48 protein-coding genes (1 of these 48 only partly in view) are annotated in these 57,671 nt (G+C 60.4%); 35 read left to right on the top strand and 13 right to left on the bottom strand.

From position 1 onward, the window contains the following. Positions 1-58 precede the first annotated feature (58 nt). On the bottom strand, positions 59-796 hold the full coding sequence (locus KTAU_RS08180) for a histidine phosphatase family protein (RefSeq protein WP_151727919.1): 738 nt from the start codon (positions 794-796) through the stop codon (positions 59-61). A 604-nt stretch (positions 797-1,400) separates the two neighbouring features. Between KTAU_RS08180 and KTAU_RS08175 the strand changes: the two genes are divergently transcribed. From KTAU_RS08175 to KTAU_RS08160, 4 genes are all read left to right on the top strand, one after another. Beyond that, the gene (locus tag KTAU_RS08175) at positions 1,401-2,105 is read left to right on the top strand and encodes a metal-dependent transcriptional regulator (protein ID WP_170293151.1); all 705 of its coding nucleotides are present in this window, start codon (positions 1,401-1,403) and stop codon (positions 2,103-2,105) included. A gap of 297 nt (positions 2,106-2,402) precedes the next feature. Further along, complete coding sequence (locus tag KTAU_RS08170; protein ID WP_151727917.1) at positions 2,403-3,275, top strand: FTR1 family iron permease; 873 nt, start codon at positions 2,403-2,405, stop codon at positions 3,273-3,275. A gap of 563 nt (positions 3,276-3,838) precedes the next feature. After that, positions 3,839-5,506, top strand: coding sequence for an O-antigen ligase family protein (locus tag KTAU_RS08165; protein WP_151727916.1), 1,668 nt, complete (start codon positions 3,839-3,841; stop codon positions 5,504-5,506). 114 nt (positions 5,507-5,620) lie between these two features. Beyond that, the gene (locus KTAU_RS08160; RefSeq protein ID WP_151727915.1) at positions 5,621-5,935 is read left to right on the top strand and encodes a DUF3307 domain-containing protein; all 315 of its coding nucleotides are present in this window, start codon (positions 5,621-5,623) and stop codon (positions 5,933-5,935) included. Here KTAU_RS08160 and KTAU_RS08155 read toward each other — a convergent pair. The 3 genes from KTAU_RS08155 to KTAU_RS08145 all read right to left on the bottom strand — a co-directional run bounded on the left by KTAU_RS08155 (position 5,901) and on the right by KTAU_RS08145 (position 9,508). After that, positions 5,901-6,947, bottom strand: a complete 1,047-nt coding sequence (locus tag KTAU_RS08155) for a YihY/virulence factor BrkB family protein (protein ID WP_151727914.1) — start codon at positions 6,945-6,947, stop codon at positions 5,901-5,903. The two genes, KTAU_RS08160 and KTAU_RS08155, sit on opposite strands and share 35 nt — an antisense overlap. 75 nt (positions 6,948-7,022) lie before the next feature. Then, the gene (locus KTAU_RS08150) at positions 7,023-7,778 is read right to left on the bottom strand and encodes a zinc ribbon domain-containing protein (RefSeq protein ID WP_151727913.1); all 756 of its coding nucleotides are present in this window, start codon (positions 7,776-7,778) and stop codon (positions 7,023-7,025) included. 359 nt (positions 7,779-8,137) lie between these two features. After that, positions 8,138-9,508 carry a helix-turn-helix domain-containing protein gene (locus tag KTAU_RS08145; RefSeq protein WP_151727912.1) on the bottom strand — a complete coding sequence of 457 codons (1,371 nt, stop codon included), beginning with the start codon at positions 9,506-9,508 and terminating at the stop codon, positions 8,138-8,140. A gap of 476 nt (positions 9,509-9,984) precedes the next feature. Between KTAU_RS08145 and KTAU_RS08140 the strand changes: the two genes are divergently transcribed. From KTAU_RS08140 to thiE, 12 genes are all read left to right on the top strand, one after another. Beyond that, a complete protein-coding gene (locus tag KTAU_RS08140) occupies positions 9,985-12,042 on the top strand; it encodes a DNA gyrase/topoisomerase IV subunit B (RefSeq protein WP_228026360.1) in 2,058 nt (685 codons plus the stop codon). A gap of 57 nt (positions 12,043-12,099) precedes the next feature. Continuing rightward, on the top strand, positions 12,100-14,637 hold the full coding sequence (locus KTAU_RS08135; RefSeq protein WP_151727910.1) for a DNA gyrase/topoisomerase IV subunit A: 2,538 nt from the start codon (positions 12,100-12,102) through the stop codon (positions 14,635-14,637). A gap of 253 nt (positions 14,638-14,890) precedes the next feature. Then, positions 14,891-15,493: a TetR/AcrR family transcriptional regulator gene (locus KTAU_RS08130; RefSeq protein ID WP_151727909.1), complete on the top strand. Its 603-nt coding sequence runs from the start codon at positions 14,891-14,893 to the stop codon at positions 15,491-15,493. Between the two features lie 60 nt (positions 15,494-15,553). After that, positions 15,554-16,048 carry a hypothetical protein gene (locus KTAU_RS08125; protein ID WP_151727908.1) on the top strand — a complete coding sequence of 165 codons (495 nt, stop codon included), beginning with the start codon at positions 15,554-15,556 and terminating at the stop codon, positions 16,046-16,048. 19 nt (positions 16,049-16,067) lie between these two features. Continuing rightward, a complete protein-coding gene (locus KTAU_RS08120; RefSeq protein WP_151727907.1) occupies positions 16,068-16,856 on the top strand; it encodes an SDR family NAD(P)-dependent oxidoreductase in 789 nt (262 codons plus the stop codon). Between the two features lie 362 nt (positions 16,857-17,218). After that, the gene (locus KTAU_RS08115; protein ID WP_151727906.1) at positions 17,219-17,527 is read left to right on the top strand and encodes a twin-arginine translocation signal domain-containing protein; all 309 of its coding nucleotides are present in this window, start codon (positions 17,219-17,221) and stop codon (positions 17,525-17,527) included. A 40-nt stretch (positions 17,528-17,567) separates the two neighbouring features. Next, the gene (locus tag KTAU_RS08110; RefSeq protein WP_151727905.1) at positions 17,568-18,929 is read left to right on the top strand and encodes a DUF4331 domain-containing protein; all 1,362 of its coding nucleotides are present in this window, start codon (positions 17,568-17,570) and stop codon (positions 18,927-18,929) included. A 216-nt stretch (positions 18,930-19,145) separates the two neighbouring features. Beyond that, positions 19,146-19,490: a phospholipase gene (locus tag KTAU_RS08105; RefSeq protein ID WP_151727904.1), complete on the top strand. Its 345-nt coding sequence runs from the start codon at positions 19,146-19,148 to the stop codon at positions 19,488-19,490. A gap of 508 nt (positions 19,491-19,998) precedes the next feature. Then, the gene (gene tenA, locus KTAU_RS08100) at positions 19,999-20,703 is read left to right on the top strand and encodes a thiaminase II (protein WP_228026359.1); all 705 of its coding nucleotides are present in this window, start codon (positions 19,999-20,001) and stop codon (positions 20,701-20,703) included. Between the two features lie 69 nt (positions 20,704-20,772). Beyond that, the gene (thiD, locus tag KTAU_RS08095; protein ID WP_151727903.1) at positions 20,773-21,594 is read left to right on the top strand and encodes a bifunctional hydroxymethylpyrimidine kinase/phosphomethylpyrimidine kinase; all 822 of its coding nucleotides are present in this window, start codon (positions 20,773-20,775) and stop codon (positions 21,592-21,594) included. Then, positions 21,591-22,430 carry a hydroxyethylthiazole kinase gene (thiM, locus tag KTAU_RS08090; RefSeq protein ID WP_151727902.1) on the top strand — a complete coding sequence of 280 codons (840 nt, stop codon included), beginning with the start codon at positions 21,591-21,593 and terminating at the stop codon, positions 22,428-22,430. Before thiD ends, thiM begins: the two co-directional genes overlap by 4 nt. Positions 22,431-22,471: 41 nt before the next feature. Continuing rightward, complete coding sequence (gene thiE / locus KTAU_RS08085) at positions 22,472-23,128, top strand: thiamine phosphate synthase (RefSeq protein ID WP_151728213.1); 657 nt, start codon at positions 22,472-22,474, stop codon at positions 23,126-23,128. On the opposite strand, the gene thiL is transcribed toward thiE, so the two are convergent. Continuing rightward, on the bottom strand, positions 23,125-24,168 hold the full coding sequence (thiL, locus tag KTAU_RS08080; RefSeq protein WP_151727901.1) for a thiamine-phosphate kinase: 1,044 nt from the start codon (positions 24,166-24,168) through the stop codon (positions 23,125-23,127). The genes thiE and thiL overlap by 4 nt on opposite strands. A 214-nt stretch (positions 24,169-24,382) precedes the next feature. Here thiL and KTAU_RS08075 point away from each other — a divergent pair, with 214 nt between their 5' ends. After that, a complete protein-coding gene (locus KTAU_RS08075) occupies positions 24,383-25,294 on the top strand; it encodes a cytochrome c oxidase assembly protein (RefSeq protein ID WP_151727900.1) in 912 nt (303 codons plus the stop codon). Between the two features lie 200 nt (positions 25,295-25,494). Here the strand turns inward: KTAU_RS08075 and KTAU_RS08070 are convergent, their stop codons facing one another. Next, entirely contained in the window at positions 25,495-27,255 is a 1,761-nt protein-coding gene (locus KTAU_RS08070; protein WP_151727899.1) for a bifunctional lysylphosphatidylglycerol flippase/synthetase MprF, read from the bottom strand. 381 nt (positions 27,256-27,636) lie between these two features. Between KTAU_RS08070 and KTAU_RS08065 the strand changes: the two genes are divergently transcribed. Together KTAU_RS08065 and KTAU_RS08060 are read left to right on the top strand one after the other, a co-directional pair. Beyond that, positions 27,637-27,978, top strand: coding sequence for a hypothetical protein (locus KTAU_RS08065; RefSeq protein ID WP_151727898.1), 342 nt, complete (start codon positions 27,637-27,639; stop codon positions 27,976-27,978). A gap of 208 nt (positions 27,979-28,186) precedes the next feature. After that, on the top strand, positions 28,187-28,819 hold the full coding sequence (locus tag KTAU_RS08060; protein WP_151727897.1) for an RNA polymerase sigma factor: 633 nt from the start codon (positions 28,187-28,189) through the stop codon (positions 28,817-28,819). A gap of 60 nt (positions 28,820-28,879) precedes the next feature. On the opposite strand, the gene KTAU_RS08055 is transcribed toward KTAU_RS08060, so the two are convergent. Next, on the bottom strand, positions 28,880-29,893 hold the full coding sequence (locus KTAU_RS08055; protein WP_151727896.1) for a helix-turn-helix transcriptional regulator: 1,014 nt from the start codon (positions 29,891-29,893) through the stop codon (positions 28,880-28,882). A gap of 325 nt (positions 29,894-30,218) precedes the next feature. Here KTAU_RS08055 and KTAU_RS08050 point away from each other — a divergent pair, with 325 nt between their 5' ends. The 4 genes from KTAU_RS08050 to nagA all read left to right on the top strand — a co-directional run bounded on the left by KTAU_RS08050 (position 30,219) and on the right by nagA (position 37,454). Further along, positions 30,219-32,147, top strand: a complete 1,929-nt coding sequence (locus KTAU_RS08050; protein ID WP_151727895.1) for an ABC transporter ATP-binding protein — start codon at positions 30,219-30,221, stop codon at positions 32,145-32,147. Beyond that, positions 32,144-34,066, top strand: a complete 1,923-nt coding sequence (locus KTAU_RS08045) for an ABC transporter ATP-binding protein (protein WP_151727894.1) — start codon at positions 32,144-32,146, stop codon at positions 34,064-34,066. Before KTAU_RS08050 ends, KTAU_RS08045 begins: the two co-directional genes overlap by 4 nt. A gap of 386 nt (positions 34,067-34,452) precedes the next feature. Beyond that, positions 34,453-35,697 (top strand): NAD(P)/FAD-dependent oxidoreductase, encoded by a 1,245-nt coding sequence (locus tag KTAU_RS08040; RefSeq protein WP_170293150.1) that lies wholly within the window; start codon positions 34,453-34,455, stop codon positions 35,695-35,697. Positions 35,698-36,257: 560 nt separating this feature from the next. Beyond that, positions 36,258-37,454: an N-acetylglucosamine-6-phosphate deacetylase gene (nagA, locus tag KTAU_RS08035; RefSeq protein ID WP_151727892.1), complete on the top strand. Its 1,197-nt coding sequence runs from the start codon at positions 36,258-36,260 to the stop codon at positions 37,452-37,454. A gap of 104 nt (positions 37,455-37,558) precedes the next feature. On the opposite strand, the gene KTAU_RS08030 is transcribed toward nagA, so the two are convergent. The 3 genes from KTAU_RS08030 to mocA all read right to left on the bottom strand — a co-directional run bounded on the left by KTAU_RS08030 (position 37,559) and on the right by mocA (position 40,050). Next, positions 37,559-38,599 (bottom strand): SIS domain-containing protein, encoded by a 1,041-nt coding sequence (locus KTAU_RS08030; RefSeq protein WP_151727891.1) that lies wholly within the window; start codon positions 38,597-38,599, stop codon positions 37,559-37,561. 263 nt (positions 38,600-38,862) lie between these two features. Further along, on the bottom strand, positions 38,863-39,282 hold the full coding sequence (locus KTAU_RS08025) for a tetratricopeptide repeat protein (RefSeq protein WP_151727890.1): 420 nt from the start codon (positions 39,280-39,282) through the stop codon (positions 38,863-38,865). A 54-nt stretch (positions 39,283-39,336) separates the two neighbouring features. Next, on the bottom strand, positions 39,337-40,050 hold the full coding sequence (gene mocA, locus KTAU_RS08020; protein WP_151727889.1) for a molybdenum cofactor cytidylyltransferase: 714 nt from the start codon (positions 40,048-40,050) through the stop codon (positions 39,337-39,339). 175 nt (positions 40,051-40,225) lie between these two features. On the opposite strand from mocA, the gene larE reads away from it, so the two are divergent. Both larE and KTAU_RS08010 read left to right on the top strand, forming a co-directional pair. Then, complete coding sequence (gene larE, locus KTAU_RS08015; RefSeq protein WP_151727888.1) at positions 40,226-41,155, top strand: ATP-dependent sacrificial sulfur transferase LarE; 930 nt, start codon at positions 40,226-40,228, stop codon at positions 41,153-41,155. Further along, the gene (locus KTAU_RS08010; protein WP_151727887.1) at positions 41,127-41,894 is read left to right on the top strand and encodes a hypothetical protein; all 768 of its coding nucleotides are present in this window, start codon (positions 41,127-41,129) and stop codon (positions 41,892-41,894) included. The genes larE and KTAU_RS08010 overlap by 29 nt, the downstream gene beginning before the upstream one ends. Positions 41,895-42,003: 109 nt before the next feature. Here KTAU_RS08010 and KTAU_RS08005 read toward each other — a convergent pair whose 3' ends face one another. Beyond that, a complete protein-coding gene (locus tag KTAU_RS08005; RefSeq protein WP_151727886.1) occupies positions 42,004-42,597 on the bottom strand; it encodes a GNAT family N-acetyltransferase in 594 nt (197 codons plus the stop codon). Positions 42,598-42,871: 274 nt separating this feature from the next. On the opposite strand from KTAU_RS08005, the gene nifS reads away from it, so the two are divergent. The 4 genes from nifS to KTAU_RS07985 all read left to right on the top strand — a co-directional run bounded on the left by nifS (position 42,872) and on the right by KTAU_RS07985 (position 49,775). Next, on the top strand, positions 42,872-44,026 hold the full coding sequence (gene nifS / locus KTAU_RS08000) for a cysteine desulfurase NifS (protein ID WP_151727885.1): 1,155 nt from the start codon (positions 42,872-42,874) through the stop codon (positions 44,024-44,026). Between the two features lie 351 nt (positions 44,027-44,377). Next, positions 44,378-45,550, top strand: a complete 1,173-nt coding sequence (locus KTAU_RS07995) for an aminotransferase class I/II-fold pyridoxal phosphate-dependent enzyme (RefSeq protein ID WP_151727884.1) — start codon at positions 44,378-44,380, stop codon at positions 45,548-45,550. Positions 45,551-47,139: 1,589 nt separating this feature from the next. Beyond that, entirely contained in the window at positions 47,140-48,927 is a 1,788-nt protein-coding gene (locus KTAU_RS07990) for a 2-oxoacid:acceptor oxidoreductase subunit alpha (protein ID WP_151727883.1), read from the top strand. 2 nt (positions 48,928-48,929) lie between these two features. Further along, the gene (locus tag KTAU_RS07985; RefSeq protein WP_223258446.1) at positions 48,930-49,775 is read left to right on the top strand and encodes a 2-oxoacid:ferredoxin oxidoreductase subunit beta; all 846 of its coding nucleotides are present in this window, start codon (positions 48,930-48,932) and stop codon (positions 49,773-49,775) included. A 344-nt stretch (positions 49,776-50,119) separates the two neighbouring features. On the opposite strand, the gene KTAU_RS07980 is transcribed toward KTAU_RS07985, so the two are convergent. Together KTAU_RS07980 and KTAU_RS07975 are read right to left on the bottom strand one after the other, a co-directional pair. Beyond that, positions 50,120-50,341 carry a hypothetical protein gene (locus KTAU_RS07980; protein WP_151727882.1) on the bottom strand — a complete coding sequence of 74 codons (222 nt, stop codon included), beginning with the start codon at positions 50,339-50,341 and terminating at the stop codon, positions 50,120-50,122. Positions 50,342-50,971: 630 nt separating this feature from the next. Next, positions 50,972-51,217 carry a hypothetical protein gene (locus tag KTAU_RS07975; RefSeq protein ID WP_151727881.1) on the bottom strand — a complete coding sequence of 82 codons (246 nt, stop codon included), beginning with the start codon at positions 51,215-51,217 and terminating at the stop codon, positions 50,972-50,974. Between the two features lie 487 nt (positions 51,218-51,704). Here KTAU_RS07975 and KTAU_RS07970 point away from each other — a divergent pair, with 487 nt between their 5' ends. From KTAU_RS07970 to KTAU_RS07945, 6 genes are all read left to right on the top strand, one after another. Beyond that, complete coding sequence (locus KTAU_RS07970; protein ID WP_151727880.1) at positions 51,705-52,703, top strand: aryl-sulfate sulfotransferase; 999 nt, start codon at positions 51,705-51,707, stop codon at positions 52,701-52,703. A gap of 120 nt (positions 52,704-52,823) precedes the next feature. Next, on the top strand, positions 52,824-53,420 hold the full coding sequence (cysC, locus tag KTAU_RS07965) for an adenylyl-sulfate kinase (RefSeq protein WP_151727879.1): 597 nt from the start codon (positions 52,824-52,826) through the stop codon (positions 53,418-53,420). 169 nt (positions 53,421-53,589) lie between these two features. Next, positions 53,590-54,774: a sulfate adenylyltransferase gene (sat, locus tag KTAU_RS07960; protein WP_151727878.1), complete on the top strand. Its 1,185-nt coding sequence runs from the start codon at positions 53,590-53,592 to the stop codon at positions 54,772-54,774. 186 nt (positions 54,775-54,960) lie between these two features. After that, positions 54,961-55,461 (top strand): hypothetical protein, encoded by a 501-nt coding sequence (locus KTAU_RS07955; RefSeq protein ID WP_151727877.1) that lies wholly within the window; start codon positions 54,961-54,963, stop codon positions 55,459-55,461. Positions 55,462-55,579: 118 nt separating this feature from the next. Next, positions 55,580-56,410 carry a sulfite exporter TauE/SafE family protein gene (locus KTAU_RS07950; protein ID WP_151727876.1) on the top strand — a complete coding sequence of 277 codons (831 nt, stop codon included), beginning with the start codon at positions 55,580-55,582 and terminating at the stop codon, positions 56,408-56,410. A gap of 419 nt (positions 56,411-56,829) precedes the next feature. Next, positions 56,830-57,671: the 5' portion of a zinc-binding dehydrogenase gene (locus tag KTAU_RS07945; protein WP_151727875.1), read on the top strand. 190 nt of this gene lie beyond the right edge of the window; 842 of the gene's 1,032 nt are visible here — the first part of the coding sequence; its start codon is at positions 56,830-56,832; the stop codon falls past the right edge of the window.

Here is a 57,671-nt window from a genome sequence, read left to right as displayed (position 1 = left end):
TCTCGTTGTTATCGCCTTAGTACCTAGGTAAGAGTATAGATGACCGGGTAAGACTCTGTCAAGAGGAGGCGGAAAGGCTGTCGGCGACGGGCGATACGCAGGGCTTCTCAGAGTACTGGAGCTGTCCGGGAACCAGCTCGGCAGCCTGGCCAGAGAGGTGAGCGGTGCTGGCCCAGAGGTGCAGATTGCCGACGAGCACCTCCTCAAAGGCGTGCAGCTCAATTTCCGTAATCGCACAGTTATCCATCGCCCCGTGATAGATTGGCGCGCGGTCTGCATTATAGCAGAGAGACTTGACCAGCACTGTGAAGATGCCGCCGTGCCCGACGATAATGATGCGGCGTCCGCTCTGGCCGGCAATAACCTGGCGCAAGCCCTGACGGATGCGCTGCAGTAGCTCCAGAAAGTTCTCCCCCTCGGGAAAGCGCGTCAGGTAGTTGCCACTATACCAATCGGCAATGATCTGGTCATGGAGCTTCCAGTGCTCGACAGTTGGGGGGCGGCGCTCAAGATCGCCAACGTTGATCTCGCGGAATTCTTCTAACAGGGTTACGGGCAAGGCCAAGGCCTCGGCAATGATCTCGGCGGTCTGGTGTGCGCGCCTCAGCGGTGAGGCGTAGATCGCGTCGATGGGCTGACCTCGAAAAAAATCGGCGGTCTGCCGGGCTTGAAGCAGACCTTTGGCATTCAGGGGATAGTCGACAAGGCGATAGGAAAATTCCTTGGTGAGATTGGCAGGGTTCTCTCCGTGACGTACAAGATAGACCGTATTAGTTAATACTGTGCTACTACTCATTCGCTCCTTTTAGTAAAAATCTCCTCACAGGGTACAAGAACCGCGGATGAGTCTGCCTGCCGCGTCAGTCACCGTGGGAGGGCTGGGCAGCGGAGGCGACTCTCACTTCCATCGTACCACATGAGACAGGCCGCTGTCCAAAAGTCAGCAGTTGAGGCTGTGCCAGGACCTCCAGGCCACTCTGGGCAACGAGCAAGAGCATCGGCTCCTCTGCCATTCTATCCTGATAGATAGTGGGTAGCTGAGCTGCTCAGGCTCTATCCTCGTCTGGCCAGGACCGCGTGTATGGTGAGCTGATCTATGCAGCATTCAGAACAGTTCTGATAGACAGAAAAATGTCTGCAGATCTTCCCTGGAAATTATGTAGAAAATGTCGTAAAAAGTAAAATGACAGGGTGAACGGTAGAAAATGTAGAAAGGTCAAGGCAACTAGCGCATACTCTGTAGGGCGACTGGCGGTTTGGTAGAGGGAGACGGCCCAGACCGTCTCCCGGCAAGAAGGCAGACGCTGATTTGGCAGCGCCTGCTTGATATGCTATACTGCTGTGGGGTAGTATCGCCATTTGTACGAGTTTTGGCCAGCAGCAAAGGGAACAGAAGGATCATGAAGACCGCAGAATCAGTGAGTCAGACTGTCGAGGAATACCTGGAGACAATCTATAACATGAGTATGGAGGGGGAAACGGTCATTGGCGCAAGATTGGCCCAAAAATTTGGCGTTGCCCCTCCAACTGTTACTGAGACGCTTAAGCGGCTTGTCCGTGATGGATATGTAGAAATGGACAGCAGGCGGCAGGTACGTCTCACCGAAGCCGGTTATCAGATCGCTGAGTCCGTGCTGCGACGTCATCGGCTTGCTGAGCGCTTCCTTGTCGATCTTCTAGGTATGGAATGGCATCAGGTCCATGAAGAAGCCTGCCGTCTGGAGCACGTCATCTCGGGCAAATTTGAGGAGCAAGTTATTCTCAACCTCAAGCAACCAACCACCTGCCCGCATGGCAATCCCATCCCTGGTCTTGTGCCCAACGCGCGGACCTATCTCAGCGACTGCGGAGCCGTGCGGCTCTCCGCCCTGGCGCCGGGCGAGACGGCGACGATCCTCCTCATTTCGGAAGTGGTCGAGGATGAATCGGCCCTGATCCTCTATCTCCATCAGCGCGGGCTGACGCCGGGCACGCGTCTGACTGTAGTTTCCCAGGGGCGTAAGCTCAACCCTGATGATAGCGAGGAGAGCGTTGTGCTCTTGGTCGATGGGCGTGAGGTGACTATCATGAAATCGATCGCGCCCAAGATCTGGGTCACGCGCTAAGCGTGGCCCCGGTTCGTCTGCCGACGAGCCAGCCAGGTGGCCCCCAACCCTAAGCAGGGTTGGGGGAGGGCGGAGCGGAGAGCGGCTGGCAACCTTGCCCGGTGGCGTGATCGGGAGAGGAGCGAACGAGAGCAGCGAGCAGACTCATCCCTTGACCGTCGCTTGCCGCGGGTGCTATCATCTGAGTAGGTTCATATCTGAGTGGAACGCTCGGATTTGGTAGCATAGTGGAAGGGAAAGGAAGAGCATGTACTAGGCCGCTGTGCTGTCAGCGGAAAGTGGAGAAAGTACTGTTCGATGCTGGCGACTGCAATTCTCTATCTACGTGAGGGGCTGGAGGCCAGCCTGATTGTGAGCATCCTCTTGGCGGCTCTGCGCCAGTTGCAGCTGATGCGCCAGGCGCGCGCGGTCTGGATCGGGGTTGCGCTGGCCGTCTTGTGCTCTTTTCTCGCCGCACTGGCCTTATATGTCACGGTCCGTATCTACGATGGCACCTGGTTCGAGGCGGTCTTTGAGACCGTGACCTACCTGGTGGCGGTGGTGCTGCTAACCTCGATGACCTTCTGGATGCAGCAGCATAGCCGTACCTTGAAACGTGAGATGATGACAAAAGCCAGCATGGCCAGCTCGGGGTTGGCTTTGGGGCTGCTGGCTTTCACCTCGGTTGGCCGTGAGGGATTGGAGACGGCTTTCTTTACCCTGGCCTTCGCTCTTCAAACGCATGAGGCCCCGCTATTGATGCTGGGGGCGCTGATTGGCCTGCTGCTCGCGGTGGCTCTCTGCTTCCTGATCTATCGTCTGGGTTACCGCCTCGACTACCGTCGCTTTTTCCGAGTCATGGGCTTGCTCTTGCTCTTTTTCGCCGCTGGTCTGCTGGGCAATGCCGTCCAGACCATGCAAGAGGAGCTGCATTGGTTACCATTTGGGACGACGGTGCTCTGGGATAGCAGCGGCTGGCTGAGCGAAGAGAGCACGGTAGGTAGCTTGCTGCACGGCTTGCTTGGTTACAGTGATGCGCCAACACTGTTGCGGGCCGGCGTCTATGTGGCCTTCCTGCTCATCTTCGGGACGCTCTTCTGGCGTCTGACGCGCAAACCTGTACCGCTGCCCCCGGCTCAGTCGTCGCAGACTCTGCCTGCCGAAGCTGCTACTAAGGGCGCCTCGCATTGAGCAATAAGGGAGCAGCCCACCTGCAGTGCGAAGGCGCCGGGACTGCTCTCTAAGATCCCGAGGGAGAGACCCCTTTGTGATGGGGTAAGAGACAGCAGTCGTCCGCTTAACGTTTGTTGAAATTGGGCGCCTCCGTCCTTGATCCTGGCTGCCACCCACCGATGGTGGTAAACGAGAGGGAGAGAGGACGGAGGCCCTGGTCTTCTCGCCGATCGCTCAGGCTGGCCGGGTTCTCGCTGTGTCTGTGGCCACCCTCTTTGCGCGCCTCCTCTCCTCCGCCTTGCACTGACTGAGATCGTGCCTACCCGAGTCGGCTATTCTTAGCGTAGGCGGCTGCTTTTCGGCAGGCATATGCTACAATGGGAGACGTTAGACCCGCTGCCCTGTTCCTGCCCTGTCTGCCAGAAGCGAGCAGGCGAGCAGTGGGGGTACCTCTTTGCTACCTTACTCTTGTGCTCCCGACCAGTGCAGTTGGTCAAAGTGCGACGAATGTGCCCGTTTTATCGATGTATAGCTATGGGGAGCAAGCAAAACCCGAAATATAGAGAAGGTTTTGTCTAAAAATGAACGAAAAAGTACTTCCTTCCAACGGGCCGGAGATCGGAACCCAGCGAGAAAAGCTGACTGGGCCAGGGGGGCCTGGTGCAAGCTCTTCCACTTCCAGCGCTCCCGGTCGCCATACTCCATCGCCTTTCTGGCTTGATCGTCTTCTAGAGGCTGGTCTGGTGCTCTCAATGGCCCTCTACTATTGTGCGGGCAATACCCATCTGGGATCAGGGCCATTCTTCCATCTCCCCCCGCTCGCAACGTTGCCTTTCCTGTTGATCTTTATGATCCTCTGCTGGTATCGTCCAGCCATAGCCGTTGCGCTCCTGCCGCTGAGCCTGCCCTTCTATTTACTGCAGAAGACAGTGGTAAGCCATTATAGCTTTAGTGCGGCAGAGATTAGCCTCTGGAGTTGTGTGGCTGTAGTCTTGATACAGGCACTGGTGCGGCGGCAACGCTGGCCCTACTGGCTGAGCTGGTCCGAGCTGCGGGCGCGTCTGGGCCCCTTGCTGTGGCCGATCCTGCTCTTTCTGGGGGCCTCGGCCTTTTCCGTCGTCATCGCCTATAACCGTACAGTAGCTCTCCGGGCCTTCCGCGAAGAAGTCCTTGATCCTCTAGTCTATCTCCTGCTGGCCCTCGCCTGCCTGCGCACGCGCCAGGACCTGGTGAGACTGCTGCTAGCGCTCTTCGCCACCGGCTTCCTGATTGCCCTCCTCGGAATTGGGCAATACTTTGATATGCTGGCCCACGGTGCCAGCCTCAGCGATCTACCGCGCATCAACACTGTCTATGGCAGTGCCAACAGCGTAGGGCTGCTTTTCGACTACACCCTGCCGCTGGGGTTAGCGCTGATACTCATGCCGCGCATGGCCAATGGGGGCTTCCTGGCCTCCTGGCGTTGTCGCCTGCTGGCTCTTGCTCTCTGTCTGCCGCTGATCTTTGTCCTCTATCTCACGCGCTCGGGTGGTGCCTGGGCCGCCTGCGTTGGAGCAGTGATCTTCCTCATCGCCTGCGCAATTGCTGATCGCCAGCTCTTGCTGATCTGTGGGCTGGGCCTGGTACTCCTGATAGGGCTTGGACTCCTCTGCTTCCATAGCAACATCAGCAGCTATCTGTTGGAGCGTCATGCCAATGCTCAGGGCATTGGCACCCTGACCAAACGCATCTACCTGTGGGAGAGCGCTCTCCACATGATCAAGGACAGCCCTATTGTGGGCTATGGTCTCGACAACTGGCTCTGTCATTACAGCCTGAACAATGTCTGCCATACCACGAATCTCTACCATTACTGGATCACAACAGACCCACAGACGCATCGGCCCACCGGCTTGCGTTCCGAGCCGGATCTCTCCCATCCGCATAATATTTTCCTGCAGATCTGGGTCAGCATTGGCATTGTGGGCCTGCTGGCCTTCCTGGCGGCGCTGATTCTCTTCTTCTGGCTGCTCTTCCGAATTCTTGCGCACCTCTATCGTCAGGCCGAGGCTGATCCCTGGTTGGTCTGGGGCACACTGAGCATTGGCGGGGCGATGGTTGCTGCCCTCATCCAGGGAATGGTCGATAGCTCGGTGCTGGAGCAGGATCTGGCCTTCTGCTTCTGGATACTGATACTGGCCCTCCTCCTGATACGTGTGCTGTCAAAAACGCCCTGGCGGAGCCAAAGCGCCTCGGTGCGAGCAATGTAAGCCAGTTCACTCTCAGACTGCGAGCCAGGTCATAGTGTGGTCATCCCCTCCGACGCTAGGCTAGTTCGAAAAAGCGAGCACCGTTGCTCTAGCTGAGTTCGGAGGGGATGGCCGATGGCCGTCACTAGCCTGTTATCGACGCTCCTCATCTGGCTGGCCTGCCATTTTGTCGGCGACTTCGCTTTCCAGAGCACCTGGATGGCAGTGGAGAAAGGCAAGAGCTGGGAAGTCACCTTCTATCACTGCGCCACTTACACGGCGGTCTTCATCCTCTTTGCCCATCCCTCAATGTTGGCAATTGTTATCCTCTTCACCACCCACCTGATCGTTGATGCTCTCAAGGCGCGCTACCAGGTGATTACCTCCATCTGGGTTGACCAGCTCTTGCATCTGATCACAATTGCCCTGATTGTTCTTTTGGGTCTCTAGCCCCTGATGAGATCAGCCCCGTCGGCGGAGCAGGGGCCGTAGCCGGCTCTGCAGAGGCGGTGGTCTCATTGCTGAAGCTGGTGGCTACCAGCGTCACCAGGTCGGCGGGGGATGAGCGAATCTTCTCGCCAAAGAAAGCGTTGACCTCGGCGCCCAACAAGAGAATCACCGCGAAGTAGTAGAAGAAGGTCACCAGGATGATTGCGAAGCCAATCTGGCCACCCAGGCCATTCAGAAAGTGAGCAGCATAGAGGGAGAAAAGAGACAGATAGATCTGGGTCAGCACGGCAGCGAGCAAGGCACCGCGCCAGGTTGAGCGCCAGCGAATGCGTCGATTAGGTACAAAGGTATAGATCGTCAGAAAGAACACCCAGGAGATAGCCAGGCCAGCAAGCAGACTACCCAGGCTGAAGGCGAAGCCGCTGCCAGGTATCTGGCCAAGCGGGGTCTGCTTCAGGAAGGCGATGACCAGGGCCGGCAAGCTAGCCGCCAGGACCATCAGCGGGGTCAGCACGGCGAAGAGCAGGAGCATGCCCAGAGCCATCAGGTTCTGCTGCAACAGGGCACGCGGACGCCGTCGGTAGATAATGCCGAAACAGCCTTCCAGCAGGACGAAGAGGCGTGAGCCAGTGAAGAGGGCAATCAGGACAGAGACAATGCCCAGGGGACCGGAGACACGATTGAGCTGACGCAGCAGGGCATCGATCAGCTCGGGCGAAGCCGTCATCCGCGGAAAGATTGAGAGAATGACCTGGCTGAGGTACATGCGGACCTCGGCCTTGCCCAGCAACAGGCCCGGGAGGGCCAGCAGTGCCACGGCCAGCGGAGCCATTGCGGTCAGCAGGTTGAAGGCCAGAGCTGCTGCCAGATTCATGACCCAGTCATTATTGAACTTGACGAAAAAAGCCTGAGCACGTTGCACGATCTTCTCCAATCTGGCATGGCTGGAGGCTCTTGGGTTCGTACGCTGCTGCTGCATCCCTTCAGAGACATCTTCCGTTGTCATCGTCATCTACAAACTCCAGCAAAAAGCTCCCAGTCTATTCACGCCAGAAAGGCCCTCTCTGTTTCAAGAGCGCAGATCGAGTCAGGGCAGGAGCGCGCCGCACTGCCCACAATAGCGCTTGCCTGGGCGCACGCGGGCCCCACATTGATCGCAGAAAAAGGTCTCGCTGCCAGCTGCCGCCTGGTTCCGGTCATCAGTGGTGGAAAGGGAAAACGTGCCTGGGCTAGTCGGAGGTGCTGGAGTTGGTGCAGCGGGGGGCTGAACTGGAGAAGCGGAAGGCGCAGCAGACGGCCCCATTGCCGTCGGCGAGGGTGACGAGGATAAAGGGCGCTGACCAGCGCTGTTCGTTTGCGTGCTTTGTAAAGCGCGAGCGGCCTTCACTGCCAGGTTCCCGAGTGTGGCGGCTACCTTTAGCCCCTTAGCCAGCTCCTCCATCTCCTGCTTGAGACGCTGTGGAGGAGGGAAAAACGTGTTGTCAGAAACCTTCTGGAAGAAATCCTGTCCGAGCTGTATTCCCTCACCATTCCAGGCAAACTGGCCCTCCAGGTAGCTCCCATCATCGAAGTGCAGCAGCAGCCGACGCTCCTGGCAGACATACTGACCCTCGCGCCGCGCCTCCGCTGGCGGCGGGCTCACAGCAGATCCTGAGCCGGCGCCTGTGCCAGTCAAGAAGCTCTGAGCGGCCTGAGCCAGGCGCGAGTGCTCCTGTGTAAGCAGGACGAAGCGCCCATTCGGTAGCAGCGTCAAGCGGTCGACTCGCCCGGTTAAAGCATCCAACCCCGGCACCGGCAGCGCACGATGCTGGCATTCGTAATGTCCAGTCACAGGCTTCAGCATATGATCCTCCCCTCGATACGCACGCCAGAGTCAGGAGTGCAGACTGCTTGCTGCTTACCCACCGTCTGCTCCTGCCTTCTCTTGAGCGATGCTTGCTCATCACGGAACGCGGTCCGGGCCGCCAGCCGGGCCGCCTGATAGCGCTAGTAAAGGAAGAGGCTCTATCGCTCTCCTCATCAGCCCCGCCCGGTGGTGAGCCTTGCTACAGAATCTACGCCTAGCGATGGCAGGAAGTTGCGCCAGTCACTGCCAGGCGAACCAGCAAGGGAAGCGTAGGGCGGATCGAGAGAGCGCTGCCGGCCTAGTCTAGCCCGATCTGGAGTGGCGCCGATGAGTCTCATCCTGGCGAGTCAAGACGCTCACAGCTCATCGGTGATCGCCAGCGGTTCCTGCCATTGACGGCGTGTCTGAGCCAGCGCCCGCGCTACATCAAGCTCGTACTCACCCTCCTTGATCCTGCCGCGCTTTAACAAATGGCGTCCCAGCAAATCATGAGCATGGATCAGGGCCGCCATACGATGGGTAGGTTTCAGCTCCTCGATAGCGGCACGGAAAGCCCGCTCCGCCCCGGACTGGCCGCCAGGCGCTGTCCCTCGCTCTTGCTCCATTGCCTCAAGGATCTGGCCCTCGATCAGATAGGCTTCTGCGCGGCGCAGCGTATAGCTTTTGCGCGCCGCCTCGTGGGCCTGACGAACGTACTCCAGCGCCAGCTCGTACTGCTGACATTGCAGCTCAATGCTAGCGAGATAAGCTGCTGCCGCCGCCACCACATTAGCCTCGCGCTTCTGGCGGCGCTCCTCCAGAGTATTTTTCCCGACGGGCACCGCAGCGGCCACTTGCGGCTGCCACTTCTCTAAAACCTCACGCAAACAGGCGCGGGCCTCATCTAAACGGCCCAGGCCCTGGTAGATCAGGGCGATTTCGCAGCTCAGCAAGCTCTCGTTGATCTCATCCCCGATCGAGCGATAAAGTGTGCGAGCGTTCTCAGCGTGGCGGAGCGCACGATACTTCAACTGCTCGGACTCGACGGCCCACTGCTCATCATCGCGATGGCTATCGGCGCGCTCGAACGAGACCAGAGCGAGCCCCCAGTGGGCTTCAGCCACATAGTGAATGGGGGTTTCTGGTTGCATCAGCTTCAGCACCGTCTCATAGTGATCGTTGGCCAGATCGAGATGACCTAGCTCGCGGCAAGTCGCGGCCAGATGCAGATGCAGCAAGGTTGCCTCGTATATTTGCTCGGTTGGTACTCGCTCGGGCCGCAAAGCGGCGGCCTGGAAGAATTGCCGCTGAGCCTTCACAAACTCCCGCATGCTAAAGAAGCATTGTCCCTTCAAAGCGTAGAGCCTCCAGCGCAGCGAAGGAGGAGCATGCTCGATATTAATGGTCGTAACCAGGTCCAGCGCTGCTTTCACATGTTTGCTCTCTAGCAAGCGGAGAGCGTGATTCAACTTTTCCTCGTTTTCCTTGTAGCGATTGGCCTCGGCCTCCGACTCGCGCTGCTGCTGGACCAGGACCATCAGATCGTCCAGAGGCAGATTCAGCCGCTCGGCCAGGAAGCGCAGGCTCTCCGGCGAAGGCTCGACACGGTTGCGCTCGATCTGCGAGATCAAGCTAGTGCTGTAGCGACCGTCAGCGACATCCGCCAGCGAGAGGCGTAGGCTCTGCCGTGCTGCGCGGATACGCCCTCCTAGCGTGTCAGGAGATACTCGCTTGGCTGGACGTGCCATACGTTCCTTCCGTCCTTCCCGTAGTCAGTCTCACTATGCTCGGTGCTGCCGCCCTCAGTCCAGGGCGGCTCGCTTGGCGTGGAGTGACCAGGCATAATGCGACACCCTTTTAAATGTAAAACGATTATAATCAATGATGGTCAAAATTTCAATCAACCTGCTGACCGTGCTGGTTGCTTTCCCCGCTGCTGCCCGATACAGCTCGCCCTTCTCCTCTTCTGGTCTGGTGCCGGGAAGAGGGCTATGAGCCGGAACGGAGATTAGAACTTTTGGTCCAAAACCCCCTTGACTTTCCCCGAACAAGGCTGTATCCTGTCTCGGCAAGAACAGCAAAGGCAAGAGAGGAACTTTCTCAGATGACTCGTTCCCCCCGGGCTAGCGCTGTTCCTACAGGGGAACCTGTAGGAATAGACGGACAACTTTCGCTTTTTTCAGTAGGTACAGTTAGCGCAGAAGTCAAAGAGGAGCGGCAACCAGTGTTGCGCGCGCGGGCGGGGCAGGTCGAAGAGCAGGAGGGAGAGTTTCAGGATGGGGAGCGCCGTGGACGGGGCAGGGGAAGGAGCAGGGAAGGCTCAGCCGGCCCCGATCTGACTGGCTACTCGGCTGCCAATATCCAGGTACTGGAGGGGCTAACAGCTATTCGCCATCGGCCTGGCATGTATATTGGCTCAACCTCGACCTCTGGACTGTTGCATCTGCTCTGGGAGGCCCTTGATAACGCTGTCGATGAGGCCGTGGCTGGCTATGGCCGCCACATCTGGGTACGTATCGAGCGTGATGGCCGGGTGACGGTGCGCGATGAGGGGCGCGGCATGCCTTTTGATCCCATGACCTATCAGGGGCGGACGCTGCCGGCGGCGACCGTCATCATGACCGTGCCGCACTCGGGCGGTAAATTCTCCGAAGGGGCCTACAAGACCGCTGGTGGCCTGCACGGGGTCGGTGCGACGGTGATTAATGCCCTCTCCGAAGAGCTAGAATTGACCATCTGGCGCAACGGACAGCAGTTCCGCCAGCGCTTCCAGCGCGGCCTTGCTCTGCCGCATGAGATTACCCCTTGTGATCCAAGCTTGCATGGGACGCAGCTCTGCTGGCTCTATGACCGGAGCATCTTCGATGCAGATGCCTACTATGCTCCCGAGGCGGTGCAGAGCCGGCTCAAGGCTGCCGCCTATCTCAATCGGGGGGTGGCTTTCCATCTCGATCTCTGGGACGAGTCCAGTGGGCAGCAGGTGCAGCATCTCTTTTATTCGCGCGAGGGTCTGCCCGATTATGTGCGCGACCTGGCCGCCGGTGGCGCTGCGGGTGGCCAGCCGCTCTTCAAGCAGGTGATCGCCATTGCCGGCGAGCGCGATGGTGTCCAGGTGGAAGTTGCTCTGCAGCCTACCACTGGCTTCAAAACGGCCCTGTTCAGCTATGCCAACGCCGTGCGCACGCGTGACGGCGGCGTCCATGAGACTGGCTTCAAGGCAGCCCTGACGCGCGTTGTGCATGACTACGCCCTCAAGTGGGGAATCATCAAGAGCCGTGACAAGGAGGGCTTCCGCCCCGAGGTCATTCAGCAGGGCCTCAACGCCGCCATCTCGGTCAAGCTGAGCAACCCACAGTTTCAGGGCCAGACCAAGGATCGCCTCAACAATGCCCCGGTTGAGGGTATCGTGCGCTCGATCGTCGATGAGGGACTCAAAGAGTGGTTTGAGCGCAATCCCGCTGCCGGTAAAGAATGGATCAAAAAGATCCAGCAAATGCAGAAAGCCCGTAACGAGGCGCAGTTGGTCGAGGAGCTGGCGCGCAGTGGCGAGAAGAAGAGTGGTGAACTCATCGACACCTCGCTCTCGCGCAAGTTTCTGAAGTGCAATACCAATGATCCGGCGCGGGCTGAACTCTTTATTGTCGAAGGCGACTCTGCCGGAGGCAGCGCTGGCCAGGGGCGCTTCTCGGAGTACCAGGCGGTGCTCAAGCTGAAAGGAAAGCCCTTGAATGTGGCCAAGGCCGATCTGGAGCGCATTCTGCGCAACGAGGAGATCCGCACGATCATTAATGTCCTTGGCACGGGCACCCGTGACGCCTTCGATATCAGCAGGCTGCGCTTCCAGCGCATCATCATCGCCACCGACGCCGATGTCGACGGCCTCCATATTCAGTGTCTGTTGCTGACCCTCTTCCACCAGGAGTTTAGCGAGCTGATCGAGCGTGGTCATGTCTACATCGCCTGCCCACCGCTCTATTCGGTGCGCTATAAGGGGCGTGTTATCTGGCTGCTGGACGACGAGGCGCGGCAGCAGTTTCTGGCCACCCATCCTGATGCTCAGGGCCTGGAGTTCAAGCGCTATAAGGGACTGGGGGAGATGAATCCCCAGGAATTGCGCGATACGACCTTCGATCCGGCTCAGCGCACCCTCAAGCGAGTGACGCTAGAAGATGCGGTTCTGGCCTCGAAGCTGGTGGCCGAGCTGATGGAGGATCGCAATGCAGAGGCCCGCCGCAGCTTTCTGGCTGAGCACGCGCGCAAGATCAGAGAGATCGATGTCTAGCGGTAGGAAGACAGGGACCGATTGATGACGGAGACAGAGCAAAGGATAGGTAGACGAATGGCACGCATGTCTGATCGTTCGGTTGAGCAGGGAACGATTCGGGAAGAAGATTTTGCGGTGCTACTGGCGCGCGCCTTCGCCACTTATGGGCTGTCGGTGGTAACCGATCGGGCCCTGCCGGATGCCCGCGATGGCCTCAAGCCGGTGCAACGCCGTATTCTGACAGGGATGCACGAGGCCGGCTATCGCTCCGATCGTCCCACAGTGAAGAGCGCCGAGGTGGTAGGGCTGATTCTGGGCAACTACCATCCTCACGGCGACGCCTCGGTCTATGAGGCCGCTGTGCGCCTGGCTCAGCCTTTTACCATGCGCTACCCTTTGATCGAAGGCCAGGGCAATATGGGCAGCGAGGATGGCGATGCGCCCGCCGCCTATCGCTATACAGAGATGCGTCTCTCGCCACTGGCCGAGGCGCTGATGGCCGATCTGGAATGTGAGACAGTGCCCCTGCACCCGACCTATAAGCAGGACCCGAAGGTCCTGGAGCCAGATTATTTGCCCGGGCGCCTGCCGCCCGTGATTAATCCCTCCAGCGGCATCGCCGTCGGCCTGGCGACCAATATTCCACCCCATAACCTGGCTGAGGTCTTGCGGGCCTGTATCGCTCTGCTCGATCAGCCCGAGATGAGCGTTGAGCAGCTGATGAGCATCATCCAGGGGCCGGACTTTCCTCAAGGTGGGCGCGTCATCGGCCTCGATGGCATTCGCGACTACTTTACCACAGGCAAGGGTCGCATTGTGATCCGCGCTGAGGTGCGACTTGAGGAGACGCCGCGCAGTCGCTCACTGGTCATCGTGCAGATTCCTCCTGTGGGGCGCGATCGGGTGAAGGTCTCCATTGCTGAGGCCATCAATGCGGGGCGCGTTGAGGGGCTGCTGCCGGATGTGCGCGATGAGAGCGACGCCGAGAAGGGCACGCGCATTGTCCTCGACCTGCGAAAAGATGCCGATCCGGCGCGCGTACTGACGCAGTTGTATCAGGAGACCGATCTGCAAGTCTCGCTCTCCTTCCAAATGGTCTTTCTCTTCGGGGAACCAATGCAGCCGGCTCGCCAGCCGCGCCAGGTGGGTATGCTGGAGCTGCTCAACTATTGGAATGCCCATCAGGTGGATGTGCTGACGCGCCGCGCACAGTTTCAGCTGCGCAAGGCTCGCGAGCGCTTGCACGTTTTGGAGGGGCTGATTATAGGAGCGGCCAACGCTCAGGAGATCGTGCGTCTCTTTCAGCAGGCGGAGGACCGCGCGGAGGCGCGCCGGGCCATCGAGGAGCGCTACAAACTGACGGCAGCTCAGTCGGAAGTTATCGCTGGGATGACGCTCTCTCAGGTGACGCGCCTGGACGCCCAGAAGTATGCCCGTGAACGCGAGGAGCTGCTGACGCGGGTGGCTGAGCTGGAGCATCTCTTGAGCGATCGGCGGGCGCTGGTGACGCTGCTCAAGAAAGAGATGCAGCAGTTGATCCGCCGCTTCGGCGATGCGCGCCGCACGGTCATTGATGCCCAGGCGCGCGTCGATGAGCCGGTGCGCGAGGTGTTGCCACTGTATGAGCGAACGCCTCTGACGCTGGTGCTGACGCGGGCGGCCACGGTTAAGACCCTGCCGCCTGGCGCCTATGGATCGCGTTCGACGGAGCGCTATGGGCCGGTACGTGGCGACGAACAGCTGCGTCAGATCCTGGCAGGCTACTCTCAGGATGCTGTGCTCTGCGTCGCTTCCAGCGGGCGCGTCTTCCAACTGCCGGCTTTTCGCCTGCCACAGGCGACGCGCTCGGCCCGTGGTGAGCCGCTGGCTCGCTTGCTGGCGCTCAATCCTGATGAGGAGCCAGTGGCGCTCTTCACGCTGGAGGCGCACGAGGAGGATCGCTATCTGGTGACCTTCAGCCGCCAGGGGAAGGTGAAGAAGTCGCCGCTGAGCGAGTATCGCACGGTGGATGAGGAAGGCTTGCAAGATATGAAGCTGGCGGAGGGTGACGCGGTGGCAGTGGCCCTGGTGGTCAGGGCGGGTGGCGAGTATCTGGTGAGTAGCGAGAGCGGCCAGACCCTGCGCTTTGCCGATGAGAGCCTGCGCGTCCAAGGCCGCGCTGGTCAGGGAGTGATGGCCATGACCCTGGCTGCCGGCTCTCGCCTGGTGAGCGCCTGCTATCTGGGACAACCGCAAGAGCTGCCAGCAGAGGAGGCCCGGCAGAGTGAGCAAGCTGACAGTGTGGCCGCTTCGACCGCGGCTTTGCTGGTCCTGAGCGAACAGGGCTATGCTAAGCGAGTACCTGTGGAGGATCTGCCCTTGCGTGGGCGGGCAACGGCTGGCGTGAGCAGCCTGACGCTTGTTCCGGGTGATCACCTGCTGACGACGCTGCTGGTCCAGCCCACGGATCAGCTACTCTTCATCTGGCGCCCAGAGGGTGCGAGCAAAGGCGAGCAGACACTGGTGCTGTACGCTCAAGAGATCCCCTTGCTGGGCCGCACTGGAGCTGCACAGCGCCTGGTTGAGGGCCGTCTCCTGGCTGCAGTCTTGTTGCCGCGTACTCTCGACAGCTGAAGCTGCCAGGCTGGCGAAGGCAAGGCCAGGATCAGGGGCTTGCCTCCCCCGCGTGAAGAGGGGAGCGGCACTGCGCTTAGGCCGGTGTTACTGGATCCTGGCCTTGACGCCAGACATTGCCTCTGCGGGCTTGGCTGTGCCGCTTCCCTGGGGCAATGCCCGGCGGGGCCCTCTTTTTCAGAGAACACTTGACTTTTTGGTGAACTTAGTTTACTCTCTTTGGAGAGGAGAAAGCCGAAAGGGGAGGCACAGTGTGGGCAGCAAAGAGCGGCGGGAGCGCGAACGCGAGGCCACGCGGCAGGCAATTCTGGAGGCGGCTCTGATGATTGCCGCCCAAGAGGGCTGGCAGGCTGTCACCATGCGTCGAGTGGCTGAGCGCATCGAGTATAGTCCCTCCGCGCTCTATAAGTACTTCGAAGATAAGGAGGCCATTCTCGAAACGCTGCTGGTGCAGGGCTTCGCGCGCTTGTTGGAGGAGCTGCGCCAGGCCGCTGCTGAGGAGGAGGACCCCGGGGAGCGACTACTCCGGATTGCCTCTGCCTACTGGAGTTTCGTCTGGCGCAATCAGACGCTCTATGAGTTGATGTTTAGCCTGCATCAGGGGCTGCATGATATTAAGGAGGCTAAGGCCACCTTTGCCCTGGTGCGGTCGGCTCTGGCAAGCTGGAGCGAGGCCCACGCCGTGGCCCTGCGCGATCTGGATGACGCCGTCGATATCCTCTGGGCCACTCTGCATGGCTTGGTAAGTCTCGCGCTTGCTTTCCTGATCTACGGTGGCCCACCTCGCGCTCAGTTGCTTCTGAAACGGGCAGTGCACGATCTGCTGCGCGCCTGGAAACAGGCTCCCTCATCCTAATTTTTTTTGAAGTATGGTGAACTTAGTTCTCTTTGTTAACAAAGTTAACGAGATGTTGCGATGATGCTCTGGACGCTCCTCTGTGAGCGGCTGCTGCTGGCTGTTCTGGCAGGTGGAAGTCTGGTCATGGCCACCTGCGTACGTCCACCTCTGCTGCAAGCGCTGAGAGAGGCCGGCTCAGCGCTGGAAGTCGATCTGACCGATCGCTTACGCCTGCAGGTGTGGGAGCGTTTCAACTATCTGGCTTTGCTGTCTGCGCTGCTGCTCCTCGGGCTTTTTGCCTGGCAGGCTCTACTGAGTGGTCGCGGGGAGCCGGAGCCACTGCTGCTGAGCGGCCTGGCGGCCCTCTGTACCCTCGCGCTCCTGCGCAAGCTCTGGATCGACCGTCGCCTGCACTGGCTTCAAAGGGAGCAGCGCGAGGGAAGGACTGCCGGCGAAGGCGGGAGCGCTATCGGGGTACGTGAGCGACGTGAGCTGGTGCTGCTCTCTATGGGAACGTTACTGCTCTCTGTTGGCTTACTGGCTTGGCCGCTGCTGCAGGCGTCTGGCCGTTAAGTGATAAAGGAGAATCGCTATGGGAGGCTCAAGCTTTCAAGGTAAGGTGGTGCTGGTCGTGGGAGCCACTGGCGGGATTGGCGCGGCCCTGGTGCATCAGCTACTGGCTGCTGGCGCGCGGGTGATCGCTGCGGCGCGTTCACCGGAGCGTCTGGCTATGCTGGTATCTGAAACAGGGCAGTCCCCGCAGCTCCTGGTCTGCCCCACTGACGTGCGCGATCGTCTGCAGGTCGGGCACCTGTTGGCCTGGGCCTGGGGGCGCGTGGAGCGCATTGACCTCGCCATCTATTGTGCCGGCATCGAATATCTCGGGCCGCTGACAAGCATTGACGGCAAAGAGCTAGAGGAGATGATGGCCACCAATTTCTACGGCCTCTTTTTTCTGGTCCAGCAACTTCTGCCGCTGATGGATAAGCAGAAGGAGAAGGGTACGATTGTCTGGGTCTCCTCGCCGATGGCGCGTCTAGCCTTTCCCTGGGCGAGTGTTTATGCGGCCAGCAAGGCGGCTGGCGATGCCCTGATGACCGGGCTACGTCGCGAGTGTTGGCGCAGCGGTCTGCGCCTGCTGACTCTCTACCCGGGACCAACGGCGACGAGGGCTGGTCAGCAGCTGCCGCCTGAGCGTCTGCCGCGCTGGCATGAACAGGGACAAAAGATGAGGGCCGGGCGTTGTGCTGAGTTGCTGCTGCGGGCGATCGCCGCCGGCCAGCGGCAGCGGGCTGTCACTATGCCGCTGCGCCTGCTATTCCTCCTGGAGCGCTGGCTGCCAGCCCTCAGCGAACGCCTCTGTGCCGGCATGCCGCTCTAGCTGGTGGGCACCAGCTTCGCTGTAAACGCTTTGGCGCCGCCTGGGCTGACGAGAAGCAAATGGCCTGCGCTGACCTGTCAGCGACTCGCTCGATCTCCGCTCTGCTGAAGGTGTGAGGCAGTTTGAAAGCCCGTGGCCTGGCTTGCTCTTCTTGGTGAGTCTTGCAGCACTCGTAAAAGGCCCTTGCTTGACGGAGATGAATTCTGCGCCTCACTATACTGGGGGTAAAGACCGGACGGCTTCACTGGCGAAGCGGTTATCAAGAGATCTCCCTGATCCTCACGGCAGTAGCGAGTCATGAGGATCAGGTGATATGTGGTCGAGCTAAACGGATTATCAAGGCGAAACGAGGAGATAGAATCATGCCACGAATGACAAGGCGCAGTTTCCTCAAGCGAACCTCCGTCGGCGTGGCCACCGGAAGCGCCCTGGTGGGGGCTTTTGCTGTGGCGAAGCCGGTTGAAGCCCAGCCAACAGGGGCAAGTACTGCAGGCGTGGGGCGGATGACGTATGCCGACCTGGCATCCACCCCAGTGAACGACGAGCCTCTGGTGCTGCATGTGCGTCAACGTAGCACAGGAGAAGTTAGCATTCTCACCGGCACACGCGAAATCACCTATCGCGATCCACGTCTGGTTGCTCACCTCCTCAAGAGGGTTGCACGACCATGATCATCGCCTGCATGTGGCAGGGGAAGGAGAGGTAAGGTCAATGTCATCACATCGCGAAGCTCCAGAGATTGCCAAAGATCCGGTTGCTGACAACACCGACGTCTATGCCTTTGTCAGCCCAGACAGGCCGGAGACAGTTACCCTGATCGCCAACTACATTCCGCTCCAGGAGCCAGCCGGAGGCCCTAACTTTTACGAATTTGGCGATGATGTCCTCTACGAGATCCACATCGACAACGACGGCGACGCCCTGGCCGATATTACCTATCAATTTCGCTTTGAGACGGAGGTACGCAACCCCGATACCTTTCTCTACAATACTGGACCGATCACTGCGCTCGACAGCCCTAACTGGAACCGGCGTCAGTTCTACACAGTGACGCGCCTCGAAGAGGACGGTACCAGCAAAGTGCTGGGGCGGCATCTGGCCTGTCCGCCTTGCAACATTGGACCGCTCTCAACACCCAACTATGAGGAACTGGCCAAAGCAGCTATTCATCAGCTGCCGGGCGGCGGTCAGGTCTTCGCTGGTCAGCGCAATGAAGGTTTCTACGTGGACCTGGGGGCTATTTTCGATCTGCTCGACATTCGCCCGTTACAGAATCTGCATCTCTTCCCGCGGCCTCCACAGCCGGGGGTTGATGCTACCAAAGATCTCAATGTTCACAGTATCGCCCTGCAGGTGCCCAAATCCAGCCTGACGCGTGAGGGCTATGCCGCTACCGATCACAAAAATCCGCGCTCGGTCATCGGGGTTTGGGCTTCAGCCAGCCGCCAGAAGGTGACCCTGCACGACCATGAGCAGGAGCCTGCCCATACGGGGCCTTGGGTGCAGGTCTCACGCCTGGGCAACCCTCTCTTCAACGAGGTCATTGTCCCGCTAGGCAAGAAGAACCTCTGGAATCGCCTGGCTCCCAAAGATGACGCTGCCTTCGTCCAATATGTCGAGCATCCCGAAGTAGCGCGCCTGCTGCCTGTACTCTACCCCGGAGTTTTCCCCCACCTGCAGGCCCTGACGGCGCCGCGCGCTGACCTGGTTGCCATTCTGCTCACGGGAATCCCCGCCGGCCTCATTGACGGCTTCCAGAACTTTACCGGCTCGAAGCCTGCTGACCTGCTGCGGCTGAACGTAGCCATTCCACCCGCCAGTAAGCCGAACGTCTTCGGCCTTCTGGGTGGAGACCTGGCTGGCTTCCCCAACGGGCGGCGTGTCTTCGACGACGTGGTGACCATCGAGCTGCGGGCTGTGGCCGGAGCCACCTATCCGCTCATCGATCACCACTATATGCCCGATGCGGCTGTCTCTAAGCTCACGGGCGGTGTTTCCCCTCGCACCAATTACCTCAAGCACTTTCCTTACTTAGCCACGCCCAAGAGCGGCTTTGAGGTGCCAGCGAGCTGAAGGGCAGGACGGTCCAGTCCGAGCTAGGCCTTGGTCGTCTGCCAGGTGCCACACCCGGCTGGCTGCCTGAATTGCCAAGCGGCCAGCCGGCCAAGATCGTGCATGCAGTCTGGGGACACAGGTTGGTCGCCTGCCCTGCCAGGCTATAGAGCAGTACAACAAGCAAGCATAGTGACAGGCCCAGAGAGGCCAGGATGGGAGGTAAGGTAAGAAGAGATGGAGGAAAGTCACTCGTTTTTTGAGCGTGTCCACAGCGAGCCGGTAGTGCTGGAGATTGGGGGCGAGATCGGGGCCTTGCTCCTGTATACCGACCCCGAGCTGCGTGGCAAAGAGATCGAGGTGAGTCCCGTGCAAGAGCCGCAGCGACGCACCCACACGGCAGTATTGGAGCGACATTTCAATGGCAAGCAACTCTTCGCTGCCGTTTTTGCAGCTCTGCCTGCCGGCGTCTATACCTTGTGGAACCTCGATGGCCAGGCGGCTGGCACAGTAGTCATCAAGGGAGGCTGCGTCAACGAAGTCGATTGGCGACGGCCTCAACAGGCGGGCACAGGCCACTGAAGCCAGCATAAGAGGCCGGGCGCTCTGCAACCGCTGCAACCACGAGGCGGCATTGCACGGCATTGCACTTTCACTGCACGTTGGCTATAATTGGCGATGGAAGCGTCAGGACGATCGGATCGGCGCTGCGGCGATTACCCTCTCCTCCTATCTCCTCAGGCAAAAGACCTGGTCGGCCTCAGCCAGCTAGCAGGTGCGGAGCGCAGGCAGGAGAAACAGGCGCTGCAGTCACGTTTGAAGTGATCGATCGTCCCGTCGTGTAGCGCCGCTGTACTCGCTAGGGGAGCTTGGTGCAGCCAGGCTGAGAACACCACCGGAGTGTGTGGGGGACCCTGAACCAACCTGATCTGGGTAATGCCAGCGAAGGGAACGCGGGTGATTGCGAAAACTGTGGCCTCGTCAGCAGCTGTCATAGTTTTCTGCTTCCCCTTCATTCATCCCGCAATCGGCGATTCCTGGCCTGAACGCTCTCCCCGCGCTTGATCCGCTTTGTGGAGGTCAGGTCGTCATGTCTGCCACTGAAATGCCAGCCACATCTGCAGACGGCAATCTCTCCGCCCGTCTGCGCGAGAGTGTTCTGCCCCTGTGGCAGCGCCAGTTGCAACATCCCTTTGTTGTCGCTCTTGGCGACGGCTCCCTGCCGCGCGCCAATTTCGAGTTCTATATCCGGCAAGATGCCCTCTTTCTGGACGTGCTGGCGAAATGTTTCGCCTATGCGGCAACACGGAGCGAGGATCATGCCGAGATCGAGCAATTTGGTCGTCTGCTGCTCAACACTCTCGTGGTCGAGCAGGATCTACACCGTCGTTATGGCGAACGTTTTGGGCTGACACCCGAACAAATGGCCGCCACGCCGATGGCGCCCACCAACTACGCCTATACCCGCCATCTTCTGACGATCGCTACCACTGGCTCTCTTCCCGAGATCATCACCTCCATGCTGCCCTGTGCCTGGATCTACGCCGAGGTAGGCACGCATCTCACGGGCAACAGGCCGCCTGCTCCTGATCATCCTTATGCCGACTGGCTACGTACCTATGCTGATCCCGAATTCGATGCCGTGGGGCGCTGGCTGCGCGAGCGTCTGGATCTGCACGCTGAGCGCCTCCCAGCGGAAGCCATTGCCCGTCTCTACGAGATCTTTCGCATCAGCACCTGCTATGAATGGCTCTTTTGGGAAATGGCCTGGCGACAAGAGCAATGGCCGGTCTGAGTGCCAGGAGCAGAGAATATCGCCAGGCACTGGTAATGTCATCGAGCTAACAGAAGAGCGAGGAAGAGCATGAGTGAAGAGCAGCGACACCCGCGGGCGTTAACTATCGCTGGCTCGGATTCGTCCGCGGGGGCCGGCATTCAGGCCGATCTCAAGACCTTCGCCGCCCTGGAGGTCTACGGTCTCTCAGCCATCACGGCCATCACGGCCCAGAACACCCTGGGGGTGCGGGCCGCTTTCGAACTGCCTCCGGAGCTAGTTGAGGCCCAGATCGACGCGGTGCTCGAAGACATCGGAGCCGATGCTGCCAAGACTGGCATGCTCGCTACTGCTCCCATTATTGAAGCAGTCGCCCGCAGCGTCGCTCGCTGGCAACTGCGGCTGGTCGTTGATCCAGTGATGGCCGCCAAAAGTGGAGACCCGCTGCTGCGACCCGAGGCGGTCGCGGCCCTGCGTGGTGTCCTGCTACCTCTGGCGGAGGTGGTAACGCCCAACCTGCCGGAGGCTGAGATGCTGACCGGACGGCATATCGAGACGCTGGAGGAGATGCGCGAGGCGGCCCGGGCTATCCACGATCTCGGAGCGCGCCACGTAGTTGTCAAAGGCGGGCACCGTCTGGATGCCCCGATCGATGTCTACTTTGACGGAACCGGTTTCAGTGAATTGCGCGCCGAGCGCATCGAGACCCGTCATACCCACGGCACCGGCTGCACCTTCTCGGCGGCCATCGCCGCCTTTCTGGCGCGCGGTCTTGCCGTTGCTGAGGCTGTGGCTGAGGCCAAGCGCTATGTGACCGAAGCCATCCGGCATGCCCCAGGTCTCGGCCACGGTCACGGACCCACCGAGCACTTCTGGCAATGGAAGCAGAGCAAAGAGGCACAGACACGATGAATCAGCAGCAAGAAGACAGCAATACTGGCTTGGAAAAGCTGGAAGGACTGGCATCCCTGGTGAGGATCATTCGCGCCCGCAAGCCCCTGGTGCACCACATCACCAACATGGTGGTGATGAACGACACGGCCAACGTAACGCTTGCCATCGGGGCCTTGCCCGTCATGGCCCATGCGCGCGAAGAGGTGGAAGAGATGGTCAGCCTCGCCAGCGCCCTGGTGCTCAACATCGGAACCCTTGTGCCTGAGCAGATCGAGGCCATGCTCCTGGCTGGCCGACAAGCGAATGAGCGGCAGATCCCCATTGTCCTCGATCCCGTCGGGGCCGGGGCCACACGCCTGCGCACCGAGAGTGCTCTCCGCCTGCTGCGGGAGCTGCACATCACGGCTCTGCGCGGCAACGCCTCCGAGATCGGAGCCTTGCTGGGTGTGGAGGGCGAAACGCGCGGCGTCGAGTCGATCTCGCTGTCTGAGGAGCGGGAAAGCGTCGCCCAGCGGGCGGCGCGCCAGTTCGGCTGCTGTGTAACGATCACTGGAGCGCGCGACGTCATCAGCGATGGCCGGCGCCTGGCCTACGTCGAGAACGGTCATCCCTTGCTGGCCAGCATTACCGGCAGTGGCTGCATGGCTACTACCCTGGTGGCGGCCTTCCTCGCCGTAGAGCCGGATGCCTGGAAGGCCAGCATCGCTGCTCTCGTTACCCTCGGTCTGGCCGGCGAGCTGGCTGCCCAGAAGGCGGCTGGCCCCGGCACCTTCCGCTCCCATCTGATCGATGCCATCGCCGCTCTTGACGAGGAGACCATCCGTCGTGGACAGAAAGTGAGTGTGATCGCCTGATGGTGGAGCTATTGCCCTGTGGCTGGAAGCGCGAGGAGTTGATGCCGCGTCTGGCGTTGCATGTCCTCACCGACCGCGAGTGGTCGCGGGGGCGCGATATGCAGACCGTGGCCGCGGCGGCCTTGGCTGGTGGGGCCACCATTATCCAACTGCGCGATAAGCAGGCGACGACGCGCACCCTGGTTGAGGAGGGCCTGGCGCTGCGCGAGCTGACCCGTCGCCACGGTGCCTTGCTGATTGTCAACGACCGTGTTGATGTAGCGCTGGCGATCGAGGCCGACGGCGCTCACGTGGGGCAGGACGACATGCCCGTGGCGCTGGCTCGCAAGCTGCTAGGTCCCGGGCGCATCCTCGGCGTTTCGGCGGGTAACCTCGCAGAAGCCGAGCAGGCGGTGGCCGAAGGGGCGGACTACCTGGGAGTCGGCCCGATCTATCCGACGCGCGGCAAAGCCGATGCCGGCCCGGCCACCGGCCCCGCGCTCCTGCAAGCTATCAGTGCCCGCTATCGAGTGCCGCTGGTGGCGATTGGCGGGATTACGGCGGCTAACACGCCGGAGGTGATTGCGGCGGGCGCCTGTGGTGTCGCCGTGATCACCTCCGTTGTCGCCGCCGAGGACATCACCGCGGCGGCGCGAGCTATTGCCGAGCAGGTCAGAGCGGCGCGGGCCGCCGCCGGCCTGACTGGAGAAGCGACCTAGGTAGACCTGGCCTGGCCGGGCGTCGTGAAATGATCCCAGCTCTGTACTGATAGCGGCTCCTCGCGTCCATCTGGCCAGCGCAGACGAAGGCCGCTCGCAGCCTCCGTAATCTGGCCGATGGGGGTGATGGGAGCCGCCCCTGCCGCGGCGAAACGTGCTTGTACGGTCTCTTCGTAGCCCGGAGCGACCGTAAAGAGCAGCTCATAGTCCTCGCCACCGTGCAGGGCCCAGGCCAGCGGATCGCGCCCCAGAGTCGCGGCCAGAGCTTGCAGCTCCGCGGAGAGGGGCAAGCGAGCCACCTCGATGCTAGCTCCCACGCCGCTGCGCTCACAGATATGGCCCAGGTCGCCGCTCAGGCCATCGCTCACATCGATGAGCGCCGTCACAATCTGCGGGCCGAGCTGGCTCAACAGGCGTCCCTCGGCCAGGCGAGGTCGTGGCACGCGGTGGACGGCGCGCAGCCGCTCGCAGGCCGTCGGAGGATAAGGATGGTCTGGATAGAGCAGTGAATGCAGACCTGCCGCCGAGTCACCTGGATAACCGGTCACGAAAATGGTATCGCCAACGCGGGCGCCGGCACGCGTCAGCACCCGCCCGCGCTCGCTCTCTCCAAGTAAGGTGATATCGATTGCCAGTGTCTCCGCCGCCCCAGTGCCGCTGACGTTGCCGCCAATGATCAGCGTCTGAGCGGCAGCCGCTTCCTGGCGCAGGCCGGTGTAGAGTCCTTCCAGGACCTCCAGCGGGCAACGACGTGGAATATGCAGGGAGATCAAGGCGTAGCGCGGCTCACCACCCATCGCCGCAATATCGCTGAGGTTGATGGCCAGCGCCTTCCGCCCGACCTCCTGCGGCGAGGAGGTGTGCAGCGTAAAATGCACTCCTTCGACCTGGCTGTCACAGGTCAGCAGCAAGAGCCGTGGACCGCCAGTATCGAGGACGGCGCAGTCATCTCCAATGCCAACCACAACCTCCTCGCGCGAGGGCAAGCCGGCTGTCAGACGGGCAATTAACTCAAATTCGCTCCAGGTCCCTGCAGACATCGCTTGGCAATACCTCCAGGCTTCTCTGGGTCTATCACTTGGCTGTCGCTCCTTCCTTGTTCTCTCAACGAGGACAGCGCAGGCCCGCCAGGCAGCCGGGCCGCAGCAAGGAAGAGAAAACGCGCGGGCGCCCCCTCTAGCCAGGGTGCGCTATAGTCTCTGGTAGAGAACAGCGTATCCTATCTTCCAGTCTTACCGCACGGAGAGACAGCCCATGCAAACGATCATCAGCCTTCTCGGGCAGGTCCACATTCCTGCAATCATTGCTGCGCTGCTTCTCTGCCTGAGCTATCTGCCGTCCCTCTGGCGAGAGCTGCGGCAGCCCCAGGCGGGGGAGCGCCCCGGTCAGGCACGCTGGCGCCTGCTGGCCTTCCTCGTAGCCATTGTCGCCATGCTCGCGGTCCTGGTGACCCCCATTGATCAGCTGGCGCGTAGTCAGCTCTTTCTCATGCACATGCTCCAGGTGATTGTCCTGAGCACCGTCTGTGCACCCCTCCTCCTGCTTGCCTTGCCAACTGTCCTGGCCGGGCGGCTCCGGGTGAGCGAGGATCAGGCCAGGGCCACCGGGCCTGCTCTACTTCGCTGGCTGACCCGCCCCTTGCCGGCCTCCATGCTCTATAACGGCCTCTTCCTCCTCTGGCATCTGCCGCCGCTCTACCTCGCGATCAGCGAGCAAGCTGTCCTCTATGATCTCGCCCTGGTGATCCTGCTGCCGCTGGCCTTGCTCAACTGGTGGCCGCTGCTCGGCCCCACAGACGAAAAGCTGCGCCTCAGCTACCCGGCCCAGATGCTCTACGCTTTTCTCGATGGGCAACCGATTGACATCTTTGCCTTCCTGCTTGTCTTCTCGGGGACCCTCTTCTACCCTATCTACGCCCAGCAGCCGCATCCACTTATCGCTCCACTCAGCGACCAGGAGGCTGCTGGGGCCATGTTACTTGTGCCAGGCCTTGTGGACCTGCTCGTCATGACGCCCCTCTTCTTTCGCTGGCTGGCTCTGCTTGAAGAGAAAGCCAGAGTACGCGATCAGCAGCTTCAGCAGGCGCTGGAGACAGAAGAGCAGCAGCGAGCATTGTCAGAAGACCGGCAAACAGCGCCTTCACCCGGCTCGCCGCGCGCGGAGTGACTGCGAAAAGCATGCTGTCTGGCAACAGACTGGTTGAGGGCAGACAGACCAACAGACAGACAGACTGACTGATTGACTGACTGACGAAGACCGGAGCCTGTCCTCAACCAGCCTCAGATGGCTAACTGCTCCGTGGCCCTTTCGCTCTTTCTTCCAGGGTCGGTCTCCTGGAAAGGAGGCGGGCCAAAGTGAGGGGGCACTCAGGCGCTACCGCGTTTCAGCGCTGGCACCCCTTGCGGGCGCAGCCGTGGGCGCAGCGAACGCAGAAGAGCCAGTACCAGCGAGCCATCATGCTGATGAACGCGGTAGAGCGCCAGGCCAACCTTGGGCAGGCTCAGCGTCTCCGGATAGACCAGATAACGACTTTCCCAGCGCGGCTGAAACTTCTTCTTAAAGGCCAGGAGTGAAGGTCCGCCTGTCAGGCCGGAGAGGCGGCCCGTCAGAAAACTGATGCTTGCCGCCAGCAGCGTCTCATCCTCCTCCTGATTGCAATTGCTTAAGGGAGCCAGCCCCAGGCTTACCACTTCTGCCCCCTGCTCCTTCAGGAAAAAGAGTGAGCGGGTCAGCAGCAGCTCCATCGTACCAGGAACCGCTTGAGATGAGCGGCGCATCAAATCCAAAGCCCAGCCGCGGCGCCCATAGATTGGGACGAAGGAGACAAAGGCATGGACTGTTTGCTCTTGATCGATGGCCAGCGCATAGAGCTGAGGGGACGTCTCGAATGGATGGAAACGGCTCATACTGAAGCCCATTTCTATGCCGCCCTTTTGCTGGAGCCACTCGCGGGAGATACGAGCCATTTGCGTCACATGCTCGGAGGAGGTCACACGCCCCTCATAGAAAACCACTGTTAGCCCAGCCTTCTCAGCGCGACGCGCGCTCGTCCGCAGATTCGCCATTGCGCCGCCCTGGAGCGAAAAGGAAGGCAGCTCAACGATGGCATCCTCACCAATCTTCAGCAAATGCAGACCAGCGGCGCGATAGTAAGGAGCCAGCTCAGCACGCACCTGCCAGAAGACCGGAGTCCAATCCTGAAGCTCGCAGAAAGCCAGAAACTGGCGGATCAGCCCCGGCAGCTCGGCCTCTGGTCCTACGGGATCACCGGCCACCACCGCCGTCGTCCCCTGGAGCACAAAACCGATCACTGCCCGACCCGAATCCGCGAAGAAAAAAGACTTTTCACCGACCAGCAAGTGATAAGAAATCGAATTCAGCCCGTAGAGGCGGACCAGTTCCTCAACGCGCTGGCGTTCCTCGGTCTGCGAGAGCAAAGCCGCCGCCACCGGGCGAAAAATCTGCCACATCCCATAGCCCACGGCACTCATACACAGTAGCGGAAGCGCACGTGCAAAAAGAAAAGCCGGGGTCCCACGTGGAAAATGGAGATGGGCCCAGCTCAACAGCCCCAAAAGGACCGCCTCCAGACCCCAACGGTCGATCAATGGCTCGAAATCGCTGTAGAGCGTTAAGAAGCCGCCGAGGGTATAGAAAAAGACGATGCCCAAGCCCAGGGCCAGCACCACATAGCCGCGAAAGATCGAAGGAGGGTCACTGCGAGCCTGGAAGAGGGGGGAGCAGCAGCCCAGCAGGGCAGCCAACGCCAGAACGAAGAGAGAAGGGAGCGGCAAACCGGCCCGGGGATGGTAGAGCAATAGGGCTGAAAGCACTAACAAGAGCAAGGTCATCAGCCAGGCCTGGCGCTTACCGCGCGCCAAACCATAAGAGAGCATCAGCAGGAAGAAGCCTACCACTGCGGTCAAAGGATGGGCGTGCGGGTGAGAGACAGCCAGCGCGCCTAACCAGGCATTGGGAAGGATGTCCCAGGCTGCCAGGGCGGGCATAAATAGAGAAAGCATATCCACCAATCCCACCAGACCGATCACCACAACGATCCCCAGGCGGCTCAGGCGGCGAAGCTGTTGGTGTGTAGCAACGCTGCGAGAAAAAACAACCCCTAGCATGGAATTTCTTCTTCAACTTCCCTTCTATACTGAGCGATCGAGTTGCCTGTTCTGTACAAAGAAACGATGCAGGCCGCTTCCCTGCAGGCCAGCGATAAGCCACCTGAAAGGCGCCTGGAGATATCTTTTCCCAGGAGAGTCGGCTCACTCCTTTCAGGTTCTTCTTCTCTTTCCACTAGGGTTAGACGTAGGAACAGGTAGAAAAGTTGCGATGGCTAGGAGTTCTGGAGTGTCAGCCCACCTGGAAAGCTCTTTCCGGGCCAATCGGCATGCGATGGAGCTGGCTGATTGCTTGCATCAGATGCTGATTAAGAATATACTGCATAAAAGAAGGATTATCATGAAGGAAGCAGCCAAAGAAGTGCATAGAAAGGAGGGAATATGAACTTCTCACTTCTCAACAAGCTGGTTCAGGCGGCGAAGCGAGACGGCCTCACCCTGCAGTGGAGCCTGATCCATCTGCTCGATCGGCTTGAACGCTACGAGCAGCGGCTGGGCTATCTCCGTTATCGCGATGGAGACAGCGACGAGAGCGAAGCGCAGCAGTTGCGTCTGGATAATGAGGCTCTAGCCCTCGTGCTGCTCGCCGTCTTAAAGGCCTATCCGGCAGGGGCTGATATTGCCCTCGAAGAGCCGCGCTTGCCCGAGCTGGCCTCTCTACTCAGCGAGCTGGCACCGGAGCGCCGTGATGGGCAGGCAAGGGAGAAGCGCGAGCGTTGCTAGCCGTGACCAGGTCTGCTGATTGGATCGAGGGCAGCGAAGAAGGGCCAGGCCTGACAGATACGGCCTGCGTAGAGAAGCTGAGCTGGCAAAGGTTAGTTTCTGCTTAGAAAAGCCTACAGCGGAGCTTATCCGCCGCTGCTGCGCTTGTCATCCCCGGCAGAAGACGCTACCCTGTTTAGCAGGAAGAACGAAAGCGAGGCAACGGTGTATGCAAATAGATCAGAAACAAGAAAGCCCCTGGCGAGGAAAGCGTGGAAGCGATGGACATCTTGCCCAGCGTGCCCTGGAGGGAGACGAAAGCGCCTTTGAAGCGCTTGTCCAGCGCTACAGCGGTCCGCTCTTCAGCTTCATTTGCCACTTTCTAGGTGACTACGATCAAGCCTGTGATATTTTACAGCAAGTCTTGCTCCAGCTCTATCTCTCGCTACCTGGCCTCCATTTGGGCGTTCCTCTCAAGCCCTGGCTCTTTCAGGTCGCGCGCAACCGCTGTCTTGACGAGCTGAGACGGAAGCGAGCAGTAACCTTCTCCGAGCTGGAGGGTGGGGGAGAGGAAGGAGAAGAGCTACCTGTCGCCGTTGAGAGCATTGCGGACGGACGTCCCCTACCCGATGAGCTAGCTGAACGCCATGATCTCCAGCGACTGCTCCTGGCAGCCATTCACAGCTTGCCGCCCCGTTTTCGGGCCGTTGTGCTGCTGCGCTACACAGCCCAGTTGAGCTTTGCTGAGATCGGGCAGGCGCTCAGCATGCCCGAAGCCACGGCCAAAACCTATTTCCAGCGCTCCAAGCCTCTCTTGCGCGCTTCCCTCACCGGACAGGTGCGAGCCGGAACCCCCTCCTGACAGGCCAGAAGGAAGCGGCCTGCCAGGCAGGAGGGCAGGACGCCAGCCCACCCAGCCGCTCTAGAAATTCGAGGCGTCCTTCACCTCCTCACGATAGAGCGCAGCGATACGCTCTGCTGTGGTTAGCACCGCCGCACGCAGACGCGCCGGACTCAGCACCACGGCCTCACTGCCAAGCGAGAGCACATAGGCGACAGCTTCCTGCAGCGACTCCTGTTGCACCCGTATCAACACACTACCATCGGCCTCTTCCCGCAGCACCGTATAGTTGCCACGCAAGCGATGACGCGCCGCTGCCTTGACACGCAAGGTTGCCGTCAGCAGCTGCTCTTGTTCGGCTAGATGATGCCGTGTCTCCTTCCAATAGATTTGCAAATCAAAATTCGGTGGTGGCTGAATCCGCTCCTGGCGAACACGCAGATCCTGAATATAGCCAACGCGGAAAGTCTCAACCTGCTGACTCGCATGGCAGAAGGCTACCAGGTACCAGACCCCGGTACGCACCTGACGCGAAGTCAGACCTTTATAGACCAGGCCGTAGGGATCAACCCGTAGCCAACGCAGAGCGGGCATCGCCTGGCGGGTCGTCCAGGGATAAAGCAGATCGAGGCGGTGCCCTGTCAGCACAGCGTGACGAATACGTTCCAAAAACGCGCCCGTTGTCCCATCGTCCTCCCAGGCCGTGGTATCAAACAAGATATGCTCGCGCGCTGCCTTGATATCGGCGCGGTACTCCTCCGGCAGTGCGGCCTCCAGCTTAAAGAGAGCCCGGTGCAGACCATCGTCGTCGGCAAAGAGGCTATAATTGCCGGCCATATCCACGCCGAGCACCAGCGAGACCGCTTCCTCGCGTGTAAAGGCAGTCGCATCGAAGTGATAGTGGTCTGCAAGATAGTAACCACCGCCCGGGCCGTAATCCATCGCGATGGGGACATGAGCAAGCGAAAGAGCATCGATGTCACGGTAGATGGTGCGTGCTGAGACTCCCAAAATGCTCGCCAGGCGTTGGGCCGTCATCTTCCCGCGTGTTTGCAGGAGCAGAGTAATCGCCAGCAAGCGCTCTATCTTCTGCATACTTCTAGTATGGAGCGATCCTACTGAAAAGACAAGGGATACTGCGGAACACACTGCACAATTATGCCGCTCTACATACTATCTGCTCTTTCCTGACCGATAGGCGAGCGCTGAGATTGCCAGGCTTCTCCCCAGGCGCAGCGAATTTCGCGGCCTGTCTCCCGATTGCATGAAAGACTGACACCTTGCTGTCAGCTATAGGTGCCTAGACTGTTCCTGGAGGAACACCCAAGTCTCCCGATAGACGGAGCAGCCCCTTGTCGGGTCTGTCCCATAGAAATCCTCGCCTGTTGCTGTCGATGCCTGCCAGAAAGGAACACTTCTCATGTCAGCGATCGTCGCCGAATCGATGCCTAAAACATTCTTTTCCATCGATATTGGGTGGTGGAGAAGCAACTGGCGCATCTGCAAACGGATCATCGGTCTCCTGCGACCCTACTGGCTAGCCTCATTGGGGGCAGTCATCTCGATGGTCCTGGCCACTATCGCGGCCCTCGTCGTCCCCTGGTTACTGGCCTGGGTCATCGACGTGGGCATTCGTGGGGGGCAGTTTCACAGCCTCTTGCTAGCTGCGGGTGCCATCCTACTCATCAGTGCGTTGCGTGGCCTCTTTTCCTATGGCCAGAGCTATCTCTCGCAAGCCGTTTCCTATCATGTCGCCTATGACCTGCGCAACCAGGTCTATGATCATCTGCAGCGACTCGACTTCTCCTTCCACGACGACGCCGAGACGGGACAGCTCATGTCGCGCCTGACCGTTGACATAGAAGGAGTGCGCAACTTTATTCCCTTGGGGTTACTACGTGCCCTGGTCGCGATTGTCACCTTTGGCGCTGTTGCCATGATCCTGCTCCAGCTCGACATCTTTCTTGCACTCATTACACTCATCAGTGTACCGCTCTTGATGCTACTTGCCGTCCAGGTGGGCAAGCGACTGCGCCCGCTCTGGGAGAAGGTCCAGCAAGAGAACGGGGTGCTTGGCACCATTATGCAAGAGAGCTTGAGCGGCATGCGCGTCGTCAAATCCTTTGCGCGTGAACCTTTCGAAGTCGAGAAATACGACCGACAGAATCGCAAACTGCGCGAGCTGAATCTGGAGGCCATGCGCCTCTCGGCCTGGAATCAGCCCTTGATGGTTCTCGTTCTCAACCTGATCACGGTACTGCTCGTCTGGGTAGGGGGAGTAGCTGTGATCGGGCGTCAGCTGAGCCTGGGCACGCTGGTCGCCGTGACGCAGTATGTACTCGTACTGGGCACGCCAACGCGTACCCTGGGCTTTATGGTGACTTGGTTCATGCGGGGTATCTCTTCTGCGGCGCGCATCTTCGAGATTCTCGACACCTCTCCCTCCATTACCGATGCTCCTGGAGCGCGTGAGCTGCGAGAGGTGCATGGTCATGTGCGTTACGAACATGTCTCCTTTGCCTATGCGGGCGGGCAGGAGGTGCTGCACGATATTTCGATCGAAGCCAGGCCAGGAGAGATCATTGCCATCCTCGGAGCCACTGGGGCCGGCAAGAGCACCCTGCTACACCTGCTTCCGCGCTTCTATGATGTCAGCGCAGGGCGCATTACTATCGATGGCCACGACGTACGCGAAGTCACTCTCGCCTCGCTGCGGCGCTCAGTAGGGCTGGTTCTGCAAGACGTCTTTCTCTTCAATGCCACACTGCGCGAAAACATTGCCTATGGCGTCGAAGAGGTCAGCGAGGAGCAGATCATTGCCGCAGCCAAAATCGCTCGCATCCATGACTTCATCTGCAGCTTGCCCAATGGCTACGATACCTGGGTGGGCGAGCGCGGTGTGACCCTCTCGGGAGGGCAGAAGCAACGCATCGCCATCGCGCGCACCCTGCTCCTCAATCCACGCATCCTTATCCTGGACGATTCGACCTCCAGCGTCGACATGGAGACCGAATATCTGATTCAGCAGGCTCTGGAGGCGGTCATGCGTGGACGCACGACATTCGTCGTGGCCTCGCGCCTACGCACCATCAAGCATGCCCATCAGATTCTCATTCTTGATCGCGGTCGCATTGTCGAACGCGGCACTCACGAAAGCCTCCTGGCGCGCAACGGCCTCTACCGCCGTCTCTACGACCTGCAATTACGTGAGCAAGAAGAATTTGAGGAGCGTTATCGACATCAGCACATCAATCAAGAGAAGAGAGCTAATAGGTCTGAAGCGAAAAGGGAGTCTCAGGTCGGGACAGAGAGGGAAGGCTGTTGTCAACAGAGAGGAGGGAAGAGATGACGGATCAGCGGCAGAAAGCCGAGCGACACCAGCGCAGTCGCTCTTATTTAGAGCAGCGGCGGCGCCTCCTGTGGGAGGAGAATACGCTGGCCAGTGCCGATGAAAGCGAGACGCGCCGCTTTGACTGGCGCTCCATCCGCCTCTTTGGTGTCTACCTCGCCCGCTACAAGGGCCTGACCGCCCTGAGCGTCCTGCTGATGCTCATCTACACCGCGACCAATCTCGCCAATCCCTATCTGATCGGGGTAGCTATTGACAACTTCATCACCCGCGCCGACCTGGGGGGTCTGGCCCTGATCTGTCTGCTGCTCCTGCTGGTCAACGTGGTCATGTGGCAGGCCCAATACTGGCAGATCTGGACCATGTCCTGGGCGGGGCAGCAAGTGCTCTATCTGCTCAGCTCTGACATGTTCAACCATTTGCAGCAGCTTTCGCTGAGCTTTTACGACCGTACCCAGATCGGGCGCGTCATGTCCCGCCTGCAGAGCGACATTGACGTGCTGGAGAGCATGCTCAGCTCTGGGCTGCTCTCCATTCTTGGCTCGCTGGTAGCCCTCGTGGGCATTATTGGGGCCATGATTGCCATGAACGCCTGGCTGGCCCTGCTCTCCTTCGCCGTACTGCCGGTCATGTTCATCATTGCGGCCTTCTGGTCGCGTCACGCCGAACGCTCCTTCCGGCGCACGCGAGCAGCCATCTCGCTCGTCAATGCCACGCTGCAAGAGAACATCTCGGGCATGCGCGTTATTCAGAGCCTGGCACGGGAAGGACGCAACCGCAGCGAATTCGACGAGCTAAATGCCTACAATCGTGATACCAACCTGGAAGCGAACCGTATTTCCTCGCTGGTGCTCCCGCTGGTCGAGGTTGTAGCGGCCATCGCCATTGCCCTGGTAGTGGTCTACGGCGGCATGGAGGTCGCGCGTGGCACCCTGCAGGTCGGCGTGCTTGTGGCCTTTACACTGTACATTAACCGTTTCTTTGATCCCATTCGGGAGCTGAGCATGCAGTACACCCAGCTCCAGCGTGCTGCTGTGGCTGCCGAGCGCATTTATCAGATCCTCTCCATTCCGGTGGAGATCAAAGACAGGCCGGGAGCCTCTGAACTGCCGCCGGTTCGGGGCGAGATTGAATTTCGCAACGTCACCTTTGGTTACACGCCCCGCTACACAGTGCTGCGTGGGCTGAACCTGCACATCGAGCCTGGGCAGATCGTGGCCATTGTTGGGCCGACGGGAGCTGGCAAGACGACCATCGCTGGCCTGGTCACCCGCTTCTACGATGTCCAGGGGGGAGCTGTCCTGATCGATGGCTATGATGTGCGCGACGTCACGCAGCGCTCGCTGCGCCGGCAAATTGGTGTTGTACCGCAGGACCCCTTTCTCTTTACGGGGACGATCAAGGAGAACATCCGCTACGGTCGGTTGGAGGCCAGCGATGAAGAGGTCATAGCGGCGGCGCGGGCTGTGGGCCTGCACGACCTGGTCGAACGTCTTCCCCAGGGCTACGAGACGCCAATTCGCGAGCGTGGGCGTAACCTGAGCATGGGTCAGCGGCAGCTGATCTCTTTCGCGCGGGCGCTGCTGGCTGATCCGCGTATTCTGATTCTCGACGAAGCCACTGCCAATATCGATACTGTGACCGAGCTGATCGTGCAACAAGGACTCCAGCGCCTGCTGCAGGGGCGTACGGCCATAGTGATTGCTCATCGCCTCTCGACGATCAAGAATGCCGACCTGATCGTCGTGCTCCAGCAAGGTCAGGTGGTCGAACAGGGCAGGCACGAAGAATTGCTGGCCCGTAACGGGGTCTATGCCAAGCTCTATGCGATGGGTTTTCGCGAGGCCACAGGCAGTGAGGCGAGCGAATCCGCCGGGCAAGACGAGCCGGATCGGCTGCAGGAATGGGCTGTTTCCTAAAGCGAGATAGCTAGATAAGGCAGGTGAAAAGCAGTGTAACGAGTAAAGAAGGTCTGGGCAGGGAGCTGTGCTACTCATGTCGGCTTGACAGAGCGGGGGAGAGCTTCTTATCATCAATCATAGATAGGATGGTTGTCAGGTGGTAGCGTGGCCTGCCCGGGATGTGCAGGACCGCCATCGCCCAGGAGCCGCGCGGCTTTTCTCCTCCGCTAGCCGGCTCCCTTGCGGGATGAGCCTGGTTGCTCCTGACGCATTGCTCCCCAGAGGGCATGCTTAGCGTGCCGCCGTCGTTGTCTCGCTTGGGCTGCCACGCCCTTGGGAGGACGGTGGGTGATGCGCATCTCGTCACGTACTGCCGCGCTACTGCCCTTGTGAAAAGGAGCTTTATGCGAGTTGAAACGCAGACTGAAGCCGATCCTGATCGACGCACGACTGTAGTCCCGCCAACCACTCCTGTTCCTCGATCTGTTATCCCCTGGTGGGATGACCTTGATCCTGTTGTCCGAGCGGAATTGCACCTTCCGGACATCGCTGATGAAGGCCCTCCCGCCCAACCGCTGGATGTTGTAGTGATTGGGGCCGGCGTTGCTGGCTTAAGCGCGGCTCTGAGCGCCCGCCGTACGGGGGCGCGTGTCCTGGTGTTGGAGCGCAATGCGCTCATTGGATGTGGTACGAGTGGGCGCAATGCCGGCATCTTAAGCGTTGGCATTAATGCCGACCTGACGACCCTGCCCGCAGGGCATCCAGCGCTTGCCCTCTGGCCTGCCACGACCGAAGTTCTCTTCTCACTGGTGAGGGAGGCGGCTCTCCCCGATTCGCTGCTCTCCCTGCATCTAACTGGCTCGCTAAGCCTGGCCGAGACCATCAGCGGAGCGCGTAACCTGGCGCGTGAGGTACATCTGCGGCTGCGCATGGGGTTGCGCGCGGAGCTGTGGACCCCAGCCCAGGTGGCAGAGGCTACCGGAGGCCGACTCAATGTGCGCACTGTCTATGCGGCCCTCTGGCTGCCGGATGAGGCGCGCGTCCACCCGCTGACCCTGCTGGCGCACCTGGCGCGACGCGCCCGTCGTGCTGGCGTTGAACTGCGCGGCAACGCTCCAGTGATCTCCTACGAGGAGGTACCTCTGCCTGGCGGGGCAAGTGGCTGGCGCCTGCATCTGGCCAACGGCTGCACGCTACTGACACGAGGGTTGATCCTGGCCGTAGGCCCGGGCGCTCGCCCCAATGCACGTCTGTATGCGCTGGCCTTCCGCGCCGAGCTGCCGCCCGATTTCCCCGTCTTTGGGGATGCCCTGCCCTACACTTACGCGGATTTCAGGGCGGGCGAGGGACGGCTCACAGTGACTGGTGGTCGCTACGGTCGCGCCGGGGTCACGCGCAATGATGCCCATTACCATTGCCGGCTCAAGGAGCTGACCTATCACTGGCTGCCCGAGCTGGCAGAGCAGGAACCGGCCTACACCTGGGCTGTGGACCTGGAGGTCACACCGCAGATGGTCCCCGAGCTGCATCCTGTGGGGGCGGTGGCTCCTGCTCTGGCTGTCGAGGGGCTGGGGGCTCTGGGCATGCTACCCGGTATGGTGCTGGGCGAGCGCGCCGGCGAACAGGTGGCCTCCGCGGTGAGCCGCTGATGCAGCGCGGTAGGCCTCTTCTCGCCTCCGCAGAGGAGCGCATTCCTCACTGAAGTGAGGACGTCGGGCGGGCGGGCACGTGTTGTCTCTCCAATGGCAGTGATGAGCCAGACGCCTCGCCTGCCCGATTTGCTGATCTGTTGCCTCCATCTGATCTCTCTGCTCTTTATGGGCTTTTAATCGCAATGCGCCAGCCTCCGGCTTTCCTCGATCTCTGCCTCCCGCGTCGCCGTAATGCTTGAGGTGCGCTCCGCGCTCTCTTCAGAAGCCAGAGCAGGTGAATGGGCTTGCCAAGTTGCTCATCTCCTGGTACTCTTGTGCCTAGAGGTACAAATGAATAGTTGTATAGATCACATAGCCACTTAGCCGCAAGTTGCCGTCGGGCGATGGGGCGGTAGGTGGCATGAGCGTACAAGCGCGTACACATGCCTTTTGTTACAGGCGTGGCCGCGTTTTATATAATACTGTGGTCGCAGGTAGAAAAGTTCTCTTCTCCTGGGAATACTCCACAGTGTGAGATACCAGCTGTCAAATCACTGAACCAGTGAAGGAGTACGTATTTGGGCAGATTCACCTTTCAAGGAGCGCATCTCGTCGATGCACTGGCCGAGTTGTCTGACAGCAGTATTACTGTTGCCGATGGGCATATTGAGCCGGCGAGCGGAGGAGAGCAGCCGGGCTTAGTCATCGAGGCTGAGGATGCCATCGTGCTGCCGGGCTTCATTGATGTGCATACTCATGGTGGAGGGGGGTTCAATCTTAGTACGGAGGACGCCAGCGAGATCTGTGCCTATGCCCGTTGGGCGCCTGGCAGCGGGACCACGGCCTTTCTTATTGGGGTCATTGGGGTCCCGTATACCTTGCCGGAAGAGCAGCTGAGGGCGGCAGTAGAGGCCATTGAGCGCTGTGAGGCCAGTCAGGAGCCGTTGGCTGAGCCGCTGGGCATTCATCTGGAGGGTCCCTATCTTAATATTGCGCGCAGGGGGGCGCACCTGCCCGAGTGGCTGCGCCAGCCCAGCGAGGCGGAGGCCGAGCGCATTCTGGAACTGACCCGTGGCCATCTCCGGCTGGTGACCCTGGCGCCCGAGCTACCCGGGGCTGAGGCCATGATCCGCCGCTTCCTGGAGGCGGGAGTCACTGTCAGCCTGGGGCATTCTGATGCTTCATACGAGCAGGCGCGGCGGGCCTTTGCTCTGGGGGTGAGCCACGTCACGCACTGCTTTAACGCCATGCGTCCTCTCCATCATCGGGAGCCGGGACCGCTGGGAGCCTTGGTCGAAGCGGGACATGTACGCGGCGAGCTGATCGCCGATGGGGTGCATGTTCATCCAGCGGCCATGAAGGCGCTGGTCAAAGCCCTGGGGCCTGAGCGCACCGTGGTCATTACCGATGCCCTCTGTGGCGCGGGCAGCCCGGAGCGCTCCTTTGAGTTTGGGGGCCAGCGTGCTACCGTCATCGATGGCGCGGCGCGCCTGCCGGATGGCACGATCACGGGGAGTGTGTTGACGATGGAGCAGGCCTTACGCAACGTCGTGCAGATGCTCGGTTTCTCCTTGCGCGATGCTGCCCGTATGCTGGCCTACAATCCTGCCCTGGCTGCCGGCGTCGGCGAGCGCAAGGGCCGGCTCCAGCCTGGCTACGATGCTGACCTCCTCATCTTCGATCGGACTCTCGCGCTGCAGGCGGTCCTTTGTCGGGGGCGGCTGGCCTTCGTCAGTGCATCCTGGCGTGAGCGACTGGCTCGCCTGCTAGAATAAACGGCAAGACAAAGGATGCCCCGGACAAGCACCGGGGCATTGCTTTGTCTTGTCAGGTGAAGCAAGCAGACGGAAAGACAGATGCCAGGGCTGGGAGCGCTGGCTTAGAGCGTCAGCGTGACCTTCTGGAGGCCGCGCGGCACATCAGGATTGTAGCCGCGGGTCAGCGCCAGATGGAGGGCCAGCATCTGGCCGGGGAGAATGGCCGTCACAGGACTCAGCCAGTCCGGGACGCCGCTCACCAGGGGTAGAGGTGTGCGGGCCAGAGCCAGGGCCTCGGCTTCCTCCGAGATCACCAGTAGCTCTGCGCCGCGGCGCTGCAGCTCCTCGGCCAGCTCACGCATATCGCTGTAGGTCGCATCGCGCGGCATAATCAGGATAGCCGGCAGGCCGACGTCGACCGTGGCGATGGGGCCGTGACGGAAGTCCGCCGAAGAATAGGCATTGGCCATGACGTAGGTCAGCTCCTTGAGCTTGAGCGTCAGCTCAAAAGCCGTAGCATAGTTGAAGCCACGCCCGATCACCACACAGCGATCCATATAGCGATAGCGCTCGGCCAGGCGGGCGATGTCTGTCGATTGGGCCAGCACCTGGGCAACGGCGGAGGGCAGGGCCTCTAAGGCCGTCAGATGGCTGGCCGACTCAGGACTCCAGGCAGCGGCGAAGAGGGCGAGGACTGTTAGCTGGGCAGTATAGGTCTTGGTAGCGGCGACGCTGCGCTCAGCTCCGGCGTGCAGGGCGACCACATGGTCGGCGGCCCGCGCCAGGGGAGAGCTGGCATCGTTGGTGATGGCCAGCGTCGGACGGCCCTGGCGGCGGCCCTCTTCGAGCACAGCGACAATATCGGGTGACTGACCCGACTGCGAAATGCCAACGACAAGAGCCCCATCCAGACGGGGGGGCCGACCATAGAGAGTATAAAGCGAGGGCGTGGCCAGCGCGATGGTATGGCCGGCCAGGGCCGCCCAGACGTATTTCGCGTAGAGTGCGGCGTGGTCCGATGATCCCCGAGCTGCGATCAGCACATGGGTGAACGGTGGCAGGGAGGTGACAATCTCCTCTACGTGGGGGCGCTCCCGTTCGAGCAGGCGGGCGAGGACCTCGGGCTGGCTGCGGATCTCTTGCTCAAGCAATGATGAGGACATGCAGACACTTCTCCGTTCGCTCGTGGTCGGGTAGCTAGCTTGCTACGCCAGGCCGTCTGGCCTGTCAGCAGCAGGCCTAGCGGTGGCTCAGCCTCCTTGGCTGACTCGCACAGGGCGCAGGCGGGCGTGGCTTAGCCCGGCCATCAGCCACCACGCCACTATCCTACCACGTTGTTGGCTGCTTGCCCACTCTCTTACGGCCCCACTCTTACCCGAGCGAGATCAACCGCATCCGGGCACGATGCACTCCCCACTCCGCTCGCTCAGTCAGCGTCAACTTCAGCAGTGGCCTGCAGGCGGGCCTTGCGTAGATGGGCTTGCAGATAGTGAGGATCGAGGCGTAGCGCCTCTTCGACGGCGGCCAGGGCCTCGGCGCGACGTCCGAGCACCCCTAAAGCCCAGGCCTTGCCGTCCCAGGCGGGAACATACTGTCTATCCCGACGCAAGGCCTCCTCAAAGGACTCTAAAGCCTCCTCATGGCGCGCCAGCAGGCAAAGGCAGGCTCCGCGCAGATACCAGGCAGCGGGATCTTCGGGCGCCAGGGCTAAAGCTCGCTCGACGGCGGCGAGCGCCTCGGGATAGCGAATCGCTCCCCACAGCTCGCGCGCATAATTCAGCCAGAAAGCTGCCTGATCATGTGCTGAAGCCTGGGATGGTGAATGCTCGTCAGGCTCCTTAGACATCTACTACCTCCTCGCTCACACGCGCTACGTGAGCTGGCCACGACCCCTCGTTGCTTATTGCTGAGGGTCGCTCTCACCTGACTGAGCGCGCAGGGCCGTCTGATAGGCTTCCCATGTGTCAACATCATGGGAAGCCAGGGCTTCCTCCACCTCGACGAGTGCTATCTCCGCGCGGTGGCGCTCAATCACGCGGCGTCCACCCTCATCGCCGGTGACACCCTCCAACTCTGGGAAGAGAGCTGAGGCGAAGAGCACAGGATTCCCACGCCGTCCCTCATAGCTGGGGGCCACGATCCGTCGACCAGAGCTGCGCCAGGCGGCGATCAGCCGATCGATCAGGTGAGGCGGGATGAAAGGCTGATCGCCTAGAAAGATCAGGGCAGCAGCGGGTGGCGGCTGGCCTAAGCGAGCGGCGTGGGCCAGCAGGGTCTGGAGGCCGCAGCGCAGCGAGGTGCTCATGCCCTGAGCATAGTCAGAGTTGATCACCAGCTCGACCGCTGGATCGGCGGCGTAGTCCCCCAGGGCCGCGCGCACTTCCTCAGCCCGATGACCCAGAACGATCACCAGGGGGCGGGCCTGCGACCGCAGAATGGCCTCCACGCTATGTTGCACCAGCGGGCGCCCGGCCAGCGGCAGAAGCAGCTTATGGCGACCTGCTCCCATGCGGCTAGAGGTGCCCGCAGCCAGCAGAATGGCGGCGCATCCTGGCTCTCCACTCACGATGGCTTCCTCGCTGTGTTTGGTGTTCGTCTCAGGCTTGTCGGCCATGCTATAATAGCACTTGACCGCGCGCAGCCGAGATCTTCAATGCAATACTGCTCTATAGTATATCATCATCAGCTCGGCGAGGAACGCGGCTGACCCCGTCGCAATTGACAGGAGGATGGCCAGCGCGGCGTTCCCCCCTGGGTGGGAGATCCAAGAAAGGCACGACGGCAGTTCTATGCTCACGACTCCCTCGGCGAAGGATGAACGTGTAACGGCCCTAGAGGGTGGGGCCGCGACACTGGAGAAGTATCGCCGCCTGCAGGCCATTCTGAAAGAGATGGAGTCGGTTCTGGTGGCCTACTCCGGCGGCGTCGATAGCACCTTGCTCTTGAAGGTAGCCCACGACGAACTCGGCGAGCGAGCGCTTGGTGCATTGGCGCTCTCACCCGCCTATGCGCCTGAAGAGGGCGAGGCCGCGCTGCAGCTGGCACGCGACCTGGGCATTCGGGTGCTGACTGTTGAGACTCATGAGCTTGAGGATGAGCGCTATCTCACCAACCAGCCCAATCGCTGCTATTTTTGTAAGACGGAGCTATTCACTCATCTGACGGCCCTGGCTCAGCAGCACGGCCTGCGCTATGTCGCCTATGGAGTCAACAAAGACGACGAAGGCGATTTTCGTCCAGGGCAGCGCGCGGCCCGCGAGTTCGGCGTGCGTGGTCCCTTACTGGAGGCGGGGCTGCACAAAAGCGAGATCCGGGCCCTGGCCCGCTGGCTGGGTTTGCCTGTCTGGGATAAGCCTGCGCTCGCCTGCTTTTCCTCGCGCATTCCCTATGGGACACGCATCGACATCGAGACATTGCAGAAGATCTATCAGGCGGAGAAGCTCCTGCGCGAGCTTGGTTTGCGTCAGGTCCGTGTGCGCCATCATGGGGCCGTAGCTCGCATCGAAGTCGAGCGGCAGGACATGCCGCGCCTGATCGAAGAGGAGACGAGTCGCCAGGTCACGGAAGGCCTGCGCCGTCTCGGCTATCTCTATGTCACCCTCGATCTTCTCGGCTTTCGCAGCGGCAGCCTGAACGAGGGCTTCTTCAAGAAGAAGAGGCCGGCGATGGAGGGTCATCAGGAGAAGAACGATGAGCAAAAGGAAGGCTCAGCAGGCTAGTGGCATTGTGAGGCGCACGGCGGGGACCGGTCCGGGCAGCCCACAGGGAGGGTCACAGGTGGGAGAGCGGAAGCAGGAACTAACGATTAAGCAAGCGCGAGAGGAGCGCAGGCGGCGAGAGCAACAGCGGCGCGAGCGAGCGCATCAGCAAGCCCAGCTCCGCAAGCTGCTCCTCTCTATCGGCGTCGTCGGCATTTTTCTCCTGCTCCTGGGAGGCGGGGGCTACTTCCTCATTCGGACCGGCTCCCAGGGTCAGGCTCAAGGCCAGCAAAGCCAGGTTCAGAGCCAGAACCATCCGATCGTCGACGCGGCCTATCCGCCAGTTGATCAGGTCTACTGTGATGCCAGCGAGCAGGTGGCAGTGCACTATCACGCCCATCTCTCGATCTACATCAACGGTCAAGCCGTGCAGATCCCTGCCAACACCGGCATTGCCAGCGACTGCATCTACTGGCTCCATACCCACGACACGACTGGTGTTATCCATATTGAGGCGCCGCAGAACACACGCTTCACCCTGGGCCAGTTCTTCGATATCTGGAAAAACCAGTTCGCCGACCTGGGCAACGGCTTCCCCAGCCAGCTTGACCAGACCAGCGGCTGGAGTGTCTACGTCGATGGCAAGCCCTATCAAGGCGACTTCCGCAACCTCCAGCTACAGGCTCATGAACTCATCACCCTGGCCTATAACAGTCCGCACGTGCAACCCGACGTTGTCTACAATTGGGGCAGCCTCTAGAGGCAGGCAACAATCTCGCGCGGCATTCCTCAGCTCTGCTGAGGGGTCCTGAAGGAGAGAGGCTGGCAGCGCAGCAAGGACGGTACCCAGTGCCAGCCTCCTTCCTGATTTACTGATCGGCCTGCCAGTGGTCCGCAGGCGTCAGCGCAAAGACCAGCGTATTGCGCAGCCGGCCATCGGGAGCCAGGGCCTCGTTACGCAGGCAACCCTCAAAGACGAAGCCGAGACGGCGTGGAATGGCAGCGCTGCGTTCGTTGCGCTCGTCACAGCGGATGAAAATGCGGTTGGCTCCGAGCTGCCTCAAGGCAAAGCTGGTCAGCAATTGCGTTGCTTCTGTGATATATCCCCGACCAGTGGCCGTGGCGCGCAGCCAGTAGCCGATCTCGAAGACACGCGCCTGCCAGTCGTGGGGCTTCAAACTGATCCCTCCCAGGAGTTGCCCATCGGCCAGACTGATCACCGCGCAGTTATAGATGTCGCGCAGCAACCACGCTGCGCGCTGACGATTGATCCAATCGCGCGTCTCCTCGATGCGCTGGTGCTGGTCTGCCCAGGGCATCCAGGGACGCAGATGGGCGCGCGATTCCTGGATCGCCTCGAAAAGCGCAGGAGCGTCCTCCTCGCGATAAGGTCGCACGATGACGCGCTGACCCGCCAGCTCTTCAAAATCGGGCATCAGGCTAAGGAAAAGCTCCTCCCCCATGAGAGTATTCCTTTCTTTTAAGATTAACTATGTATAAAGAGAAAGAAAGTTGTACTTGACGTGCTATAGTTGTGAAAATGAAACGAGAGGCTCTCGCAGTACAGCGAGGCAGAAAGCGGCACGCATTCTATGATACAATGGAGTCAGCCGTCAAACAAGCGCTCTTCCGTCGCAGGGCGCGAACGACCGGAGAACAACTGTTAACTTTAAATATCTAAACAGTAGTAGAGGAAGAAGTCGATAAAAGTAGTAATTTGATGTTAAGAGCATAACCATGCCAGAGCGACTCATTTATCTTGACCATGCGGCCACGACCGCCCTTGATCCGCGGGTGCTGGAGGCCATGTTGCCCTATCTTACCAGCGACTATGGCAATGCCAGCAGTATCTACACCCTTGGGCGGCGAGCCATGCAAGCCATTGACAGGGCGCGTGAAGAGATCGCCGCCATTCTCAACTGCCGGCCCACCGAAATCGTATTTACCGGCTGTGGCTCCGAGAGCGACAACCTGGCCATCAAGGGTGTCGCTCTGGCCGCGCGCAACAAAGGCCAGCACATTATCACTTCGTCCATCGAGCATCATGCTGTCCTGCACACCTGTCACTATCTGGAGCGTTTCGGTTTCAACGTCACCTACCTACCGGTGGACGAGCACGGACTGGTTGATCCCGAGGCTGTTGAGCGAGCCATCACTGCTGAGACCGTCCTCGTCTCCATCATGTATGCCAATAATGAGATTGGGACCATCGAGCCGGTTGAAGAGATTGGGCGCATCTGTCGGCAGCGCAAGGTTCCCTTCCACATTGATGCCGTCCAGGCGGGTGGGGCTTTACCACTCGACGTCAAGGCGCTCAACGCCGACCTGCTCTCGCTCTCGGCTCACAAATTCTATGGGCCGAAGGGCGTTGGCATTCTCTACGTGCGCCAGGGCGTCCGACTCCTGCCGCAGCAGCAAGGAGGCTCGCAGGAACGCGGGCGGCGAGCTGGGACCGAGAACGTGGCCGGCATTGTAGGAGCGGCCACGGCCCTGCGCCTGGCCTACGAGGAGCTGGAGCAGGTTCAGCCGCGGCTGCGAACCATGCGTGATCGCCTGATCGAAGGCATCCTGAGCCGTGTCCCGCGCAGCCGCCTGACCGGCCATCCGACGCGACGCCTGGCCAACAACGCTAGCTTCTGCTTCGAGGGGGTCGAGGGTGAATCGATCCTACTCAACCTTGATCTGCTCAACATTGCCGCCTCGACCGGCTCGGCCTGCACCTCTGGCTCGGTTGAACCCTCGCATGTCCTCGTTGCGCTCGGCCTGCCGCCCGAGTGGGCGCGCGGTAGTCTGCGCCTGACCCTTGGCAAAGACAACAGCGAAGAAGACGTCGACACCGTTCTCTCCGTCCTGCCGGGCATCGTTGAGAAGCTGCGCAGTCTGGCCACCTGAGTATGGGCGGACCGCTGGCTCAGGTGGCTCGTGCAAGACAAGAGCAGGGCAGCGGGCGGACCGCCGGCAGGAAGGAAGGATCAGCCTGGCCGTGGATGAGTGCGCCAATCTTGGAGTATGCAGGCCTGCTGACCTATGACTATCTGGGGCGGGTTCTGTGGCCAGGCGTTGTCTCCTCGGCCCGTTTGTGCTACAGTGGAAACAGCAGAGGCAACAGGATACTAACAAGGAAGGCACCTGCGGGATCATCCGCCTGGCAGATGATCCTGGCAGAGAAAGGACAGGCAACCGCGGGCGTTGCTTGCCGCTCCTGGCCTCCATGTGTGCACAAGAAGGGATAGGCAGCTGATTATGGACACACTCAAACGCGAAGCGCTCTCACAGCGAGTGCGGGCCGTCAAACCCTCCGGCATTCGCAAATTCTTCGACATCATCAACAGCATGCCGGACGTCATCTCGCTTGGAGTAGGCGAGCCTGATTTTGTGACGCCGGAGCATATTCGCCAGGCGGGCATCGAAGCCCTCAGACGTGGAGAGACGCACTACACGTCGAACTATGGAATCCTCGAATTGCGCGAAGAGATCGCTGCAATGTTGCAGCGTCGCTACGGCCTGCTGTATGATCCGCAGAAAGAGATCCTGGTCACCGTCGGCGTCAGCGAAGGGGTCGATCTGGCAATGCGCGCCTTAGTTGATCCGGGCGATGAGGTGATCTCGCTTGACCCCGGCTACGTTGCCTACGAAGCAGATATTCTCTTTGCCGGCGGCGTGGTCGTACCGGTTCCGACCTATGCGCGCTATAACTTTGCTGTACGCGCTGCGGAGATCGCGCCCCTGATCACGCCGCGTACCAAAGTCATTCTCCTTGGCAACCCTAACAATCCGACGGGGGCCGTCATTCCGCGGGCCGAGCTAGAAGGGATTGCGCGTCTGGTCCTGGAGCATGATCTTTACCTGGTGGTCGATGAAGTCTACAGTCGCCTGGTCTACGAGACTGAGCATGTCTGTATGGCAGCGCTGCCGGGCATGCGCGAGCGTACCATTCTGCTCGATGGCTTTTCCAAAGCCTATGCGATGACAGGCTGGCGCGTCGGCTACGTAGCGGCTCCAGCCACCCTGCTAGAGGCCATGCTGAAAGTGCATCAATACGCCATTATGTGCGCTGGCACTGTGGCCCAGGTTGCAGCTCTGGAGGCCCTGCGTCACGGCGAGGAAGACGTATGCGCTATGCATGCCGAGTATGCGCGGCGGCGGCGGATGTTTGTTGATGGGCTCAACCGCATTGGCCTGCCAACCTGCGAGCCGCGAGGGGCTTTCTATGCCTTCCCCTGTGTGGCCCAGACTGGCATGAGCGATGAGGAGTTTGCCGAAAAGTTGCTGCTGGAAGAGCGCGTAGCTGTTGTGCCCGGTAGCTCATTTGGTGCCTGCGGTGCTGGCTATGTGCGCTGTGCTTATTGCACCTCTTATGAGCAACTGGAGGAAGCCTTACGGCGTATCGAGCGCTTCCTGAGGCGTCACCAGTAGGGGAGCGGTCGCCCGGACCACTCCCCTCTTTTTGGTTTGTTTTCTCTATCGGACCCCGGGGACCGGGCCTGCCTGTCTGTCTGCCCTTCCAGCTTGCTCACCCTCTCCCTGCTTCTGTGGTCTGCAGTTGCCTCTCTCTCCTCCCTCTTGTGACCTTGGCCCGTTCTTGGCCGTGCACTGCCTCCTCTATACTGGAGCGCAGAGAGCAAGGTCAGGACCTGAGAGCGCGCGGCAAGGGAGGGAGGGACCGATCAAAGAGGGAGGCCCTCCTCACGCTCGGAGCGGGGAGGGTCAGCCAGGAGTAGAGGGAGCGCGCAGCTGGCTGACAAGGGAACAGCAACCGGCTGCCGGGTGGACCAGGGAAGTGAGCGAGCTAGTAAGCGAGTAAGGGCGAAAGTGGGCCCACCTGGATTCGAACCAGGGACCAACCGGGTGAAGCCGACGACTGCCCAGCCTATGCCTGGCCTGGAAGCGATCAGGCGGGCAAGCACTGATTGCCGGAAGGCGCAGGTGCTGAGCGAGGTCATCTCTTCCCGAACCGTGCGTGCGCCTTTCGACGCACACGGCTCTCCAGGCGCTGTCGAGCCAGAGGGCTGGAAGCAGCGCCCTGTGCCCCTTCCCCGTGTATCGGGCATTACCCCGATCGTTTGAGTACTATGGGCACTCCGTCACCAGAGGACACGGGCGAGGCCAGTGGCCGAATTAGTGCCGGAGAGGCGACCCGTATCCTGGAAGGTGATCCCGCAGTTCCCTACCTGCCTCGGTCCGTACGTAGGTGCCCTTAGGATGTGCCGGGCTACCAGCCGCCAGCCCGATGGGACCATTGGCGACCCTCATAACCACGGTCGTCAAATCGGGCAACGTGCGCAATCCTGCCATCGCACGGGTGGTTGAGCGGGCACATCTCGGGTTCGGAAGTTCCTCCTCACCATATACGGCCTCGCTGCACGGAGCGGGGTAAGCAGTTTCCCCCGAGCCGCACTTTTCTGGTCATGCTACTGTCCCCTAACCCTTTCGGGATCAGGTCAGACCAGGCTTTAACCACAACGGTCCCAGTGGTGCTGCACTGCGCAGCAGAGACAGGTAGAGCACAGCGGCGCACTTATGAGCCGGCTGCTCTAACCGCTGAGCTATGGGCCCTTGCGACCACTATTGTAACACACTCGCGATGCGCTGGGAAGAGGGAGAGGCCAGAAGAGTCAACGAAGTCCCGCGACATTTGGTTCAGCATGCCAATAGATCGATACATCGTGCGGTCCACATTGTGCTATAATATCGGAAGTGTAGAGCACAGCACCTGGCTGGCTTCCCGTTGCTGTTCCTGAGAGGAAAGAGGAGGGGGCAAGCCAGTCAACGACGAGCGTATTGGCGGATTCTACAGTCAGCAGCAGCATTGTGAACACAGGAGCCGTGCCATCGGCAAAGCACCCTGTTTTGAGTGCAAGGCAGTCGAGCAGACGCAGACCGGAACAAGAGCAGAGAGCGACCGCTGTTAGTCGCGGGCACTCTGTGGAATCCCGGGAGCGCTTTTTAAGGGCCGCGCCATTTCTGTGCACAGGGCGCGGTTGAATTTTTAGAGGGGGCATTCAATGGAGAATGAAGTGACGATTCGGATTGGTGGCGAGTCGGGCGAAGGGACCATCTCGGGTGGTGACATCCTGGCGCTCGCCTCCGCGCGCTGGGGGTATCATGTCTTTACCTTCCGCACCTTCCCGGCGGAGATCCTGGGCGGTCCCTGTATGTTCCAGGTGCGCATCAGCGATCGCCCTGTGAAATCGATGGGAGACTATGCGGACGTCCTGATCTGTCTCAACAAAGAGGCTTACGACCGCAATATTCGCGACCTGCGCCGGGGGGGGGTCCTGGTCTACGATCCTGGTGATTTCACGCCCGAGAGCGACGACTTCATCACCTATGCCGTGCCCTTCAACGAGCTAGCGCGCAAGGAAGTGCAGCTTTTTCAGACCAAGAACATGGTCATGCTGGGGGCCATAGCTGGCCTCTTCGGGCCACCTCTGGAGGCCCTGCTGCAGGTAGTCGAGTCCCGCCTCTCCAAATCCCGCAAGGCCAATCCCGTCTTGATGGAGAAGAACCGCCTGGCGCTAGACATCGCCTATCGCTATGTACGTGAGAAGATCGAAAAGCGAGATCCCTACCAGCTTGGTCCTGTAGAAAAGGCCGATCGCGTGGTGCTCAATGGCAACCAGGCGGTTGTAGCGGGCGCCCTGGCGGCAGGCTGTGGCTTCTTCGCGGGCTATCCGATTACGCCGGCCAGTGATATCATGGAGGCGATGGCTAAGGAGCTGCCGCAGGTAGGGGGGACCTTCTTGCAGGCGGAAGATGAGATGGCCGCCCTGGCGGCGGTTTTGGGAGCCTCCTTCGGCGGTGTGCGGGCCATGACGGCGACCTCCGGCCCGGGCTTCTCCCTGATGACCGAGCTGATCGGGCTGGCCTCGATGGCCGAGCTACCGGCGGTCATTGTCGATGCCCAGCGTGCTGGTCCAAGCACGGGCATGCCCACCAAGATGGAGCAGGCTGACCTCAGCTTTGCCCTCTACGGTGGCCACGGCGATACGCCGCGTCTGATCGTGGCGCCGGCCAATGTCGCCGACTGCTACAGCCTGATGGGTTTGGCCTTCAACATGGCTGACCGCTACCAGATGCCAGTCATCTTCCTCACCGACCAGTCGCTGACGGCTCGCGTTGAGAGCGTCGATCGCAGCGTCTTTCAGCCCTTCACCATCGAGGGGCGCCTTGAGTATGGCAAGGTGGGCAGCAATGGCGCCAACGGCGCCAATGGGGCCAGCGGCAACGGGAGCAAGCACGAGGCGGCGACGGCTCTGGCGGCCAGCTTCGCGCGCTACGCCTATACAGCCAGCGGCATTTCTCCCATGACTATCCCCGGACCTGGTGCCCTTCCTTACTCTGCCACCGGCCTGGAGCACAACGAGCATGGCCATCCAGACTACGAGCCGGAAGACCACACGGCCATGATGCAGAAGCGCTTTCGCAAGCTGGAGACGGCGGCCCAGGAGCTGCCACAGCCGGAGCCGTACGGGGACAGCGACGCCGAGATCGGACTGATCGGCTGGGGGTCGACAGAGGGAGCCATTCAAGAGGCGGTTGATCGCGCACGCGCCAAGGGCTACAAGGTAGCCTCCCTGCACCTGCGCATTCTCTCGCCGCTGCCCGATCGTGCTCTTCGCAATTTCATCAGCTCCGTCAAGACGATCATCGTTCCCGAGTGCAATTACTCGGGTCAGCTGGCCAACCTGCTCGGGGCCAGGTATGGTCTGCAGCCGATTCGTGTCAATAAATTCGGGGGCATTCCCTTCACCGCGGGGGAGATCCTGCGGGCCATTGAGGAGGTTTGTTAGCCGTGGTTCAGTCAACCACTCCAACGCTCACGCTCAAAGACTACAAGAGCGAGGTCAAGCCGACCTGGTGTCCGGGTTGCGGCGATTTTGGCGTGCTCAACGCGACGCTGCGCAGCATGGCCGCCCTCAAGCTGCCAGTCGATCAGACGGTGGTTGTCTCGGGTATTGGCTGCTCCAGCCGCTTCCCCCACTTTATTCGCACCTTCGGCTTCCATAGCGTGCATGGGCGCGCTCTCCCGGTCGCCCAGGGCCTGAAGATGGCCCGCCCTGACCTGACGGTGATCGCCGTGGGGGGGGATGGCGACTTCTTCAGCATCGGCGTCGGCCACCTGGTGCACGCCGCTCTGCGCAATATCGATATTACGGCCATCGTAATGGATAACGAGACCTATGGCCTGACCAAGGGACAGACCTCGCCTACCTCGCCGCATGGCCACAAGACGAAGTCATCGCCCTATGGCCTGCTAGCCTCGCAATTCAATCCGGTCGCGACCGCTCTCTCGCTGAACGTGAGCTTTGTGGCCCGCGGTTACTCCGCTCGCCCCAAAGAGCTGGCGGCCCTGATCGAGCAGGCTACTCTGCATCGGGGCTTCTCCTTTGTGCATGTGCTCAGTCCCTGCCCAACCTTCTACAATACCTTCGATGCCTGGGATGCCGCGGTAACGCCGCTGCCAGAGGATCATGACCCGAGCAGCCGGCTCAAGGCCCTGGAGTATGCTCTCGACAGCGAGAAGCAGTATATCGGCCTCTTTTACCGCGAGGAGCGGCCAACAATGGAGCGCGTGACCCGTGAGGTCGTTGAGCCTCGCGAGTTCCGCATCGACGAATACATTCAGCGCTATGCCTAGTCCCCTCTCCCACCTGCATCGCCAACGCCGAGGGGATTGACGAGGTAAGGTCTCTTCTCGTGGGGAGCGGTGCCAGGGGCCGTCGACGGTCGGCCAGGCTAGCCTGGGTACTAGTTACCCCAACGGACGAGGGGCCGAGCGGAGAAAGATGGCACGAGGACGCGCCGGCTCGATTCCTGCCGCGCGCGTCCTCTTTGTTAGGGGACTCCTGGAAAGGGGGAGAGCAAGAAGATAATAAAAACCCTGTGAAGAGGTCGTCTTCCCTGCCTGCGAACTGCTAGCTGGGGTGCAGCTGATGGGTGAGCAGGCTAGGGGCGCTTGAGATGGTCTGAACGGCTCGTTCGCTAGCGGGCGCTCAGGCCAAACTGACCGGGAAACTGCAGCGAGTTAAGCACTGCCTGGATGAACTTCTCGCCACAGGGGCGACAGAAGAGGCCGCCATCGTTGTGGTAGAGGCCGCCAATGGCCGTGAGCTGCCGCTCCGCCGGCTCACCGCACCATTCACAGCGGCTGCCCCTGGGGGCAGAATCCACAGAAACAGGCTGATGGAACTCATTCTTTGACATCGCTTGTCCTCCTGGACCGTGTCGGGCAGACACGTCACTGCTACGCATCGTTCCTTGCATGAAGGGGAAAGATTGACAAGAAGCAGTAGATTGCTGAACCGAAACAAAAGGGACGGACCCGTATCGGTGGTCAACAGCATGTGGCGAATGGAGCCGGGGAAGCCGCCAGGGTAGGCATCAGAGGAGCCGCCGCGGAGGCCACCACGGTACCAGGAATACCACAGCGATCAATCGGTACCACAGTGATACGGAGCCGGTCAACGACGATACGCACTGTGCGTCATTGCCCGAGCGCTGGAGCGGCTTTGCTCAGCTTGCTGGCAAGGAAGACGGTCCACTGCCTGGCGTCTCACCTCTGTCTGGTGGGCGCAGTGGAGCCGAGAGATCCTTGTAGTTAGAAACAACTATACCACAAATTGTCGCCGGACGCTAGTCTCCTTGCTAGCCTCGTGCCAGCCCCATCGCCTGCCTGGAGGTAGACGACTGACCTGCGGCCTTCTTGCCCACCCACCATAGCAGAGCCTGGATGACGATTGACCGGGGGCAGTTCCACGCTTCGCGATGAGGGCAGGGCAGAAGCGGGAGGCAGGAGCAAGCGGATGAGCAGCTAAGGGATAGCAAGAGGCCTGATCAGGTCTGCGGTGGCTGCTCCTCTTCAAGCGCTGGGAAGCGCGAAGAAAGGCGATCGCCGATAATCCAGCCCACTCCCCCCAGTACGACCGTTAGGCCGAACCAGATCACCAGATCCAGATTGATATTCACGTTAAAGCTGGTCGCCAACACCGCCGCGAGAATCAGGCCGATCGTTAGCCCGAGAGTTGTCCCCACTAAGCAACCGGGATGGGCGAGATTGCGACCCCGTAGCTTGTTCAACATATTCCGTCCCTACGCCTACCGATCTTTTGCAATCTTTTGATGCTCTGTTGATACTTTCCTCATACCTGCCTGGTAGCCTCTCCGATGATAGCGCGTGACTGGCTTTGCGTCAAGGGCTGGGGCCTTGCTCGCCTGGCCCGCTCTGCTCTAGCGGCCCCAGGGTTGACAAGGTGCGATCCTCTACAGTAGTATAGTAACAACGGATGTACTCGACATTGTTGATAGACAAAATCAACAAAGCGGGCAGCGTAAAAGGTGGAAGCGGAAGAACAAAGCGTGCATGCGGCGATGGTGCCAGAGGGGACCGGACCGAGCCGGGCTTGGCCAGGCGTTGGTTCGGTCCCCTCTGTGCCCACGTCGGAGGCGCTGACCGCAGACAGCCCAGTCCTGACTTGTTATGACCGGTCGTCATGACATCATGTTCACTGTAGCCCATGCCCACGAGAGACTCGGCTGAGCAGGGCCAGAAAGGTGGAGAAACATAAAGATGGACCTTCTCGTCAGCTGTATCTCAACCAAGCACTCGACTCTCAAAAAGCATTGGGCCGATACCGGCCAGCAGCTCACTTGCCCATTGACAGTGCGGGGCAGCTTGCAGAAGCCCAACGAAGACCTGGGCGGACTCCTCTGTCTGGTTGTCGATGGAAGAATTGAGCGCACGTTGCCGCTCAGTATGGCGGCGGGTATGGTTCCCGCCGACGAGGGCATCCTGGTGACCACCGCCACCAGCATTCACGAGGTTGATCCGCAGCTGCGTGAGCTACGCCGTGATGTGATCTCGCTGCCCCTCTTCAATGCGCTGCATTCCATCTCTCGCAGCGCGCGTGGCTATTTGCTTGCCAGCACAGGTCTTGACCTGGTGGTGGAGGTCAGCCGCAAGGGTGAGGTCCTATGGCAATGGTGGGCCACCGATCATGGCTTCACCCATACTCCAACTGGAACCCTGCGGCAGCTTGACAAAACGCGTGACCATCGTCAGGAGAAGTACGGCACGCTCAGTCAGACGACCCATGTCAACGCCGTTGCCGAGCATCCCACAGGAACTGTGCTGGCCTCGCTCTTCCATCAAGGGATGGTGATTGCCATCGATCGCCAGAGCGGCGAATGGCAGCCAGTGCTCGAAGGGCTGGATCATCCTCACTCTGTGCGCATCCTCGATGACGAGCACTTCACTGTGGCCGATACCGTTGGCGGGCGGGCACTGCTGGCCCGGCTCACCCATCCGGGTGGCAGGGCTACCATCGAGACTGTGGTCGAGGCCGGCACCGACTGGCTGCAGGACTGCAGCTATGAGCCGCGCTCTCAGACCTGGGTGCTGGTCGATGGGAAAACCTCGCGTGTGGTCCTGCGTGCGGGCAGCAGCGGTACCGCCGAGCTGACCACGATCCAATTCGATCCTGAGTGGCGCCTCTACGAGGCCCTGATACTACAAGAGGTCGCGCGCGAGTCTCAGCCATCGCTCATGGGGGTCAGGGCGCAATCGTGAGGCCCTGTGCTGGTGCCGCAGCCCTGCTCTGGTGATAGCGGTGGTCTTCCCGATTCGCCAACGTAGGCATCTGTTCATAGAAAGTAAGAAGAAGGGAAAAGAAGGAGATAGCAGAATATAATGGAAAAGAATGGCAATAGCGGCTTTACACTCTGGTTTACCGGTCTCTCTGGAGCTGGCAAGAGCACCCTGGCCCGTGCAGTTGAGCAGCGCTTACGGGCGCGAGGGCGCAATGTCGAGGTACTGGATGGCGATGAGGTACGTACCCATCTGAGCAAGGGCCTGGGTTTCAGTCGCGAGGACCGCGATACCAACATTAAGCGCATTGCCTTTGTCTGCAAGCTGTTGACGCGTAACGGCGTGATCTGTATTTCGGCGGCCATTTCGCCCTATCGCGAGGCGCGCGAGTGGGCGCGGCGTGAGATTGGGCGCTTTGTGGAAATCTATGTCAAGTGTCCGCTGGAGGTCTGTCGTGCGCGCGACGTCAAGGGTCTCTATCGCCTCGTCGACGAGGGCAAGATCAAAAACTTCACCGGGGTGGATGACCCCTATGAGGAGCCGGAGCAACCCGAGCTAGTCATCGAAACGGACCGCGAAACGCTGGAGGAGAGCGTGGCGCGCATCTTTGCTCGCCTGGTCGAGCTGGGCTATCTGGAGTCAGAGTTTGTAGAGGAGGCAGTCCCGGCGGGGCGCTCTGGCGAGAGCCTGGCCTCCTGACCCTCAGAAAGCAGTGCAGCGCAGCACCCTGCGACTGGCCCGGCCTGCTCCCCCGGAGGGCGCACGTCAGGAGCGATGGGCGCCGGGCCGCGCTGGCAGGTAGAGAAGAGGATGGCGATCTGGCAAGAAAGTAAAAGTAGAGAAAAAGGAGTAGTAGGAGAGACAGCAGATGTCAGAGGATGGATTGATTGCCCCTCATGGGGGCAAGTTGGTCATAAATCTTGCGGACGAGCGTGAGGGTCAGGAGCTGAGCGAGCGCGTGCGCCAGTTGCCGCAGGTACCGGTTGGGGTACGCGAGCTGGCAGACCTGGAGATGCTCGCTGTAGGAGCCTACAGTCCCCTGTGCGGTTTCATGACGCGGGCCGACTATGAGAGCGTCGTCGAGGAGATGCATCTCAGCAACGGCCTCCCCTGGACCATTCCCATTACCCTGGCTACTGATCAGGAACGGGCGGCCACCCTCAAAGAAGGTAGCGAGGTGGCACTCGTTGACGGACGGGGTGTACCGCAGGCTGTTCTGACCCTCGAAGAAAAGTATCGCTATGACAGGCAGCACGAGGCACGGCGCGTCTACCGCACCGATGACGAGGCGCACCCCGGCGTCAAAGCTCTCTACCAGCAGGGCGACGTTCTCCTTGGAGGACGCGTGCGTGTCCTGACCTTGCCAGAACAGACCTTCGCCGCCTATCGCTACACTCCGCTGCAGGCGCGACGCCTCTTCCAGGAGCGTGGTTGGCGACGCGTGGTCGGTTTCCAGACGCGCAATCCCGTCCATCGAGCCCATGAATATATTCAGAAATGTGCCCTCGAAATCGTCGATGGCCTCTATCTGCATCCGCTGGTCGGCGTCACCAAAGATGATGACATTCCCGCCACTGTGCGCATGCGCTGCTATGAAGTGCTGCTAGAGCACTATTATCCTGCCGACCGTGTGATTCTCGGAGTGTTGCCTGCGGCCATGCGCTACGCTGGTCCACGCGAGGCGGTCTTTCACGCAATCTTGCGCAAGAACTACGGCTGTTCTCATTTCATTGTAGGGCGTGATCATGCCGGCGTCGGCAATTACTATGGAACCTACGACGCCCACCATATCTTTGCCGAATTTGATGCAAAGCTGCTCGGAATCACGCCGCTGTTCTTCGACCATACCTTCTATTGCCGTGCCTGTGAGGGCATGGCCTCGACAAAGACCTGTCCCCATGACAGCAGCCAGCATGTCATTCTCAGCGGCACCAAAGTGCGCCAGATGCTGCGCGCTGGCGAGATGCCGCCACACGAATTCACGCGCCCCGAAGTGGCGCGCATTCTCATCGAGGCTATGCGCGAGCGCAACGGGGAAAGCGCAAGCCGCTAGGGCGCAAGTCGGCGCCGTGCTTCCTGGTTGCCTCGCTGGTCTGGACCCGCCTGAACCCGGGTTGATCAGGCGAGAGTGGGGCATCGCGTTGATCGCCATCTGACCGGTCGCTGGGCCAGCAGGTCGCTAGCTGGGCGAAATGATCGCACAGGGATGCGCTCAGGTACAAGAAGATGGAGAAGAGAGATGTTAGCAGCGAGATCTGACACGGATGCACACAGCAAGCTGCCATCGCTGCGGCGCTTTCTGACGCTGGAGATCGCCGTTCACGGCGCTCGCCTGATTCTGGCTGAGCTGGCGCTGGCCAGCGGCGGCTACGCTCTGGCTGGCCTCTGGTTTCTCGGGCGAGCGGCGGAGCTGCGTCCGACTCTTTCCCACGATGTAGCCTTGGGCAGCGGAAGCTTTTTTCTGGGGGTGGCTCTGAATGAACTGGCGCTGCTGGTCCATGCTCTCCTGATTGTGGCTCAACGCCGGTGGAGAGGCCGGGCCACGCTGGAGCAACCAGGAGGCCAGCAGGCGTTGCTGCTGCTCGCCCTTCTCTCGCTGCTTCCTCTGGCGATGCCCTTGCTGATCTCTCGCGAGGAGAGGCGAAGGGCCGCTCGGCCTGCCGCCAGGTTGATCGGTAGAGGAGACAAAGCGACAACCCTACAAGAGGTCCCTGGAGCGCCAGGCGCTGGATCTTGCTGATGGGAAAGAAGCAGCGTGCCTGTCTGTCTGCCTATCAGAGCAGGGCCGCCAGCCGGCATAGTCTCAGGTAGCCGTGGTATCGAGCGTTGGTTGAGTTACCTGTGTGGGAGGTATATTGATGGATTTTCGTATATCGCTTGCAGGGCTGATGGTCGGTTTTCTCATTGGCCTCACCGGCATGGGGGGAGGCTCGCTGCTAGCCCCCATCATGATTCTGCTCTTCCGTGTTCCCCCGTTATGGGCTGTGACCTCGGATGTGACCTACTCGGCCATCACCAAGGGCTTTGGCACCATCATCCATGCGCGTCAGCATCAGATCAACTTCCGCGCCGCGCTCTGTCTTGCCTGTGGAAGCGTGCCGGCCATTCTCGTGAGTGTCTTTCTTGTACAATACGTACGCGCCCACTATGGTCATCTGATTAATACCATTCTGCTCCATGCCATTGGTTACACCCTGGTGCTGGTGGCCGTCCTTTTGCTGGCGCGACCCTATCTCTTGCGCTATGCTGAGCGGTTGGCGAGTAAACGCAAGAAGGCGGCCCTGGAAACGGGTGAGAGTGACAATCCAGGTGAAGGGAAGGAAGGGAATCCTTCCTGGTACCGGCGGCTGCTGCTGATTCTGGCTGGGGCCTTTGTCGGCTTCCTGGTAGGTCTCACCTCCGTCGGCAGCGGGACCCTGATTATCGTGACTCTGGCCTTCCTCTATCCCGAATTGGGACCAAAGAAGCTCGTTGGCACCGACATCTTCCAGGCCTTTCTCCTCTTGCTGGCCGGTATGGTTGGCTATCTCAGCTCCGGTTCCATCAACTGGGAAATCGTCGGCCTGCTCCTGCTTGGCTCGCTGCCCGGCGTCTACATTGGCAGTAAGCTCAGTAAATTCATCCCCGATCAAGTGCTCAACCCAGTGCTGGCCGTCGTTCTGGCGGTCTCAGGTTTGAAACTGATCTAAAGGCGGACAGAGCGAACAACGGCCCTGGCCTGCCGCGGACATGACGTAGAGGACCCAGGGAAAGGAGGGAGGCGGGCTTGCTCTCCGGCCTCGCTGTGGGCGAGGTCATGAAGCCGGAGGAGCGACAGCGCCTCCCTTGATGCTGGTCTGTCGGTGCTCGCGTCTTTCCTGACTGAGCCTCTTCTCCTGTAGGGCAGTCTCCCCCTCACTCATCGACCCTGTTGACCGCGGATGGACCTGACAAACAGGCTGGCTTGCTGCTGGTCTTCATCCAGGCTGGCGGCTGAGCGCTGCCGCTGAGATTGGCAAAGCGGGCATTACCAGATGCGCACAATCTGGGCGAAAGCAAGAGAATGAGGTACAATACATCATAGCTTGCATACGTAGCAGATATCCCACTCTTGCCAACGGGAGGCAGCATGAAAGCCGCAGTCTTTCACCAAACCGGTGGCCTGGAGGTCTTACAAATCGAAGAGGTACCCTACCCGGTGCCTGGTCCCCAGGACGTCATTGTCAAAGTTCGGGCCTGTGGGGTAAATCATCTTGACTTGCATTCGCGCCGTGGGAGGACCAGGGTAGCCCCCATGCCGCATATTTGTGGTTCAGAGATCGCTGGCGAGATTGATGCCCTGGGGGACGCCGTCAGCGGGCTGAGCGTAGGTCAGCGGGTGGCAGTGGCGCCATACCTCTTCTGTGGCCGCTGCGAGTATTGCCGCTCGGGCGAGGAAGTGCTCTGTCTCAACGGTGACATCATTGGTCTGGCCAGTCAAGGAGGCTTTGCCGAGTATGTGCGTGTGCCTGCCTCCAGCGTCATTCCTTTGCCGGAGGGTCTCGACTTCGTCTCGGCGGCGGCGGTGACCCTTTCAACCATCACTGCCTGGCATATGCTTACCGTCCGGGCCCCGCTCCTGCCGGGCCAAGATGTGCTCGTCCAGGCCGCTGGCAGTGGTGTTGGCAGCGCAGCTATTCAGATCGCCAAGCTTTGCGGGGCGCGGGTCATCGCCACTGCTGGCTCTGACGAAAAGCTAGAGCGGGCGCGCGCCTTAGGAGCCGACGAGGTTATCAACTATCGGACGACTGACCTGGTACAGGAGGTTCGACGCCTGACCAATAAGCGGGGCGTTGATGTTGTTGTTGATCACATCGGCAAGGATACCTGGGGGCAATCTATTGCCTGCCTCGCCCGCAAAGGGCGCCTGGTGACCTGCGGCTCGACCAGCGGCGATGTGGCCGAAACGAATGTCTGGCTGCTTTTCATCAA

Source organism: Thermogemmatispora aurantia, assembly GCF_008974285.1.
GTDB classification, from domain to species: domain Bacteria; phylum Chloroflexota; class Ktedonobacteria; order Ktedonobacterales; family Ktedonobacteraceae; genus Thermogemmatispora; species Thermogemmatispora aurantia.
This window is presented reverse-complemented; position numbering and strand designations above follow the sequence as displayed.

Coding starts and splice junctions, on each gene's coding strand:
- KTAU_RS08180 (WP_151727919.1), bottom strand. CDS start 796: ATGAGTAGTAGCACAGTATTAACTAATACGGTCTATCTTGTACGTCAC.
- KTAU_RS08175 (WP_170293151.1), top strand. CDS start 1,401: ATGAAGACCGCAGAATCAGTGAGTCAGACTGTCGAGGAATACCTGGAG.
- KTAU_RS08170 (WP_151727917.1), top strand. CDS start 2,403: ATGCTGGCGACTGCAATTCTCTATCTACGTGAGGGGCTGGAGGCCAGC.
- KTAU_RS08165 (WP_151727916.1), top strand. CDS start 3,839: ATGAACGAAAAAGTACTTCCTTCCAACGGGCCGGAGATCGGAACCCAG.
- KTAU_RS08160 (WP_151727915.1), top strand. CDS start 5,621: ATGGCCGTCACTAGCCTGTTATCGACGCTCCTCATCTGGCTGGCCTGC.
- KTAU_RS08155 (WP_151727914.1), bottom strand. CDS start 6,947: ATGACGATGACAACGGAAGATGTCTCTGAAGGGATGCAGCAGCAGCGT.
- KTAU_RS08150 (WP_151727913.1), bottom strand. CDS start 7,778: ATGCTGAAGCCTGTGACTGGACATTACGAATGCCAGCATCGTGCGCTG.
- KTAU_RS08145 (WP_151727912.1), bottom strand. CDS start 9,508: ATGGCACGTCCAGCCAAGCGAGTATCTCCTGACACGCTAGGAGGGCGT.
- KTAU_RS08135 (WP_151727910.1), top strand. CDS start 12,100: ATGGCACGCATGTCTGATCGTTCGGTTGAGCAGGGAACGATTCGGGAA.
- KTAU_RS08125 (WP_151727908.1), top strand. CDS start 15,554: ATGATGCTCTGGACGCTCCTCTGTGAGCGGCTGCTGCTGGCTGTTCTG.
- KTAU_RS08120 (WP_151727907.1), top strand. CDS start 16,068: ATGGGAGGCTCAAGCTTTCAAGGTAAGGTGGTGCTGGTCGTGGGAGCC.
- KTAU_RS08115 (WP_151727906.1), top strand. CDS start 17,219: ATGCCACGAATGACAAGGCGCAGTTTCCTCAAGCGAACCTCCGTCGGC.
- KTAU_RS08110 (WP_151727905.1), top strand. CDS start 17,568: ATGTCATCACATCGCGAAGCTCCAGAGATTGCCAAAGATCCGGTTGCT.
- KTAU_RS08105 (WP_151727904.1), top strand. CDS start 19,146: ATGGAGGAAAGTCACTCGTTTTTTGAGCGTGTCCACAGCGAGCCGGTA.
- tenA (WP_228026359.1), top strand. CDS start 19,999: ATGTCTGCCACTGAAATGCCAGCCACATCTGCAGACGGCAATCTCTCC.
- thiD (WP_151727903.1), top strand. CDS start 20,773: ATGAGTGAAGAGCAGCGACACCCGCGGGCGTTAACTATCGCTGGCTCG.
- thiM (WP_151727902.1), top strand. CDS start 21,591: ATGAATCAGCAGCAAGAAGACAGCAATACTGGCTTGGAAAAGCTGGAA.
- thiE (WP_151728213.1), top strand. CDS start 22,472: ATGCCGCGTCTGGCGTTGCATGTCCTCACCGACCGCGAGTGGTCGCGG.
- thiL (WP_151727901.1), bottom strand. CDS start 24,168: ATGTCTGCAGGGACCTGGAGCGAATTTGAGTTAATTGCCCGTCTGACA.
- KTAU_RS08075 (WP_151727900.1), top strand. CDS start 24,383: ATGCAAACGATCATCAGCCTTCTCGGGCAGGTCCACATTCCTGCAATC.
- KTAU_RS08070 (WP_151727899.1), bottom strand. CDS start 27,255: ATGCTAGGGGTTGTTTTTTCTCGCAGCGTTGCTACACACCAACAGCTT.
- KTAU_RS08065 (WP_151727898.1), top strand. CDS start 27,637: ATGAACTTCTCACTTCTCAACAAGCTGGTTCAGGCGGCGAAGCGAGAC.
- KTAU_RS08060 (WP_151727897.1), top strand. CDS start 28,187: ATGCAAATAGATCAGAAACAAGAAAGCCCCTGGCGAGGAAAGCGTGGA.
- KTAU_RS08055 (WP_151727896.1), bottom strand. CDS start 29,893: ATGCAGAAGATAGAGCGCTTGCTGGCGATTACTCTGCTCCTGCAAACA.
- KTAU_RS08050 (WP_151727895.1), top strand. CDS start 30,219: ATGTCAGCGATCGTCGCCGAATCGATGCCTAAAACATTCTTTTCCATC.
- KTAU_RS08045 (WP_151727894.1), top strand. CDS start 32,144: ATGACGGATCAGCGGCAGAAAGCCGAGCGACACCAGCGCAGTCGCTCT.
- KTAU_RS08040 (WP_170293150.1), top strand. CDS start 34,453: ATGCGAGTTGAAACGCAGACTGAAGCCGATCCTGATCGACGCACGACT.
- KTAU_RS08030 (WP_151727891.1), bottom strand. CDS start 38,599: ATGTCCTCATCATTGCTTGAGCAAGAGATCCGCAGCCAGCCCGAGGTC.
- KTAU_RS08025 (WP_151727890.1), bottom strand. CDS start 39,282: ATGTCTAAGGAGCCTGACGAGCATTCACCATCCCAGGCTTCAGCACAT.
- mocA (WP_151727889.1), bottom strand. CDS start 40,050: ATGGCCGACAAGCCTGAGACGAACACCAAACACAGCGAGGAAGCCATC.
- larE (WP_151727888.1), top strand. CDS start 40,226: ATGCTCACGACTCCCTCGGCGAAGGATGAACGTGTAACGGCCCTAGAG.
- KTAU_RS08010 (WP_151727887.1), top strand. CDS start 41,127: ATGAGCAAAAGGAAGGCTCAGCAGGCTAGTGGCATTGTGAGGCGCACG.
- KTAU_RS08005 (WP_151727886.1), bottom strand. CDS start 42,597: ATGGGGGAGGAGCTTTTCCTTAGCCTGATGCCCGATTTTGAAGAGCTG.
- nifS (WP_151727885.1), top strand. CDS start 42,872: ATGCCAGAGCGACTCATTTATCTTGACCATGCGGCCACGACCGCCCTT.
- KTAU_RS07995 (WP_151727884.1), top strand. CDS start 44,378: ATGGACACACTCAAACGCGAAGCGCTCTCACAGCGAGTGCGGGCCGTC.
- KTAU_RS07990 (WP_151727883.1), top strand. CDS start 47,140: ATGGAGAATGAAGTGACGATTCGGATTGGTGGCGAGTCGGGCGAAGGG.
- KTAU_RS07980 (WP_151727882.1), bottom strand. CDS start 50,341: ATGTCAAAGAATGAGTTCCATCAGCCTGTTTCTGTGGATTCTGCCCCC.
- KTAU_RS07975 (WP_151727881.1), bottom strand. CDS start 51,217: ATGTTGAACAAGCTACGGGGTCGCAATCTCGCCCATCCCGGTTGCTTA.
- KTAU_RS07970 (WP_151727880.1), top strand. CDS start 51,705: ATGGACCTTCTCGTCAGCTGTATCTCAACCAAGCACTCGACTCTCAAA.
- cysC (WP_151727879.1), top strand. CDS start 52,824: ATGGAAAAGAATGGCAATAGCGGCTTTACACTCTGGTTTACCGGTCTC.
- sat (WP_151727878.1), top strand. CDS start 53,590: ATGTCAGAGGATGGATTGATTGCCCCTCATGGGGGCAAGTTGGTCATA.
- KTAU_RS07955 (WP_151727877.1), top strand. CDS start 54,961: ATGTTAGCAGCGAGATCTGACACGGATGCACACAGCAAGCTGCCATCG.
- KTAU_RS07950 (WP_151727876.1), top strand. CDS start 55,580: ATGGATTTTCGTATATCGCTTGCAGGGCTGATGGTCGGTTTTCTCATT.